51 protein-coding genes, 2 tRNA genes and 3 pseudogenes (2 of these 56 running past the window's edge) are annotated in these 56,759 nt (G+C 71.9%); 44 read left to right on the top strand and 12 right to left on the bottom strand.

The window, feature by feature from the left end; genetic code table 11:
- The 4 genes from OHA89_RS24565 to OHA89_RS24580 all read left to right on the top strand — a co-directional run.
- Positions 1 to 371, top strand: partial view of a hypothetical protein gene (locus OHA89_RS24565; protein ID WP_406367109.1) — the 3' portion only. The gene continues 49 nt to the left of window position 1, outside the view; only the last 371 of its 420 coding nucleotides appear in the window; the start codon falls outside the window, past its left edge; its stop codon occupies positions 369 to 371.
- A 158-nt stretch (positions 372 to 529) separates the two neighbouring features.
- Positions 530 to 1,807 (top strand): glutamate-5-semialdehyde dehydrogenase, encoded by a 1,278-nt coding sequence (locus OHA89_RS24570; RefSeq protein ID WP_266609736.1) that lies wholly within the window; start codon positions 530 to 532, stop codon positions 1,805 to 1,807.
- A 77-nt stretch (positions 1,808 to 1,884) separates the two neighbouring features.
- Positions 1,885 to 2,439: a hypothetical protein gene (locus tag OHA89_RS24575; protein ID WP_266609737.1), complete on the top strand. Its 555-nt coding sequence runs from the start codon at positions 1,885 to 1,887 to the stop codon at positions 2,437 to 2,439.
- A gap of 69 nt (positions 2,440 to 2,508) precedes the next feature.
- On the top strand, positions 2,509 to 3,672 hold the full coding sequence (locus OHA89_RS24580) for a hypothetical protein (RefSeq protein WP_266609738.1): 1,164 nt from the start codon (positions 2,509 to 2,511) through the stop codon (positions 3,670 to 3,672).
- Here the strand turns inward: OHA89_RS24580 and OHA89_RS24585 are convergent.
- The gene (locus OHA89_RS24585; RefSeq protein WP_215141855.1) at positions 3,656 to 4,732 is read right to left on the bottom strand and encodes a M48 family metallopeptidase; all 1,077 of its coding nucleotides are present in this window, start codon (positions 4,730 to 4,732) and stop codon (positions 3,656 to 3,658) included. The genes OHA89_RS24580 and OHA89_RS24585 overlap by 17 nt on opposite strands.
- A 140-nt stretch (positions 4,733 to 4,872) precedes the next feature.
- Between OHA89_RS24585 and OHA89_RS24590 the strand changes: the two genes are divergently transcribed.
- From OHA89_RS24590 to OHA89_RS24655, 14 genes and pseudogenes are all read left to right on the top strand, one after another.
- Positions 4,873 to 5,040, top strand: a complete 168-nt coding sequence (locus tag OHA89_RS24590) for a hypothetical protein (protein ID WP_037836848.1) — start codon at positions 4,873 to 4,875, stop codon at positions 5,038 to 5,040.
- A gap of 51 nt (positions 5,041 to 5,091) precedes the next feature.
- On the top strand, positions 5,092 to 5,709 hold the full coding sequence (gene nadD, locus OHA89_RS24595; RefSeq protein ID WP_215141857.1) for a nicotinate-nucleotide adenylyltransferase: 618 nt from the start codon (positions 5,092 to 5,094) through the stop codon (positions 5,707 to 5,709).
- A gap of 24 nt (positions 5,710 to 5,733) precedes the next feature.
- Positions 5,734 to 7,407 (top strand): LytR C-terminal domain-containing protein, encoded by a 1,674-nt coding sequence (locus OHA89_RS24600; RefSeq protein ID WP_406367110.1) that lies wholly within the window; start codon positions 5,734 to 5,736, stop codon positions 7,405 to 7,407.
- A 116-nt stretch (positions 7,408 to 7,523) separates the two neighbouring features.
- Positions 7,524 to 7,970, top strand: coding sequence for a ribosome silencing factor (gene rsfS / locus OHA89_RS24605; protein WP_215141872.1), 447 nt, complete (start codon positions 7,524 to 7,526; stop codon positions 7,968 to 7,970).
- Positions 7,967 to 8,623 (top strand): histidine phosphatase family protein, encoded by a 657-nt coding sequence (locus OHA89_RS24610; protein ID WP_215141991.1) that lies wholly within the window; start codon positions 7,967 to 7,969, stop codon positions 8,621 to 8,623. Before rsfS ends, OHA89_RS24610 begins: the two co-directional genes overlap by 4 nt.
- Positions 8,624 to 8,770: 147 nt before the next feature.
- A tRNA-Ala gene (locus tag OHA89_RS24615) sits at positions 8,771 to 8,843 on the top strand.
- Positions 8,844 to 8,986: 143 nt separating this feature from the next.
- A complete protein-coding gene (locus OHA89_RS24620) occupies positions 8,987 to 9,220 on the top strand; it encodes a hypothetical protein (protein ID WP_008738908.1) in 234 nt (77 codons plus the stop codon).
- A gap of 129 nt (positions 9,221 to 9,349) precedes the next feature.
- A tRNA-Ala gene (locus tag OHA89_RS24625) sits at positions 9,350 to 9,422 on the top strand.
- Between the two features lie 259 nt (positions 9,423 to 9,681).
- Positions 9,682 to 12,567, top strand: coding sequence for a leucine--tRNA ligase (gene leuS, locus OHA89_RS24630; protein ID WP_406367112.1), 2,886 nt, complete (start codon positions 9,682 to 9,684; stop codon positions 12,565 to 12,567).
- Between the two features lie 129 nt (positions 12,568 to 12,696).
- Complete coding sequence (locus OHA89_RS24635; RefSeq protein WP_266609741.1) at positions 12,697 to 13,455, top strand: hypothetical protein; 759 nt, start codon at positions 12,697 to 12,699, stop codon at positions 13,453 to 13,455.
- Between the two features lie 130 nt (positions 13,456 to 13,585).
- A complete protein-coding gene (locus tag OHA89_RS24640; RefSeq protein WP_215141878.1) occupies positions 13,586 to 14,431 on the top strand; it encodes a DegV family protein in 846 nt (281 codons plus the stop codon).
- A gap of 188 nt (positions 14,432 to 14,619) precedes the next feature.
- On the top strand, positions 14,620 to 15,516 hold the full coding sequence (locus OHA89_RS24645) for a ComEA family DNA-binding protein (protein WP_266609742.1): 897 nt from the start codon (positions 14,620 to 14,622) through the stop codon (positions 15,514 to 15,516).
- Positions 15,513 to 17,894, top strand: a pseudogene (locus tag OHA89_RS24650) (ComEC/Rec2 family competence protein); the annotation flags it as partial. The gene OHA89_RS24645 and the pseudogene OHA89_RS24650, both read left to right, overlap by 4 nt.
- Before the next feature lie 136 nt (positions 17,895 to 18,030).
- Positions 18,031 to 18,912, top strand: a complete 882-nt coding sequence (locus OHA89_RS24655; protein ID WP_406367114.1) for a YceI family protein — start codon at positions 18,031 to 18,033, stop codon at positions 18,910 to 18,912.
- A 29-nt stretch (positions 18,913 to 18,941) separates the two neighbouring features.
- On the opposite strand, the gene OHA89_RS24660 is transcribed toward OHA89_RS24655, so the two are convergent.
- Positions 18,942 to 19,202 carry a hypothetical protein gene (locus OHA89_RS24660; protein WP_215141882.1) on the bottom strand — a complete coding sequence of 87 codons (261 nt, stop codon included), beginning with the start codon at positions 19,200 to 19,202 and terminating at the stop codon, positions 18,942 to 18,944.
- A 58-nt stretch (positions 19,203 to 19,260) separates the two neighbouring features.
- On the opposite strand from OHA89_RS24660, the gene holA reads away from it, so the two are divergent.
- Complete coding sequence (gene holA, locus OHA89_RS24665) at positions 19,261 to 20,253, top strand: DNA polymerase III subunit delta (RefSeq protein WP_266609744.1); 993 nt, start codon at positions 19,261 to 19,263, stop codon at positions 20,251 to 20,253.
- A 191-nt stretch (positions 20,254 to 20,444) separates the two neighbouring features.
- On the opposite strand, the gene rpsT is transcribed toward holA, so the two are convergent.
- The gene (gene rpsT / locus OHA89_RS24670; protein ID WP_215141886.1) at positions 20,445 to 20,711 is read right to left on the bottom strand and encodes a 30S ribosomal protein S20; all 267 of its coding nucleotides are present in this window, start codon (positions 20,709 to 20,711) and stop codon (positions 20,445 to 20,447) included.
- Between the two features lie 198 nt (positions 20,712 to 20,909).
- Between rpsT and lepA the strand changes: the two genes are divergently transcribed.
- The 4 genes from lepA (at position 20,910) to OHA89_RS24690 (ending at position 26,944) form a co-directional block, all read left to right on the top strand.
- Positions 20,910 to 22,775: a translation elongation factor 4 gene (gene lepA, locus OHA89_RS24675; protein ID WP_215141894.1), complete on the top strand. Its 1,866-nt coding sequence runs from the start codon at positions 20,910 to 20,912 to the stop codon at positions 22,773 to 22,775.
- A gap of 238 nt (positions 22,776 to 23,013) precedes the next feature.
- Positions 23,014 to 24,903: an AMP-dependent synthetase/ligase gene (locus tag OHA89_RS24680; RefSeq protein WP_406367116.1), complete on the top strand. Its 1,890-nt coding sequence runs from the start codon at positions 23,014 to 23,016 to the stop codon at positions 24,901 to 24,903.
- Positions 24,904 to 24,948: 45 nt separating this feature from the next.
- Entirely contained in the window at positions 24,949 to 26,181 is a 1,233-nt protein-coding gene (hemW, locus tag OHA89_RS24685; RefSeq protein WP_257556366.1) for a radical SAM family heme chaperone HemW, read from the top strand.
- A 151-nt stretch (positions 26,182 to 26,332) separates the two neighbouring features.
- The gene (locus OHA89_RS24690; RefSeq protein ID WP_266609747.1) at positions 26,333 to 26,944 is read left to right on the top strand and encodes an HdeD family acid-resistance protein; all 612 of its coding nucleotides are present in this window, start codon (positions 26,333 to 26,335) and stop codon (positions 26,942 to 26,944) included.
- Between the two features lie 27 nt (positions 26,945 to 26,971).
- Here the strand turns inward: OHA89_RS24690 and OHA89_RS24695 are convergent, their stop codons facing one another.
- Positions 26,972 to 27,769 carry a DUF3097 domain-containing protein gene (locus OHA89_RS24695; protein ID WP_266609748.1) on the bottom strand — a complete coding sequence of 266 codons (798 nt, stop codon included), beginning with the start codon at positions 27,767 to 27,769 and terminating at the stop codon, positions 26,972 to 26,974.
- A gap of 28 nt (positions 27,770 to 27,797) precedes the next feature.
- Positions 27,798 to 28,523 (bottom strand): MBL fold metallo-hydrolase, encoded by a 726-nt coding sequence (locus OHA89_RS24700; protein ID WP_406367118.1) that lies wholly within the window; start codon positions 28,521 to 28,523, stop codon positions 27,798 to 27,800.
- 146 nt (positions 28,524 to 28,669) lie between these two features.
- Between OHA89_RS24700 and hrcA the strand changes: the two genes are divergently transcribed.
- From hrcA to OHA89_RS24730, 6 genes are all read left to right on the top strand, one after another.
- The gene (gene hrcA / locus OHA89_RS24705) at positions 28,670 to 29,686 is read left to right on the top strand and encodes a heat-inducible transcriptional repressor HrcA (protein WP_257556370.1); all 1,017 of its coding nucleotides are present in this window, start codon (positions 28,670 to 28,672) and stop codon (positions 29,684 to 29,686) included.
- Positions 29,687 to 30,826: a molecular chaperone DnaJ gene (gene dnaJ / locus OHA89_RS24710; RefSeq protein WP_257556371.1), complete on the top strand. Its 1,140-nt coding sequence runs from the start codon at positions 29,687 to 29,689 to the stop codon at positions 30,824 to 30,826.
- A gap of 146 nt (positions 30,827 to 30,972) precedes the next feature.
- Positions 30,973 to 32,064, top strand: a complete 1,092-nt coding sequence (locus OHA89_RS24715; protein ID WP_257556372.1) for a nitronate monooxygenase — start codon at positions 30,973 to 30,975, stop codon at positions 32,062 to 32,064.
- Positions 32,061 to 32,804 (top strand): 16S rRNA (uracil(1498)-N(3))-methyltransferase, encoded by a 744-nt coding sequence (locus OHA89_RS24720; protein WP_266609750.1) that lies wholly within the window; start codon positions 32,061 to 32,063, stop codon positions 32,802 to 32,804. The genes OHA89_RS24715 and OHA89_RS24720 overlap by 4 nt, the downstream gene beginning before the upstream one ends.
- Before the next feature lie 87 nt (positions 32,805 to 32,891).
- A complete protein-coding gene (locus OHA89_RS24725) occupies positions 32,892 to 33,251 on the top strand; it encodes a histidine triad nucleotide-binding protein (RefSeq protein WP_215141909.1) in 360 nt (119 codons plus the stop codon).
- Between the two features lie 3 nt (positions 33,252 to 33,254).
- Positions 33,255 to 34,166, top strand: a complete 912-nt coding sequence (locus tag OHA89_RS24730; RefSeq protein ID WP_266609751.1) for a ribonuclease Z — start codon at positions 33,255 to 33,257, stop codon at positions 34,164 to 34,166.
- Positions 34,167 to 34,216: 50 nt separating this feature from the next.
- Here the strand turns inward: OHA89_RS24730 and OHA89_RS24735 are convergent.
- A pseudogene (locus OHA89_RS24735) lies at positions 34,217 to 35,579 on the bottom strand (MFS transporter).
- A 226-nt stretch (positions 35,580 to 35,805) separates the two neighbouring features.
- On the opposite strand from OHA89_RS24735, the gene OHA89_RS24740 reads away from it, so the two are divergent.
- From OHA89_RS24740 to OHA89_RS24765, 6 genes are all read left to right on the top strand, one after another.
- Positions 35,806 to 36,903, top strand: coding sequence for a carbohydrate kinase family protein (locus OHA89_RS24740; RefSeq protein ID WP_266609754.1), 1,098 nt, complete (start codon positions 35,806 to 35,808; stop codon positions 36,901 to 36,903).
- Positions 36,904 to 37,054: 151 nt separating this feature from the next.
- On the top strand, positions 37,055 to 38,098 hold the full coding sequence (locus OHA89_RS24745) for a PhoH family protein (protein WP_215141911.1): 1,044 nt from the start codon (positions 37,055 to 37,057) through the stop codon (positions 38,096 to 38,098).
- Positions 38,099 to 38,111: 13 nt separating this feature from the next.
- On the top strand, positions 38,112 to 38,609 hold the full coding sequence (gene ybeY / locus OHA89_RS24750; protein WP_257556378.1) for an rRNA maturation RNase YbeY: 498 nt from the start codon (positions 38,112 to 38,114) through the stop codon (positions 38,607 to 38,609).
- Positions 38,606 to 39,910 carry a hemolysin family protein gene (locus OHA89_RS24755; RefSeq protein ID WP_215141920.1) on the top strand — a complete coding sequence of 435 codons (1,305 nt, stop codon included), beginning with the start codon at positions 38,606 to 38,608 and terminating at the stop codon, positions 39,908 to 39,910. Before ybeY ends, OHA89_RS24755 begins: the two co-directional genes overlap by 4 nt.
- Positions 39,907 to 40,269, top strand: coding sequence for an MmcQ/YjbR family DNA-binding protein (locus OHA89_RS24760; RefSeq protein ID WP_257556379.1), 363 nt, complete (start codon positions 39,907 to 39,909; stop codon positions 40,267 to 40,269). The genes OHA89_RS24755 and OHA89_RS24760 overlap by 4 nt, the downstream gene beginning before the upstream one ends.
- A gap of 56 nt (positions 40,270 to 40,325) precedes the next feature.
- On the top strand, positions 40,326 to 40,679 hold the full coding sequence (locus OHA89_RS24765) for a cytidine deaminase (RefSeq protein WP_215141924.1): 354 nt from the start codon (positions 40,326 to 40,328) through the stop codon (positions 40,677 to 40,679).
- A 19-nt stretch (positions 40,680 to 40,698) separates the two neighbouring features.
- Here OHA89_RS24765 and OHA89_RS24770 read toward each other — a convergent pair whose 3' ends face one another.
- Entirely contained in the window at positions 40,699 to 42,009 is a 1,311-nt protein-coding gene (locus OHA89_RS24770; protein ID WP_266609756.1) for an MFS transporter, read from the bottom strand.
- Between the two features lie 70 nt (positions 42,010 to 42,079).
- On the opposite strand from OHA89_RS24770, the gene OHA89_RS24775 reads away from it, so the two are divergent.
- From OHA89_RS24775 to era, 4 genes and pseudogenes are all read left to right on the top strand, one after another.
- Positions 42,080 to 43,144, top strand: coding sequence for a GlxA family transcriptional regulator (locus OHA89_RS24775; protein WP_266609757.1), 1,065 nt, complete (start codon positions 42,080 to 42,082; stop codon positions 43,142 to 43,144).
- A 108-nt stretch (positions 43,145 to 43,252) separates the two neighbouring features.
- The gene (locus OHA89_RS24780; RefSeq protein ID WP_406368580.1) at positions 43,253 to 44,530 is read left to right on the top strand and encodes a beta-xylosidase; all 1,278 of its coding nucleotides are present in this window, start codon (positions 43,253 to 43,255) and stop codon (positions 44,528 to 44,530) included.
- A gap of 113 nt (positions 44,531 to 44,643) precedes the next feature.
- A pseudogene (locus tag OHA89_RS24785) lies at positions 44,644 to 44,955 on the top strand (WxL protein peptidoglycan domain-containing protein); the annotation flags it as partial.
- A 501-nt stretch (positions 44,956 to 45,456) separates the two neighbouring features.
- Complete coding sequence (gene era, locus OHA89_RS24790; RefSeq protein WP_251064360.1) at positions 45,457 to 46,407, top strand: GTPase Era; 951 nt, start codon at positions 45,457 to 45,459, stop codon at positions 46,405 to 46,407.
- 50 nt (positions 46,408 to 46,457) lie between these two features.
- Here the strand turns inward: era and OHA89_RS24795 are convergent, their stop codons facing one another.
- From OHA89_RS24795 to OHA89_RS24810, 4 genes are all read right to left on the bottom strand, one after another.
- Complete coding sequence (locus OHA89_RS24795; RefSeq protein ID WP_266609758.1) at positions 46,458 to 47,111, bottom strand: cyclopropane-fatty-acyl-phospholipid synthase family protein; 654 nt, start codon at positions 47,109 to 47,111, stop codon at positions 46,458 to 46,460.
- A gap of 103 nt (positions 47,112 to 47,214) precedes the next feature.
- Entirely contained in the window at positions 47,215 to 48,042 is an 828-nt protein-coding gene (locus tag OHA89_RS24800; protein ID WP_406367125.1) for a GNAT family N-acetyltransferase, read from the bottom strand.
- Positions 48,043 to 48,069: 27 nt separating this feature from the next.
- Entirely contained in the window at positions 48,070 to 48,339 is a 270-nt protein-coding gene (locus OHA89_RS24805; protein ID WP_257556390.1) for a protealysin inhibitor emfourin, read from the bottom strand.
- Positions 48,340 to 48,349: 10 nt separating this feature from the next.
- Complete coding sequence (locus tag OHA89_RS24810) at positions 48,350 to 49,429, bottom strand: M4 family metallopeptidase (protein WP_257556392.1); 1,080 nt, start codon at positions 49,427 to 49,429, stop codon at positions 48,350 to 48,352.
- Positions 49,430 to 49,795: 366 nt separating this feature from the next.
- Between OHA89_RS24810 and leuA the strand changes: the two genes are divergently transcribed.
- A complete protein-coding gene (gene leuA, locus OHA89_RS24815; protein WP_266609760.1) occupies positions 49,796 to 51,559 on the top strand; it encodes a 2-isopropylmalate synthase in 1,764 nt (587 codons plus the stop codon).
- A gap of 60 nt (positions 51,560 to 51,619) precedes the next feature.
- Here leuA and OHA89_RS24820 read toward each other — a convergent pair whose 3' ends face one another.
- Positions 51,620 to 52,378, bottom strand: a complete 759-nt coding sequence (locus OHA89_RS24820) for an SDR family NAD(P)-dependent oxidoreductase (protein ID WP_406367127.1) — start codon at positions 52,376 to 52,378, stop codon at positions 51,620 to 51,622.
- 209 nt (positions 52,379 to 52,587) lie between these two features.
- Here OHA89_RS24820 and OHA89_RS24825 point away from each other — a divergent pair, with 209 nt between their 5' ends.
- The 4 genes from OHA89_RS24825 to OHA89_RS24840 form a co-directional block, all read left to right on the top strand.
- Complete coding sequence (locus tag OHA89_RS24825) at positions 52,588 to 53,283, top strand: TerB family tellurite resistance protein (protein ID WP_215141941.1); 696 nt, start codon at positions 52,588 to 52,590, stop codon at positions 53,281 to 53,283.
- Between the two features lie 552 nt (positions 53,284 to 53,835).
- The gene (locus tag OHA89_RS24830) at positions 53,836 to 55,344 is read left to right on the top strand and encodes a nucleobase:cation symporter-2 family protein (protein ID WP_266609762.1); all 1,509 of its coding nucleotides are present in this window, start codon (positions 53,836 to 53,838) and stop codon (positions 55,342 to 55,344) included.
- A gap of 86 nt (positions 55,345 to 55,430) precedes the next feature.
- Positions 55,431 to 56,177: a DNA repair protein RecO gene (gene recO / locus OHA89_RS24835; RefSeq protein ID WP_215141943.1), complete on the top strand. Its 747-nt coding sequence runs from the start codon at positions 55,431 to 55,433 to the stop codon at positions 56,175 to 56,177.
- A gap of 11 nt (positions 56,178 to 56,188) precedes the next feature.
- On the top strand, positions 56,189 to 56,759 hold the 5' portion of the coding sequence (locus OHA89_RS24840; RefSeq protein WP_215141945.1) for an isoprenyl transferase. The gene runs 251 nt beyond the window's last position; 571 of the gene's 822 nt are visible here — the first part of the coding sequence; the start codon lies at positions 56,189 to 56,191; its stop codon lies beyond the right edge, outside the window.

Consider the following 56,759-nt stretch of genomic DNA (forward strand, 5'->3'; position numbering starts at 1 on the left):
GCGGTGGTGGCGGGGACGAGCAGAACCACGACTCGCGCCTCTGGCACGTGACCCTGAGCGTCTCCGGCAAACCGGCCCCGCTGTCGGACGTCCGGCGCGGACTGGAACAACTGGCCCATGACCACCCCTTCCTGCTGACCAGCCGGTACGCCGACGACCACGCCGAGATCCGGTACTGGGAAGAGGCCCGCGACCTCCACGACGCGGCGGCCGTCGCCCTCCGCCTGTGGGGCGAACACCGCTCGTCGGCGCAGCTCCCGCCCTGGGAGATCGTCGGCCTGGAGGTCATCGACCGCGCCACCTACCACCAACGCGTGGCCGAGGGCTACGGCCCGCCGCCGGCCCACCCAGTCGGTGTACACCCGTACTGACAATCCAGCCCCGCCGGCGTTTGAGGCGTGGGGGTCCCCCCGGACGGAGTCTGGGGGAGGGTCTGGGGCGGAGCCCCAGGTATTTGAGCCGCGGTCCGGCCGTCTCGGGGGCTGGAAACCCCATCGGCCAGGGTCCGGCCGGGGATTACCCTGGCGGCATGACCTCGCTCGATGCTGCCACCTCGCCCGTCCTCGCCACCGCGCAGCGGTCCCGCACCGCGGCCGCCGCCATCGCCCCGCTCCCGCGGTCCGCCAAGGACACGGCCCTGCTGGCGATCGCGGACGCCCTGGAGGCCCGTACGGCCGAGATCATCGCGGCCAACGCAGTCGACACCGACAAGGCCCGCGCCGCCGGCACCAGCGAGACCGTCATCGACCGCCTCACCCTGACCCCCGAGCGGGTCGCCGCCATCGCCTCCGACGTACGGGACGTCGCCGCCCTCCCCGACCCCGTGGGAGAGGTCGTCCGCGGCAGCACCCTCCCCAACGGCATCGACCTCCGGCAGATCCGCGTCCCCCTCGGCGTCGTCGGCATCATCTACGAGGCCCGCCCCAACGTCACCGTCGACGCCGCCGCGCTCTGCCTGAAGTCCGGCAACGCCGTCCTGCTCCGCGGCAGCTCCTCCGCGTACGCCTCCAACACCGCGCTCGTCGGCATCCTGCGCGACGCGGTCGCCGCAGCCGGGCTGCCCGCCGACTCGATCCAGCTCGTCCCCGGCGAGTCCCGCGAGTCCGTCCGCGAGCTGATGCGCGCCCGCGGCCTCGTCGACGTGCTCATCCCGCGCGGCGGTGCCTCCCTCATCAAGACCGTGGTCGAGGAGTCCACCGTCCCGGTCATCGAGACCGGTACCGGCAACTGCCACGTCTACGTCGACGCGCAGGCCGACCTCGACATGGCCGTGGAGATCCTCGTCAACTCCAAGGCCAGCCGGCCCTCCGTCTGTAACTCCGCCGAGACCCTCCTCGTCCACCGCGACATCGCCGACGCCTTCCTGCCGCGCGCCCTCGACGCCCTCGCCGACGCCGGCGTCACCGTCCACGGCGACGCCCGGGTCCTCGCCGCCGCCGAGGACACCAAGGTCACCGCGCTGCCCGCCACCGACGAGGACTGGGCCGCCGAGTACCTGTCCTACGACATCGCCGCCGGCGTCGTGGACTCCCTCGACGACGCCGTCGCCCACATCCGCCGCTGGACCTCCGGGCACACCGAGGCCATCGTCACCACCTCGCAGGCCGCCGCGCGCCGCTTCACCCAGCTGGTCGACTCGACCACGGTTGCCGTGAATGCCTCCACCCGGTTCACGGACGGTGGCCAGTTCGGCTTCGGCGCCGAGATCGGAATCTCCACGCAGAAGCTGCACGCCCGGGGCCCGATGGGCCTTCCCGAGCTGACCTCCACCAAGTACATCGTCACCGGCGACGGTCACGTCAGGTAATCGGCGACTGAACACGGTGTGGCCGGATTTCGGCGGACACCCTGCCCAAAGCAGCCCCCCAGGTCTACGCTGGTCCTGTGCCGGACGACGTGGGGGGCAAGCCGTTCCCGGACGACGGGGAGCCCGACGACGACCGCGGAGGCGCGGACAAGGACTTCGCCTCCGTGGTGTTCGACGAGGACTTCGTCCGGAACGCCGAGATCCATGAACCGAGCGCCGCGGAGCGCCAGCGGGCGGCCGACCGGGCGCGCGCCGAGGCGGAGGCCGCCCGCGCCGTCGCCGGAGGCTGGACGGGCGACGACGACTACGACAGCTACGGATACGGCCACCCCGACGGGTACGGCCTCGACGACAACGGCTGGGACCACGACCGCGGCTACGGCGGTGCCGACGGCCCGTACGGGGCCTACGGCGGTAGCCTGCGCCCCTACCGCGGCCGCGCACCCTGGCTGCGTCCCGTCGCCTGGGTGCTCGCCTTCGTGATGGGCCTCGGCATGGTCGCACTCGCCTTCAGCGCCGTCTACCGAAGCGCCGCGGGCGAGGCGGACCCCGCCCCGGCGCCCGCCAGCACCCCCCTGAGGGAAGTCACCGGCGTCGGTGCGTTTACGTACCCCTCCGACCGCCAACCCTGAAGGTAACGACCCCACTCGCATACGCCGGAGCTGGGGGCTTCTCTGAAGCGGGGACAGCGGGGAGAAGCGATGGCCGTGCCAGGAGATCCACCCAACGGCACCCCCGAGGACATCGGAGGGGGTGACGACGAATTCCGGTCGGAGGAGCTCCGCTCGGTGGTGTTCGACGAGGACTTCGTCCGAGCTGCCCGGCTCCAGGAATTCTCCGCACAGGAGCGCATGGGCGAACACGCCCGCGCCGTCCGCAGCCGCTCCATCTGGTCGGCCGGCGGCGGCTCCGGCTCCCGGACCAGTACCCCCGGCCGGGGCGCCCGCCAGGGCATGCTGCTCGTGCTGCTCATCGCCACGGCCTTCTCCTGCGCCGTCTACATGGGGCTGCGCAACCCGTACGTCCCCCCGGCCGGGGGTCCCGCCGAGCCGCTCAGCAGCACCGTCGTCCCGCTCGCACCCGCCGCGGCCGTGCCCGGCGGGCGGCCCGCCGACCTGTACGCCAACAGCCCTGCCGCCGACTACCGCGTCGGGGCGGCCGGAATCGCCCTGCCGGCCGTGCGCCGCACGCACCACTTCACCGACGCCCAGGTCATCACCGCGCTGTCCATCGCCAAGGACTACCTGGTGCAGTCCTCGCTGGACCCCGACATCCTGGCCGGAGCCGCCACCCGGCCGGTGCGGGTCCTGCTCGACCCCGACCAGCTGGCGCAGTTCGACCGCAGCATGACCTCGCCCGCCGGTGACGGCCGGCACGCCACCACCGGCTGGCTGATCCGCTTCGACCCGGGCACCGCCGTCGTGGCCGACTCCCGGGTGCGGGTCCGGGGCACCCTCGCCTTCGAGGAGGTCACCCCCGATGTTCTGGAAGTGACCACCGACCACACCTTCGTGTACGCCGTGCGCCCGGCGACCGGAGCACCCGCCGCGGCCGACGGGGCCTCGCTCTTCACCGTCCGCCGCGAGCTTCGGCTGCGCTTCGACCGGGAGGACCTCAATGCCCGGCGGACGGAGCTGGCCTCGGCCTATGTGATGGCCGGGCCGCAGGCCTGCTCGAGCGACCCGGCCGACGGATTCCGCCCGCTGCTGGCCGGAGCGGGCCCGACCACGGTGGGCCCGGCCGCGAGCGACCCGTACGCCAGCGGCCAGCCGCGCCGCACGGCCGGGCTGTGCGGCGTGCTCGCGCAGACCACGACCCCGCCGGCGACGACGACCCCGGTCAGCCCCGTCAGCCCTGCTCCGTAGCCCCGCCCTTGCCCTCCGAGGCGCCACCGGCAGCGGCGCCGGTGCCCGTGAACTTGTCGCGGAGCTTGCCGCCCAGGTCGCCCGCTCCGCCCGCGATGTCGCCCACCAGCTTCATCAGCGGATCCTTGCTGGTACGCACCGAGTCGGCGTAGTGCGCGGCGGACTGCCGGAAGGAATCGGTCACCGAGGTGTCCTTGTCTTCGTCCCGCCGCGGGTAGTGGCCGTCCATGATCCGCTGGAAGTCGCGGTTCTCCGACCACTTCTTCAGCTCGGCCGCCCGCACAGTGGTGAAGGGGTGCGTCCGGGGCAGCATGTTCATGATCTTCAGTACGGAGTCGCGCAGATCGCCGCCCGCCTCGTACTCCTCGGCCTGGGCCAGGAAGGCGTCCACGTTCATCTCGTGGATGTGGTTGCCGCCCGCCAGCTTCATCAGACCGCGCATCGAGGCCTGCAGGTCCTGCCCCACCAGCAGCCCGGCCCGGTCGGCGGAGAGCTCCGACTTGCGGAACCACTCCCGCAGCGCGGTCACGATCGCCATGATCGCCACATTGCCCAGCGGGATCCACGCCACCTTCATGGCCAGATTCGTCAGGAACAGCAGGATCGTGCGGTACACGGCGTGCCCCGACAGCGCGTGGCCCACCTCGTGGCCCACCACCGCCCGCATCTCCTCCTCGTCGAGCAGCTCGACCAGGCTCGTCGTCACCACGATGATCGGCTCGTCCAGCCCGATGCACATGGCGTTGGGCCGCGGGTCCTGCTGCACGTACATCTGCGGGACCTTCTCCAGGTCCAGGATGTAACAGGCGTCGCGCAGCATCTCGTGCAGGTGCGGGAACTGGGTCTCGCCGACGCGCACCGAGTCCGACAGGAACAGCAGCCGCAGGCTGCGCTCCGGAAGCAGCCCGCTCAGCGCCTTGAACACCGTGTCGAAGCCGCTCAGCTTGCGCAGCGCGACCAGCGCCGAGCGGTCCGCCGGGTGCTCGTACGCCCGCGAGGAAATGCCGGGGAACCTCCTGCGGTCCCGCGCCGGCACCTTCTCGAACCCTGTCTGCGTCATAGCGCCCTCCCCTGGATCGACCTTCGTGGCCCTGCGTCTATCCTCTCCAACGCCTGAGTCGGCGCGAGCGTGCCCCAGGCCCCCGCATACGATGTGAGCGAAGTCTCCGCCCGCTCCCCGACTCGATAGGTACCTGCCTGATGAGCCTCTCCTCCACCGCCCACAACCTGGTCGTCCTCGCCTCGGAGGGGGCCGAGCAGCACGGCGGCAACCACGACAGCCTCAACCCCTACCTCACCGGCGGCGGCGCGCTCTTCATCCTCCTCCTGATGCTCTGGGTCACCACGCGCCTGAACCGCGACCGCTAGGTCGACCCGGCCTGGACCGCCGGGTCCCCCGGGCCAGTAGGCTCTGCGCTCATGGGAGAGCAGGAGACGCCTACCGGCCCGGTCAAGCGCCGGCTCGGGGTGATGGGCGGCACATTCGACCCGATCCACCACGGACACCTGGTGGCCGCCAGTGAGGTGGCCTCGCTTTTCCACCTCGACGAGGTGATGTTCGTGCCGACCGGCGAGCCGTGGCAGAAGTCGCAGCGTGCCGTGTCGCCCGCCGAGGACCGCTACCTGATGACGGTCATCGCCACGGCCTCGAACCCGCAGTTCTCGGTGAGCCGCATCGACATCGACCGCGGCGGGCCGACGTACACGATCGACACCCTGCGGGACCTGAAGGCGCTGAACGACGACGCCGACCTGTTCTTCATCACCGGTGCCGACGCGCTCGCCCAGATCCTGACCTGGCGAAACGCCGAAGAGCTGTTCTCGCTCGCCCATTTCATCGGGGTCACCCGGCCCGGCCACGTCCTCACCGACGACGGACTGCCCGAGGGCGGTGTCTCCCTGGTCGAGGTGCCCGCGCTGGCCATTTCCTCCACGGACTGCCGCGCACGGGTCGCCGAGGGGGATCCTGTCTGGTACTTGGTGCCCGATGGCGTGGTGCGCTACATCGACAAGCGTGAGCTGTACCGGGGAGCCTGAGCTTCCGGAGAGAGGGGCCCCGCGGTGAACGACCGACAGGATCCGTACGACCCGTACGCCCACGAGCAGCCGCTCATCGGCTACGACGCGTACGGGCGGCCGGTGTACGGCCAGGCGCCCGCGCAGCCCGCCCAGCCCGCCCAGGACTACGGACAGCAGCAGTACGGCTACGACTACCAGGCGCAGGCCCAGGGGTACGGCCAGCAGCCGCAGCAGCAGTTCTACGCCGAGCAGGCCCAGCCCGCCCAGGACTACGGGCAGCAGGAGTACCAGCAGGCCCCCGCCTACGGGTACGACACGCAGCAGACCCAGCAGGCCCAGCAGACGCAGCAGTGGATCCCGCAGCAGACCGCCCCGGAGCCCGAGCCCGAGCGGCAGCGGACCCCGCAGGTCCCCGAACCGCGCCGGCCCGACACCGAGCCCCAGGCCGGGCGGGACTACCGCACCGAGATGTTCGCCTTCATCGACCAGCCGGACGAGGACTCCGAGGACGTCATCGACTGGCTCAAGTTCACCGAGAGCCGGACCGAGCGCCGCGAGGAGGCCCGCCGCCGCGGCCGCAACCGGGTGGTGGCGCTGATCGTCGTCCTCGCCGTGTTCGTCGTCGCCGGCCTCGGCTACCTCTGGTACGCGGGCAAGCTGCCCTTCCTCGACGGTCCCGGACAGAAGAACAACGCCGCGACCGCCGACGCCGGGGCGCAGAAGCGCGACATGATCGTCGTCCACGTGCACAACACCAAGAAGGGCGGCACCTCCTCGGCGCTGCTCGTCGACAACGTCACCGCCAAGCAGGGCGCCACCGTCCTGCTGCCCAACACCCTCGGCGTGCCCGGCCCGGACGGAACCGCCACGGGACTCGGCAAGGCCGTCGAGGGGGGCGGCCTCGGCACCCGCGAGGCCCTCGACTCGGTGCTCGGCACGCACATCGGCGGCACCTGGCGGCTGGACACCCCCTTCCTGGAGAACCTGGTCGAGCTGGTCGGCGGCATCGAGGTCGACACCGACGCGGCCGTCCCGGCCGACGACGCGGCGAAGGCACCGGCCGTCGCCCAGGGCCAGAAGCAGAGCCTGAGCGGCCCGATGGCCGTCGCGTACGCCACGTACCGGGCCCAGGGCGAGCCGGAGGCCAAGCAGCTGGAGCGCATGGGCAAGGTGCTGTACGCGGTCCTGCGCAAGGTCCCGAGCGACCCGAAGGCGGCCGCGGTGACGGTCGACAGCATGGGCCAGATCCTCGACCCGGCCCTGAACTCGCAGACGCTCGGCGCCCTGCTGTCGCGGCTCGGCGCGCACGCCAAGGTGGGCGCGTACCGCACCGACGTCCTCGGGGTGAAGCCCGACGGGGCCCTGACGGACGACGCCACCCAGAAGGTCGTCAAGGAGGTGCTCGGCGGCTCGGTCGCGGCGGCGCAGCCCGGTGCGGCCCCGCGCGTCGGCCTCAAGGACGCCACCGGCGACGAGAAGACACAGATCGCGGCGAAGGCGGCGCTGCTCAACGGCGGCTACGACTTCGTGGACGGCGGCAAGGCGGACAAGACCGCTGCCGCCTCGCAGATCACGTACCAGGACGACGCCCAGAAGGACCGGGCGATCGAGGTCGCCAAGACGCTGGGGCTGCCCGAGACGGCCGTGAAGAAGGCCGAGAACGCCGTGAACGCGGACGTCGTGGTGATCCTGGGCAAGGACTACAAGGCGTCCTGACCCGGATCCGAGGCTCTGACATGTGGTTTCGCCCGCGCGGAACGTTCCGCGCGGGCGGTGTCGGCGGTACATGAGACCCTTGTAAGGATCTGCCCGCCAACCCGAAAGCATGGCCAGTGACCGCCACGGACCGCTCCATCGAGCTCATCACCACCGCCGCCCAGGCCGCGGCTGACCGGCTCGCGCACGACATCATCGCGTACGACGTCAGCGACGTGCTGTCGATCACCGACGCCTTCCTGCTCGCCTCGGCGCCCAACGACCGCCAGGTCAAGTCGATCGTGGACGAGATCGAGGAGCGCCTGCTCAAGGAGCTCGGCGCCAAGCCGGTGCGCCGCGAGGGCGACCGCGACGCCCGCTGGATCCTGCTCGACTACGTCGACATCGTCGTCCACGTCCAGCACAGCGAGGAGCGGGTCTTCTACGCGCTGGAGCGCCTGTGGAAGGACTGCCCCGAGATCGAGCTGCCCGAGGACGCCAAGCTCACCATCGGCAAGGCCGAGGAGCACGCCAAGCTGCGCGAGGCGGCCGGCGACGACGAACTGGACGGTGATCTGTTCTGAGCACGACCACCACGGGCAAGTCCGGCAGGAAGATCGTCCTCTGGCGGCACGGCCAGACCGCGTGGAACCTGGAGCGGCGCTTCCAGGGCTCCACGGACATCGAGCTGACCGAGACCGGAGTGGCGCAGGCGCGCCGCTCCGCTCGGCTGCTCGCCTCGCTGAAGCCGGACGCCATCGTGGCCTCCGACCTCCGGCGCGCGGCGGCCACCGCCGAGGAGCTGGCCTCCGTCACGGGGCTGACCGTGACGCACGACGCGGCGCTGCGCGAGACGTACGCCGGCGAGTGGCAGGGCCTGACGCACGACGAGATCCTCGGGAAGTACGGCGAGCAGTACGCGGCGTGGAAGCGCGGCGAGCCGGTCCGCCGAGGCGGCGGTGAGCTGGAGACCGAGGTCGCCGACCGCGCCGCGCCGGTGGTGCTGGAGCACGCCGACCGGCTGCCGGAGGGCGGCACCCTCGTCGTGGTCAGCCACGGCGGCACCATCCGTACGACCATCGGCCGCCTGCTGGGCCTGGACTCGTACTACTGGGAGGGCCTGGGCGGGCTCTCCAACTGCTGCTGGTCCGTCCTCGGTGAAGGCGCGCGCGGCTGGCGTCTGATGGAGCACAACGCCGGCACGCTGCCGGAACCGGTGCTCGGCGACGACGACTGAGCCGAGCTCCCGGCGGCCTGTCCGCCGCTCCTCCGCCGCTCCCCGCCGGGGCTGCCACCCGGATTTCACTTTCCGGCTGGTCACAGGCTAGAGTTCTTCTTGTTCGCAGCGCGGAACACCGGAGACGGGGGGAGCGCGGCGGAGAGCGGGGCTATAGCTCAGTTGGTAGAGCGCCTGCATGGCATGCAGGAGGTCAGGAGTTCAATTCTCCTTAGCTCCACAATCAGGATCCCGTCCCCAACAGGGGGCGGGATCCTTGTTTTTGTACCCTTTGCGATTGCTGACCCGGCCTGCACTTGCATGGCAGAATCGGACGGCCGGAGGGGGAGACGACGGCCCGATGCGGGAGGGAGTCGCTGACGGATGGGTGCACACCGGCGCCGGTGCGACTGGTGCAACAACGGCACGCCGATCGTGCGGGACATGGACCCGGTCAACCCCGACTACCAGTACTGGTGCGAGGAATGCGCGCGGGCGCTGATCATAAAAGGCGACCCGATCGAGACGTACCGTGAGCTGGAGGGGGAGCCGATCTACGGCCGGCTGCTCGACGAGCACTGCACGCTCAAGCGGTTCTATCAGTTCGCAAGAGCGTGACGAATAGGTCAAATCGGGCATGGCCTTCGGTCGACGGAAACCGATTTTTGGACCAGGGCCATGACCGTGTAATGTTTGGGACGTCGCCAAGGAGAGCCGGAAACGGAAGCCGGGCGGCAGGCAAGACAAGGGGCTATAGCTCAGTTGGTAGAGCGCCTGCATGGCATGCAGGAGGTCAGGAGTTCAATTCTCCTTAGCTCCACAGTGAAGAAGCGGGCCACCCGGATCGGGTGGCCCGCTTCTCGTCGTGTGCTCACCGTTCGGAACGGCAGAGCGTCGGCGGGGGCCGCTGCGGTACCCTGACGCCATGCGTGCCGTACGCCTTCTGCTTACCGAGCCGCGCTGATCAGTACCGACCCTTCCAGACGGTCGGCATCGGCGCGGCGTCCCCTCCTGTGCGAGGGGTTTTTTCGTTTGGGCAGGCAGAGACGGCAGAGACGATCGATGGAGCTTCAGAAATCATGAGCGAGACGAACACCCCGGCCCCCGAGGCGGCCGAGGGGCACCGTTACACGGCTGCCATGGCCGCCGACATCGAGGCACGCTGGCAGGACGTATGGGACGCGCAGGGCACGTACGAGGCCCCGAACCCGACGGGTGACCTGGCCGGTACTGATTCAATTCAGGCGGCCGCGGTGGTCGCACGGCCCAAGAAGTTCATCATGGACATGTTCCCGTACCCGTCCGGCGCGGGGCTGCACGTCGGCCACCCGCTCGGGTACATCGCCACCGATGTCTTCGCCCGCCACCAGCGGATGACCGGGCACAACGTCCTGCACACCCTGGGCTTCGACGCCTTCGGCCTGCCGGCCGAGCAGTACGCGGTGCAGACCGGTACGCACCCGCGCGTGTCGACCGAGGCGAACATCGAGAACATGAAGGTCCAGCTGCGCCGGCTGGGCCTGGGCCACGACAAGCGCCGGTCCTTCGCGACGATCGACCCGGACTACTACAAGTGGACCCAGTGGATCTTCCTGCAGATCTACAACTCCTGGTACGACACGGACGCGCGCAAGGCCCGTCCGATCGCCGAGCTGGTCGCCGACTTCGAGAGCGGCTCCCGTGAGGTGCCCGGAGGCCGCGCCTGGGCGGAGCTGACCGCGGGCGAGCGGGCCGACGTACTGAACGAGTACCGGCTGGCGTACTCCTCGGACGCGCCCGTCAACTGGTGCCCCGGGCTGGGCACCGTACTGGCCAACGAGGAGGTTACCTCCGACGGCCGTTCCGAGCGCGGCAACTTCCCGGTCTTCAAGGCCAAGCTGAGCCAGTGGAACATGCGCATCACCGCCTACGCGGACCGGCTGCTGGACGACCTGGACGCGCTGGACTGGCCCGAGGCCATCAAGCTGCAGCAGCGGAACTGGATCGGCCGCAGCGAGGGCGCGCGCGTCGACTTCCCGCTGGGCGACGAGGCGATCACCGTCTTCACCACCCGCCCGGACACCCTGTTCGGCGCCACCTACATGGTGCTGGCGCCCGAGCACCCGCTGGTCGAGAAGTTCATTCCGGCCGCCTGGCCCGAGGGCACCCACGAGGTGTGGACCGGCGGACACGCCACGCCGGCCGACGCCGTCACCGCGTACCGCAAGCAGGCCGCCTCGAAGTCCGACGTCGAGCGTCAGGCCGAGGCCAAGGACAAGACCGGTGTCTTCACCGGTGAGTACGCGGTCAACCCGGTCAGCGGCGAGAAGGTCCCGGTCTTCATCGCCGACTACGTGCTGATGGGCTACGGCACCGGCGCGATCATGGCCGTACCGGCGCACGACGGCCGCGACTTCGAGTTCGCGCGCGCCTTCGAGCTGCCGATGCGCTGCGTCGTGCAGCCGAACGACGGGCGGGGCACCGACCCGGCCGAGTGGGACGACGCCTTCGTCTCCTCCGAGGCGAAGCTGGTCAACTCCGCGGGCGAGGGCATCTCCCTGGACGGCCTGGGCGTCGTCGAGGCCAAGGCCGCCATCACCGACTGGCTGGCCGGGCGCCGCATCGGCGAGGGCACGGTCAACTTCCGGCTGCGCGACTGGCTGTTCAGCCGCCAGCGCTACTGGGGAGAGCCCTTCCCGATCGTCTACGACGAGGACGGCGTCGCCCACCCGCTGCCGGAGTCGATGCTGCCGCTGGAGCTGCCGGAGGTCGAGGACTACTCGCCGCGCACCTTCGAGCCGGACGACGCCACCTCCAAGCCGGAGACCCCGCTGTCCCGCAAGGCGGACTGGGTCGAGGTCGAGCTGGACCTGGGCCGCGGCGAGGGCGTCAAGCGCTACCGGCGCGAGACCAACACCATGCCGAACTGGGCCGGTTCCTGCTGGTACGAGCTGCGTTACCTGGACCCGAACAACTCCGAGGCGCTGGTCGACCCGGCGATCGAGCAGTACTGGATGGGCCCGCGCGAGGGTCAGCCGCACGGCGGTGTCGACCTGTACGTGGGCGGCGCCGAGCACGCGGTGCTGCACCTGCTGTACGCCCGCTTCTGGTCGAAGGTGCTGTTCGACCTGGGTCACGTCTCGTCGGTCGAGCCGTTCCACAAGCTCTACAACCAGGGCATGATCCAGGCGTACGTCTACCGCGACGAGCGCGGCTTCCCGGTGTCGGCCACGGAGGTCGAGGAGCGCGACGGCAAGTTCTACTTCGAGGGCGAGCCGGTCAAGCGCGAGCTGGGCAAGATGGGCAAGTCCCTGAAGAACGCCGTCACGCCCGATGAGATCTGCGAGGAGTACGGCGCGGACACCCTGCGCCTGTACGAGATGGCGATGGGCCCGCTGGACGTCTCGCGTCCGTGGGACACCCGGGCCGTGGTCGGCCAGTACCGGCTGCTGCAGCGTCTGTGGCGCAACATCGTCGACGAGGAGACCGGCCAGGTCACCGTCGTGGACGGGGAGCCGGGCGAGGACACGCTGCGCGCGCTGCACAAGGCCATCGACGGGGCCGGCTCGGACATGGCGGGGCTGCGGTTCAACACGGCCATCGCGAAGATCACCGAGCTGAACAACACCCTGACCAAGGCCGGGCGCCCGCTGGAGCGGCCGGTCGCCGAGGCGCTGGTGCGACTGGTCGCCCCGCTGGCCCCGCACATCGCGGAGGAGCTGTGGCACCGCCTGGGCCACAGCGACACGGTGGTCCACCAGGACTTCCCGGTCGCGGACCCGGCGTACGTCGTGGACGAGAGCGTGACGTGCGTGGTGCAGGTCAAGGGCAAGGTCAAGGCGCGCCTGGAGGTGCCGCCGACGATCTCGGACGCGGAGCTGGAGCAGCTGGCGGTCAGCGATGAGGGCGTGGTCGCGGCCCTGGGCGGTGCGGAGATCCGCAAGGTGATCGTGCGCGCGCCGAAGCTGGTGAACATCGTCGTCTGAGTCACCCGCTTGCCATGGGGGACATCCCGTACGGGCAGGTTGGGGGTTCGATTGGAACCCTCAACCTGCCTGTGGCGTTTACGGTGGAGGGGACGGACAAGAGCAGCGGGGACCGGGGAAGGGACACTCATGGAGGCCGCGTTGATCATCTTCGCGCTGATGGTGCTTTTCGCCTTCCTGGGGCTGGGCGTGTACGCCACGGTCAAGGTGGTGAAGGCGGCCAAGCGCGGCGTGGATCGTACGATCACACAGGCCCGCCGGACGGTGGAGGACACCACGCTGCGGGCCAGGAGCCTGGGCCAGGTCGGGGTCGCGGGGGCACTGGCGCAGCTGCGGCTGGACCTGCGGATGTCGATGCGGGCGACGCAGCAGGCGCTGTCTGACGGGGTCCGGTCGGATGCCTCGCTGAAGGAGTCCATCGGGCTGTTCCGGCGGCTGAGCGAGCACGGGCAGGAGCTGGACGCAGAGCTGAAGCGGCTGGAGCAGGAGCCGGACCGGCGGAGGATCGCCGAGAGCCTGCCCGACCTGCGCGAGCGCACCGCCAAGATCACGCAGGCGGCGGACTCGCTGCGGTGGGCCGCGCGGGATCGTGCGCGCCGGTTCGCGGCCGACGACCTGTCCACGCTGTCGGAGCAGATCGAGGTCGAGTCCGGGGCGCTGCGGGACTGGTCGCGGGAGTCGGTGGACGACCTGACGGCGGCGGCCGCGGCGTGGGACGCGGCGCAGGCGCAGGGTGCGGCACAGGGTGCGGCACAGGGCGCTGCGCAGGCGCAGGCGGCGCATGGCCGGGGTGCGGGTTCGGGGCCGGGGCCGGCGGCGCTGAACCGGGCCGCTCCGGCGCCCCAGTACCCCTGGCAGAAGGCACGCCGGCCGGAGAGCACCACCTGATCCGGGGCGTGCGGGGCCGGATGCCGTGACCTGGGTGCCGTAGGCTCTGGCCGCTGCCGGGACCCGGCCAGCGGCCCCGCCGAGGGGCCCAGGCTGCCGTCGCACCCCCACTGGCGGTAACCTCCGGCTCATGTCCCGCCATGTCGCCATCGTCACCGATTCCACGGCCTACCTGCCCCAACCGGCCATGGCGCGGCACGGAATCACCTCCGTCCCGCTCACCGTGGTACTCGGCGGCGAGGCCCTGGAGGAGGGCACCGAGATCTCGGCGCGCAGCCTCGCCCTGGCCCTGCAGAAGCGCCGGTCGGTCACCACCTCGAGGCCCAGCCCGGAGGAGTTCGTCCGGGCGTACCGGGCGGCCGCGGACGCGGGTGCGACCGGCATCGTGAGCCTGCACCTGTCCGCCGAGTTCTCCGGTACCTACGACGCCGCCGTGGTCGCGGCGAGGACCGCGCCCGTGCCCGTCCGTGTCGTGGACACCGGCATGGTCGCGATGGCCCTCGGTTTCTGCGCGCTCGCCGCCGCCGAGGTGGCCGAGGCGGGCGGTTCCGTCGACGAGGCGGTGGCCGCCGCCGAGAAGCGGGCGGCGAACATGTCCGCGTACTTCTACGTCGACACCCTCGACTACCTCCGCCGCGGCGGGCGGATCGGGGCCGCCCAGGCCCTCCTCGGCTCGGCCCTGGCGGTGAAGCCGCTGCTGACCCTGGCCGACGGGCGGATCGAGATGCTGGAGAAGGTGCGTACGGCCTCCAAGGCCATCGCCCGCCTGGAGGAGCTGGCCGTGGAGCGCGCCGGGTCGGGCAGCGTCGATGTCGCGGTGCACCACCTGGCGGCGCCGGAGCGCGCCGAGAAGCTCGCCCAGCGGTTGCGGGAACGCATTCCCGGGCTGGTCGAACTGCACGTCAGCGAGGTCGGTGCGGTGATCGGAGCGCACACCGGGCCGGGGCTGCTGGCGGCGGTCGTCTCGCCGCGCTGAACAGCGGGGCGGAGCCGAGCACGGGGCTGAGCGCCGGGGCGAGCACGGGGCTGAGTGTTGTGTGGATCGCCGTGCGGATCGCCGTGCGGATCACCGGAACGAGTGGCACGGATATCCACAACGGGGCTGTTGTCCACCGGAATTGAGGGTTCCGAACGGGGGCCGGGATTCGTACCTACCGTCGTGGCATGACTCTTCGAACGCGTACTTCGCATCCGTCGGGCGCCACCAGCGGCCCGGGCCGACCCCGTCTCTCCGACGGCCGTCTGCGACACCGCCGCGGCCATGGCGTCCGCCGCGGTCACCGGGCCCCTCATGCGGAGCCGGAAGCCGTGCGCCGTCGGGCCGAAGCCTTGCTCGGCGGCAGCAGTCCGCCTCTGCCCCCGTCCGAGGCCGATCCCGGGCCCCCGGCCGAGGAGACCGCCGGGCTGTCTCCCGATGTGGCGCGGAGGCTGGCCCTGCGGGAGCGGCTGCCGGTGTGGTTCCAGGCCCGCTGCGGGGTGGAGCCGCGCACGGTGGCCGCGGTCGGGATGGTGCTGGTCATCGCGGTCGGCTTCGCCGCGCAGCAGTTCTGGTCGGCCTCACCGAGGCCGGTGACAGCGCCCGCGGTGATCACCCCGGCAGCGGCGCCGGCTGCGGCCGGGGCGACCGCACCGCCCCTGGCGGGAGGCGCCGCGCGGGTCGTCGTCGACATCGGCGGCAAGGTCCGGGACCCGGGTGTGCGGCGGCTGCCCGCGGGTTCGCGGGTCGAGGACGCACTGGCCGCCGCGGGAGGTGTGCGGCCCGGTACGGACACCACCGGACTGAACAGGGCCCGGGTGCTGGTGGACGGCGAGCAGGTGCTCGTGGGAGCCCCTGCGCCGCCTCCGCCGGGCGGGGGAGGGCCGAGTCCGGGCCCGCTCAGCCTCGGCTCGGCCACCGTCGAGCAGCTGGACGGCCTGCCGGGGGTCGGGCCGGTGCTGGCGCAGCACATCGTGGAATTCCGCACCGCCCGCGGGGGCTTCCGCTCCGTGGAGGAGCTCCGGCAGGTCAACGGGATCGGCGAACGGCGCTTCGCCGACCTGCGCACGCTGGTGCGGCCGTGAACCGCCCCGAGGACGCGGGGCCGGCGGACCTCCGCCTGGTGGCGCCGGCCCTGGCCGCCTGGGCGGCGGCCGCCCTCGCCCTGGACGCGCCCGCCGGACCGACCGCCGTCGGGGTGGGCGTGGGCGTGGCCGGAGCGGGGCTGCTGCTCCTGGCCGGGTGCCGGAGTCCCGGAACCCGGTGGAGAGCCGCCCCGGCGTTGGCTGCGGCCCTGCTGTGCGCCTGCGCGGGGGCCGCGGGGGCCGGGGTGGCCGGGCTCCAGCGGGCCGAGGCACGGGCCGGGCCCGTGGCGGGACTGGCCCGGGAGCACGCCCGCGTCCTCGCGGAGCTCACCGTCGGTTCCGATCCGCGGGTCGCCCGGAGCGGGAGCGGGCCGCCGGTGGTGGCGCTGGACGCGGTGGTGACCGGGGTGACCGGGCCCGACGGGGCGCGGACCCGGGTCGAGACCCCGGTGCGGGTGCTGGCCGGGCACCCCGGATGGGCCCGGCTGCTGCCCTCCACCCGGGTGGCGGTCGTCGCCCGGCTGGCCCCGGCGCGGGAGGGCGAGCGGGCCGTGGCGCTGCTGCGGCCGGCCGGTGACACCCTGCCCGCGGTGACCGGCGGCCCGGACACCGCGCAGCGGCTCGCCGGGCGATTGCGGGCCGGGCTGCGCGAGGCCACCGAGGGGCTGGCGCCGGATGCCAGGGCCCTGCTGCCGGGGCTGGTCGTCGGGGACACGTCCAGGGTTCCGCCCGATCTCCACGAGGCCTTCAAGGCCACCGACCTGCTGCACCTGCTGGCCGTGTCCGGGTCCAACCTGACCGTGGTGCTGTTCCTGCTCATCGGGCCCCCGGCCCGTGCGCAGCAGGCCGAGCGGCGCGGGCTGGCGCCCCGGCTCGGGCTCTCGCTGCGGGCCACCGCCCTGTGCGGGGCGGCCCTGACGCTGGCGTTCGTGGTGGTGTGCCGGCCGGAGCCGAGCGTGCTGCGGGCCGCGGCCTGCGGGGCGGTCACCCTGCTGGCCCTCGCCACGGGGCGGCGCAGGTCCCTGATCCCGGCGCTGGGCGCCGCCGTTCTGCTGCTGGTCCTCTACGACCCCTGGCTGGCCCGCAGTTACGGATTCCTGCTCTCGGTCCTGGCCACCGGCGCCCTGCTCACCCTCGCGCCCCGGTGGAGCGCGGCCCTGCGCGGGCGCGGGATGCGGCCCCGGTTCGCCGAGGCGCTGGGGGCTGCCGCGGCCGCCCAGGCGGTGTGTGCGCCCGTGGTCGCGGCGCTCTCCGCCCGGGTCAGCCTCGTGGCGGTGCCGTGCAACCTGCTGGCCGAGCTGGCGGCCGGTCCGGCGACGGTGCTCGGCTTCGCGGCGCTCGCCGTGGCCCCGCTGTGGATGTCCGCCGCGCGGGTGCTCGCCTGGTGCGCGGGGGTGCCCGCGGGGTGGATCGCCGCCGTGGCCCGGGCCGGGGCGCGGCTCCCGGGCGCGGAACTGGCCTGGCCGGGCGGGCTCACCGGCGGGCTGCTGCTGGCCGCCGCCACGGTGGCCGTCGTACTGCTCGGCGCCCGGATCGGCAGGCGGCGGTGGGTCTGCTCCGCCCTGGCGGTGCTGCTGCTCCTGGCCGTACTGCGGCCGCCGCAGCTCACCCGTACCCTCACCGGCTGGCCGCCACCCGACTGGAGCTACGTGCAGTGCGCCGTGGGGCAGGGGGACGCCGCGGTACTGGCCCTCGGCCCGGGCGAGGCCCTGGTGGTGGACGCCGGGCCCGATCCCGCTCCCGTGGATGCCTGCCTGCGTGCCCTGGGCGTGCGCCGGGTGCCGATGCTGGTGCTGACGCACTTTCACGCCGACCACGTGGGAGGCCTGTCCGGGGTGTTGCGGGGCCGGTCGGTGGGTGTGATTCAGACCACCACGCTGGAAGAGCCGCCGGGGCAGGCGCAGTTGGTCCACCGGACCGCGGCCGGCGCGGACGTACCCGTCGTACGGGCGGTGGCGGGGGAGCGGCGGCGGGCCGGACCGCTCGAGTGGCAGGTGCTCTGGCCGCCGGCGGCCGGGCCGCCGCCCGAGGGGCCCAACGATGCGAGCGTCGCCCTGCTGGTCCGGGGTGCGGGGCTGACCCTGCTCCTGCTCGGCGACCTCGAACCGGCCGCGCAGCAGGCCCTCTTGAGGGACCATCCGCACCTGGGTCCGGTGGATGTCGTCAAGGTCGCGCACCACGGCTCCGCGCACCAGGACCCGGAGCTGTACGCGCGGCTCCGGCCCCGGCTCGCCGTGGTCCCCGTCGGCGCGGCCAATCGTTACGGGCACCCCGCACCCGGTACGCTCGCCCGGCTGCGGGAGTCGGGGGCGGCCGTACTGCGAACCGACACCGACGGGTCGATCGCCGTGTCCGGCAGCGGCCCGGAAATGCGGGTGTTTCCGGCCGGCCGGCGGCGGGAGCGTCGCGGGCATCGCGGGGGCGGTCATTCTGTTTGCCCACAACCCGGCAGCATGATCGAATGCGTTTTCGCCAGAACGGTCCAAGTCCACACAGCACGGGGGTGCATCAGCCATGTTCGGACGCCGACGGGGGATGGAGACGGCCGGAAGTTCCAGCCCGCACACATCCGCGACACTGACACTGCCACCGAGGGCAGGTCTGCTCAGCTGCCGGGTTCTCGACACCGTCCACCAGCCGGTCAGGCAGGCCACGTTCGAGGTGACCGACCCGATCGGGCGCCGGATCGTCAGGGGCGAGACCGACCCGTACGGCGGGTTCACGGCGGCCGTGCCGGAGGGCGAGTACCGGCTCTCCGTCACCGCCGAGGGGTACGCGCCGTTCCATGGGGCGACGCTGGTGGGGGACCCGGCGCAGCCCGGCACCGGGGAGATCATCCTCGACGCGGTGGAGCCGCCGCTGCTGCCGCAGCCCGGCCACTGGGAGCTCGACCCGACGCACTCGTCGATCGCCTTCACGGCCCGGCACATCGGCTTCGCAAGGATCGGCGGCCGGTTCAACACCTTCGCCGGCGCGGTACGGATAGCCGACCGCATGGAAGACTCCTCCATGCACGTGATCATCGATGCGGCGAGCATCGACACCGGGGTGCGGCTGCGCGACGACCACCTGAGGTCCGGCGACTTCCTGGACGCCGCCCGGTACCCGACGGTGGAGTTCTACAGCGAACGGTTCATCCACCGCAGCGGCAGCCGCTGGGCCGTCGCGGGCGCCCTGACCCTGCACGGGGCCAGCCGCTCCGTCACCCTGGACACCCAGTACCTGGGGCTGGGCACGGGACTGGAGGGCGAGCCGCGCGCCGCCTGCCGGGCCACCACCGAACTGCACCGCGAGGACTTCACCCTGAACTGGCAGTCGGTGCTGGCGCACGGCATCGCGGCGATCGGTTCGAGCGTGGAAGTGACGCTGGACGTGCAGATCGTCCACAAGGCCTGAGGCGGGCCCTCCTTCTGCGGCCCCTCCTTCTACGGGGCCTCCAGCCAGCCCTCGTACTCGGCGGCGAGGGCGTCCAGCGAGGCGGTGTCGAGCAGCTCCCGCGGGTCCTCGACGACCACCAGCCACTGGGCGTCCTCGGCGTCGTCCTCACCGGCCAGGGCGTCGCGGACCAACCGCGGTTCCTCCGGGAGGCCGAAGCGGTCGAGGGCCTCCTGCGCCACCTCCTCGGCGGCGTCACGGTCGGGCAGGACGAGTACATGTCGCACGTTCACGCGACCATTCTCGAGCATCGGGTCAGGGGGGCCGCGCCGCCGGGGGCTGTCAGTGCGGCATGGGATGCTGGAGCCGATGGCCACCAGGAAGAACTCCACCGACGATCCGCTTGCCCCGCTCACCCTTGCGGTGGGGCAGGAGGACCTGCTGCTCGACCGTGCCGTACGGGAGGTGGTGGCGGCCGCCCGCGCCGCCGACGCCGACACGGACGTTCGCGACCTCGCCTCCGAGCAGCTCCAGCCCGGCACGCTGGCCGAGCTGACGAGCCCTTCGCTCTTCTCCGAGCGCAAGGTCCTGATCGTGCGCAACGCGCAGGACCTGTCCGCCGACTCGGTCAAGGAGGTGAAGGCGTACCTCGACGCGCCCTACGAGGAGATCATCCTCGTCCTCCTCCACGCGGGCGGCGCCAAGGGCAAGGGCCTGCTGGACGCGGCGCGCAAGGCGGGCGCCCGGGAGATCGCCTGCCCGAAGATGACGAAGCCGGCGGACCGGCTGGCCTTCGTACGGGGCGAATTCCGCACGCTGGGCCGGTCGGCGACCCCGGAGGCGTGCCAGACCCTGGTCGACGCGATCGGCAGCGACCTGCGGGAGCTGGCGAGTGCGGCGGCGCAGCTGTGCGCGGACGTCGAGGGCACCATCGACGAGGCCGTGGTCGGCCGCTACTACACGGGCCGGGCCGAGGCCTCCAGCTTCACGGTCGCCGACCGGGCGGTCGAGGGGCGTGCGGCGGAGGCCCTCGAAGCCCTGCGGTGGTCCCTGTCCACCGGGGTGGCGCCGGTCCTGATCACCAGCGCCCTGGCCCAGGCGGTGCGCGCGATCGGCAAGCTGGCCTCCGCCCCGCGCGGGGCCCGCCCCGGCGACCTCGCCCGGGACCTGGGCATGCCGCCCTGGAAGATCGACCGGGTCCGCCAGCAGATGCGCGGCTGGTCGGCCGACGGCGTCGCTGACGCCCTGCGCGCCGTGGCCGCCGCGGACGCCGGGGTCAAGGGCGGCGGCGACGATCCCGAGTACGCCCTGGAGAAGGCGGTCGTGGCCGTGGCCCGCGCGGCCCGCCCCCAGCGCGGCTAGGCCCTGTCCGGAACTGTCCGGGTAGCACGAAGGCCCCGGCCGCACCCTGGGGAAGGGTGCCGGCCGGGGCCTTCGTCGTATTGCCTTTGTGCGCCGTACCCGCGTGGCGAACGCTTCGTGTACGGCGCGGGGTGCCGGTCAGGAGCGGGAGAGAGGGCCCGCTGGGTCCGTTCCGGCGATCACATCAGAGCTCAGCCCTGCAGGGAGGCAACCTTGGTGGCCAGCGCCGACTTCTTGTTGGCGGCGGCGTTCTTGTGGATGACACCCTTCGAGACAGCCTTGTCGAGCGCACGCGCGGCGGCGCGAGAAGCCACGGTGGCCTTCTCGGCGTCACCGGCGAGGACGGCCTCGCGGGCCTTGCGGATCGCGGTCTTGAGCGAGGACTTGACGGCCTTGTTGCGCAGGCGCGCCTTCTCGTTCGTCTTGTTCCGCTTGATCTGGGACTTGATGTTCGCCACGAAAGAGCCTTTTCAGGTTCAGAGATTTGATCTTCGGATTGTGCCTCGACAGCTGAGAGGGCATACGAGACACAGCTGCCCAGGCTACCAGGCACGCTCCTGGCGGCCCAAACCGAGCGCACTGCCCCGTCCATGGGACCATGGGAGGACTCAGACTTCGTTCCGAGTTCCGACTGCGACCGAGAATCAGGACACTGCGTGCCCGCGATCCCCAGCCACGTGCCCGAGCCGAGCCGTACCGACCCGGCGCTGATCCGCAATTTCTGCATCATCGCGCACATCGACCACGGCAAGTCGACCCTTGCCGACCGGATGCTCCAGCTCACCGGTGTGGTCGACCAGCGGCAGATGCGCGCCCAGTACCTCGACCGCATGGACATCGAGCGTGAGCGAGGCATCACGATCAAGTCCCAGGCGGTCCGACTGCCCTGGGCGCCCACCACGGGCGAGGGTCAGGGCGGCACCCACATCCTCAACATGATCGACACCCCCGGGCACGTCGACTTCACCTACGAGGTCTCGCGCTCCCTCGCCGCCTGCGAGGGCACGGTCCTCCTGGTGGACGCCGCCCAGGGCATCGAGGCGCAGACCCTCGCCAACCTGTACCTGGCGATGGAGAAGGACCTCGCGATCGTCCCGGTCCTGAACAAGATCGACCTGCCGGCCGCCCAGCCGGAGAAGTTCGCCGAGGAGCTCGCGAACCTGGTCGGCTGCCAGCCCGAGGACGTGCTGCGCGTCTCGGCGAAGACCGGTCTCGGCGTCGACGCGCTGCTCGACAAGATCGTCGCCACGGTTCCGGCCCCGGTCGGCCCCAAGGACGCCCCGGCCCGCGCGATGATCTTCGACTCGGTCTACGACTCGTACCGCGGCGTGGTCACCTACGTCCGTGTCGTCGACGGCCAGCTCAACAAGCGCGAGCGCATCCGGATGATGTCCACCGGCGCCACGCACGAGCTGCTGGAGATCGGCGTCTCCTCCCCGGAGATGACCCCCTCCGACGGCCTCGGCGTCGGCGAGGTGGGCTACATCATCACCGGCGTGAAGGACGTCCGTCAGTCCAAGGTCGGTGACACCATCACCAGCCTGCACAACGGCGCCACCGAGGCCCTCGGCGGCTACAAGGACCCGCGCCCGATGGTCTTCTCGGGCCTGTACCCGCTCGACGGATCGGACTACCCGGACCTGCGCGAGGCCCTCGACAAGCTGCAGCTCAACGACGCCGCGCTCGTATACGAGCCGGAGACCTCGGCGGCGCTCGGCTTCGGCTTCCGCGTCGGCTTCCTCGGCCTGCTCCACCTGGACGTGGTCCGCGAGCGCCTGGAGCGCGAGTTCGGCCTCGACCTGATTGCCACCGCGCCCAACGTGGTCTACCGGGTGGTCATGGAGGACGGCAAGGAAGTCACCGTCACCAACCCGAGCGAGTTCCCCGAGGGCAAGATTTCGGACGTGTTCGAGCCGGTCGTCCGGGCGACCCTGCTCGCGCCTTCCGAGTTCATCGGCGCGATCATGGAGCTCTGCCAGCAGCGCCGCGGCACCCTCCTCGGGATGGACTACCTCTCCGAGGACCGGGTCGAGATCCGCTACACGCTCCCGCTCGCGGAGATCGTCTTCGACTTCTTCGACCAGCTGAAGTCCAAGACGCGCGGCTACGCCTCCCTCGACTACGAACCCACCGGCGAGCAGGCTTCCGGACTGGTCAAGGTCGACATCCTGCTGCACGGCGACAAGGTCGACGCCTTCTCCGCCGTCACGCACAAGGACGCCGCCTACGCCTACGGCGTGCGCCTGGTCGCCAAGCTGCGCGAGCTCATCCCGCGGCAGGCCTTCGAGATCCCGATCCAGGCCGCGATCGGCTCCCGCGTCATCGCCCGCGAGACCATCCGCGCCATCCGCAAGGACGTCCTCGCCAAGTGCTACGGCGGTGACATCTCCCGTAAGCGGAAGCTGCTGGAGAAGCAGAAGGAAGGCAAGAAGCGCATGAAGATGGTCGGTTCCGTGGAGGTCCCGCAGGAGGCCTTCATCGCCGTCCTCTCCAGCGACGAGTCCGGCGGCAAGAAGAAGTAGCGCCGCCCGCGACCGCTGCGGAAGCAGGCCCTCACGCTCTGGCGTGGGGGCCTCTTTCGTTATGAACCGGCCGCATGCGGGCCCTTACGCAGGCGGCGGACGGCCTTTAGTCTGATCACTGCTCGATGGTTACTCGCCAGTCACCTGCTGGCTATGTCTCAAACCCCGCCAGTCCCGAAGCGCCCGCCCAAGCGCCCCACGCCCACGCACTGCCGCGTGGTCCGGTCCGGAGGATGTCGTGAGCGACACACAGACCTTGATCGAGAACCGCCCGCCCACCGTGGCGGCCCTCTTCCTTGAGCGCGTGGCCGCCACGCCTCATGCGGAGGCGTACCGGTACCCGGTGCCCGCGGCCGACGGCCAGGGCCCCGACGACTGGAAGTCGCTCAGCTGGGGCCAGGCGGCCGAGCGGGTCTTCGCCATCGCCGCCGGGCTGGCCGACCTCGGCCTGGGGCCGGAGGAGCGGGTCGCGCTCGCCTCCAACACCCGGGTCGAGTGGATCCTCGCCGACCTGGGCGTGATGTGCGCCGGCGGCGCGGTCACCACGATCTACCCCAGCACGAACGCCGAGGAGTCGGCGTACATCCTCGCGGACTCCGAGAGCCGGGTGCTCATCGCCGAGGACGGCAAGCAGCTGGCCAAGGCGCGCGAGCGCCGCGCCGACCTGCCGAAACTCGCCCACGTGGTGGTCATGGAGGCCGCGGACGCGGTCGCCGCCGAGGGCGACCCCGAGGGCTGGGTGCTCTCGCTCGCCGATCTGGAGGCGCGCGGCAAGGAGTACCTGGCCAAGCACCCCGAGGCGGTCAAGGAGCGGATCGGGGCCATCACCGCCGATCAGCTCGCCACCCTCATCTACACCTCCGGCACCACGGGCCGCCCCAAGGGCGTCCGGCTTCCGCACGACAACTGGTCGTACATGGCCAAGGCCACCGTCGCCACGGGCATGATCCACTCGGACGACGTCCAGTACCTGTGGCTGCCGCTGGCCCACGTCTTCGGCAAGGTGCTGACCTCCGGCCAGATCGAGGTCGGGCACGTGACCGCCGTCGACGGCCGGATCGACAAGATCATCGAGAATCTGCCGATCGTGCAGCCGACGTACATGGCGGCCGTTCCGCGCATCTTCGAGAAGGTCTACAACGGCGTGGCCGCCAAGGCCCGGGCCGGCGGCGGAGCCAAGTACAAGATCTTCCAGTGGTCGGTCGGCGTCGCCCGCGAGTACGCCAAGGTCACCCAGGACAACTTCCGGCGCACCGGCCAGGCGACCGCCCCGTTCGGCCTCGCCACCAAGCACAAGATCGCCGACGCGCTCGTCTACTCCAAGCTCCGCGAGGCCTTCGGCGGCAAGCTGCGCGCCGCCGTCTCCGGCGCCTCCGCCCTGGCGCCCGACATCGGCTACTTCTTCTCCGGCGCCGGCATCCACATCCTGGAGGGCTACGGCCTCACCGAGTCGAGCGCGGCCTCCTTCGTCAACCCGGGCGAGGCCTACCGCACCGGCACCGTCGGCAAGCCGCTCCCCGGCACCGAGGTCCGCATCGCCGAGGACGGCGAGGTGCTGCTGCGCGGTCCCGGCATCATGCAGGGCTACCACGGGCAGCCGGAGAAGACCGCCGAGGTCCTGGAGTCCGACGGCTGGCTGCACACGGGAGACATCGGCGAGCTGTCGCCCGACGGCTACCTGCGCATCACGGACCGCAAGAAGGACCTGATCAAGACCTCGAACGGCAAGTACGTCGCCCCGGCCGAGATCGAGGGCCGGTTCAAGGCGATCTGCCCGTACGTGTCGACCATCGTCGTGCACGGCGCCGACCGGAACTTCTGCACCGCCCTGATCGCGCTCGACGAGCCGTCCATCCTCACGTGGGCGGCCGAGAACGGGCTGGAGGGCAAGACGTACGCGCAGGTGCTGGCCGCGCCGGAGACCGCCCGGCTTATCGAGACGTACGTCCAGACCCTGAACGAGGGCCTGCAGAAGTGGCAGACGGTCAAGAAGTTCCGGCTGCTGCCGCGCGACCTCGACGTCGAGCACGGTGACCTGACGCCGAGCCTCAAGCTGAAGCGCCCGGTCGTCGAGCGTGAGTTCAAGCACCTGATCGACGAGATGTACGAGGGCGCGCGCGAGGCGTAGCCCGAGGCGTGAAACGACCATGGGGCAGTGCGGGACAATGGGTCCATGCCTTCCGCACTGCCCGACGGTGAACCCATGCCCGAAGACGGCTCGCTGCCGTCGCACGCCCTGGCGGGCGCGGGAGACCGGCCGCTCGGCTTCTACCTGCACGTCCCGTACTGCGCCACGCGGTGCGGGTACTGCGACTTCAACACCTACACGGCCACCGAGCTGCGGGGTACCGGTGGTGTGCTCGCCTCGCGGGAGAACTACGCCGACACCCTGATCGACGAGGTGCGCCTGGCCCGGAAGGTGCTCGGGGACGACCCGAGGGCCGTACGGACGGTGTTCGTGGGCGGCGGTACTCCGACGCTGCTGCCCGCCGGGGACCTCGTACGGATGCTCGCGGCGATCCGGGACGAGTTCGGCCTGGCCGAGGACGCGGAGATCACCACCGAGGCCAATCCGGAGTCCGTGAACCCGGAGTACCTGGCCGAGCTGCGGGCCGGCGGCTTCAACCGGATCTCCTTCGGCATGCAGAGCGCCAAGCAGCACGTCCTTAAGGTGCTGGACCGCACGCACACCCCCGGCCGCCCGGAGGCCTGTGTCGCGGAGGCGCGGGCGGCGGGCTTCGAGCACGTCAACCTGGACCTGATCTACGGGACGCCCGGGGAATCGGACGAGGACTGGCGGGCGTCGCTCTCCGCGGCGCTCGGCGCCGGGCCCGACCACATCTCGGCGTACGCGCTGATCGTGGAGGAGGGCACGCAGCTGGCGCGGCGCATCCGCCGGGGCGAGGTCCCGATGACGGACGACGACGTGCACGCCGACCGCTACCTGATCGCCGACGCGGTCATGGCGGAGGCCGGCTACTCCTGGTACGAGGTGTCGAACTGGGCCACTTCGCAGGCCGGGCGCTGCCTGCACAACGAGCTGTACTGGCGCGGCGCCGACTGGTGGGGCGCGGGGCCGGGCGCGCACTCGCACGTGGGCGGGGTGCGGTGGTGGAACGTCAAGCACCCCGGAGCGTACGCCGCCGCACTGGCGGAGGGGCGCTCCCCCGGGGCCGGGCGCGAGCTCCTCTCCGAGGAGGACCGGCGGGTGGAGCGGATCCTGCTGGAGCTGCGGCTGGTGGACGGGGTCCCGCTGTCCCTGCTGGCGCCTGCCGGGCTGGCGGCGTCCCGCCGCGCCCTGGCGGACGGACTGCTGGAGGCGGGGCCGTACGAGGCAGGGCGGGCCGTGCTGACCCTGCGCGGGCGGTTGCTCGCCGATGCCGTGGTCCGGGACCTGGTGGACTAGGCCCCGTCCGGCCTGGGTCCTGTCCGACCTGGGCTCCTCCCGGGCAGCGAGCCGCAACGAACCGACCTAATATGGCCGATAAGGCTAAATAACGTACGTCCGGCGGCTTCGAGGTGCCCCTACAGGCCGTTCGGCCGGCCCGGGAGGCGTGATGACCGTACCCTCCGACGCGTCACCGATGCACACGCAAAGTGACCCCGAGGACGTCCTCAAGCAGGTCGGAGGCTCGTGGCACTGGGCCCTCGGCTTCGCCCTCGCGACCCTGATACCAGGCATCCTGGTGCTCGTCTGGCCCGACGAGACACTGCACATCCTGGCCGTGATCATCGGCCTGCAGCTCCTGGTGGCGGGTGGCTTCCGTTTCGTGACGGCCTTCTCGCACACCGACGGGGGCGGCAGCCGGCTGGCGGCCGTCCTGATCGCCCTGCTGGCGTTTCTGGCCGGCGTCTTGGTGCTGCGGCATCCGATGCAGACGATCGGCGCGCTGTCCCTGGTCGTCGGCGTGTTCTGGCTGCTGACCGGAGTGCTCACCGCGTACGTCGCGATCGCCGACCGCGCGCTCCCGCACCGTGGCCTGACCTTCGGCCTGGGCGCCCTCGGCGCCGTCGCCGGAATCGTCGTCCTCTGCTTCCCGGTGGACTCCGCGGTCGCCCTGACGCGGCTGCTGGGACTGTGGCTCGTCCTGCTCGGCGTGTTCGAAGTGGTGATGGCCTTCGCACTGCGCTCCGCCGACCGCCGGGTCACCCGCACGCCTCCGGGGTGAGCGCCGGGCCGGGCGGTCGCCCCCGGGTCAGGCCGTGACGTGGTCGATCAGGTGCTCCACCGCGCCCAGCAGGGTGGGCTCCAGATCACGGTACGAGGTCACCCGGGACAGGATGTGCTGCCAGGCGGCGCCGGTGTTCTCGGGCCAGCCCAGCGAGCGGCAGATGCCCGTCTTCCAGTCCTGGCCGCGGGGGATCACCGGCCACGCCGGGATGCCCAGCGCCGACGGCTTCACGGCCTGCCAGACGTCCACGTACGGGTGGCCCACGATCAGGACGTCCGGAGAGCTCACCGACGCGGCGATCCGGGACTCCTTCGAGCCCGGCACCAGGTGGTCCACCAGGATCCCCAGGCGGGCGTCCGGGGCCGGGGCGAACTCCGCCACGATGGCCGGGAGGTCGTCGATGCCCTCCAGGTACTCCACCACCACGCCCTCGATCCGCAGGTCGTCACCCCAGACCCGCTCCACCAGCTCGGCGTCGTGCCGGCCCTCGACGTAGATCCGGCCCGCCCGCGCCACCCGGGCCCGGGCGCCCGGGACGGCGATCGAGCCGGAGGCCGTACGGGCCGGTCCGGCCGGGCCCCGGGACGGGCGGACCAGGGTGACGACGGCGCCCTCCAGCAGGAACCCCCGCGGCTCCATCGGGAACACCCGCCGCTTGCCGAAGCGGTCCTCCAGGGTCACCGTGCCCGCCTCGCAGGCCACCACCGCGCCGCAGAAGTCCGTACCGGCCACCTCGACCACCAGATCGGGTTCCGCCGCCACCTCCGGCACGGCCTTGGAACGCTTCCACTGGGGGGTCAGGTCGGGGGAGTACTCGCGCATCCGGCCGACACTAGGAGAGCCGCGGCCGTCATGCCCCCGACACGCCGAAACGGGCGGCCAGTGTGGCGCGTTGCGCACGCACGAAGGCCGCGGAGACCACCGCTCCGTGACCCGGCACGTACTGCGCGTCGTCCCCGCCCAGCGCCAGCAGCCGGTCCAGGGCCGCGGGCCACTGCCGGGGCACCGCGTCCGGGCCGGCCAAGGGTTCGCCCGACTCCTCGACCAGGTCCCCGCAGAACACCGTCTCGCGCTCGCCCGGCACGAAGACCGCCAGGTCGTGGCGGGTGTGCCCGGGCCCCACATTGGCCAGCAGCACCTGCACCCCGCCCAGCTCCAGCGTCCACTCGCCCGACACCAGGTGCTTCGGCGTCACCAGCAGGTCCACCGCCTCCGCGGCCTCCGTGTCCGCCAGACCGTGCCGCACCGCGTCCCCGCGCAGCTCCTGGCGGCCCGTGGCGAGCAGCGCGTCCAGCCCGACCGCCCCGTACACCTCGGCCCCGGGGAAGGCCGCCCCGCCCAGGACGTGGTCGAAATGGCCGTGCGTGAATGCGATATGGGTCACGTGCCGGCCCGCCAGCCGCTCGGCCTCCGCCCTCACCTGTGCGCCCTCGCGCAGGCACGAACCGGGGTCGACGAGGAGGACGGAATCGTCCCCCACCACCAGCCCCACCGTGCAGTCCCACACCGGGAGCCGCCGACGGCCGGTCCGTCCGGTCAGCCTTTCCCAGCCCGCCTCTTCCCAACGCACGTCCATGCCGCGACGCTACCCTGGCGGGCCTCCCTTGCCAGGGTCTTACTACCCGGCCGTACACTGAGCGGGGGATCTCTGGCACTCGAACGACCAGAGTGCCAACGACCGAGCTTCAACACGGCAACGGACCACAGCTGGAGGTGTGCGCGATGCTCAGCGAACGCAGACTCGAAGTGCTGCGCGCCATCGTCCAGGACTACGTCGGGACGGAGGAGCCGGTCGGCTCCAAGGCGCTCACCGAGCGGCACCGGCTCGGAGTCTCGCCCGCCACCGTGCGCAACGACATGGCCGTGCTGGAGGACGAGGGCTACATCGCCCAGCCGCACACCAGCGCCGGCCGGATCCCCACCGACAAGGGCTACCGCCTCTTCGTCGACAGGCTGGCGGGGGTCAAACCGCTGTCGACGCCCGAGCGCCGGGCCATCCAGAACTTCCTCGACGGCGCCGTCGACCTCGACGACGTGGTCGGCCGGACGGTGCGGCTGCTCGCGCAGCTGACCCGGCAGGTCGCCGTCGTCCAGTACCCGAGCCTGACCCGGTCGACCGTCCGGCACGTGGAGCTGCTCTCGCTCGCTCCCGCGCGCCTGATGCTCGTACTGATCACGGACACCGGGCGCGTCGAGCAGCGGCTGATCGACTGCCCGAGCCCCTTCGGGGAGGCCTCTCTGGCCGATCTGCGGGCCCGGCTCAACAGCAGGGTGGTCGGCCGTCGTTTCACCGACGTGCCCCCGCTCGTCCAGGACCTCCCCGAGTCCTTCGAGGCCGACGACCGCGGCACGGTGTCCACCGTGCTCACGACGCTCCTCGAAACCCTGGTCGAGGAAGCAGAAGAGCGGCTGATGATCGGCGGTACCGCCAATCTCACCCGCTTCGGACACGATTTTCCCCTGACGATCAGGCCGGTGCTCGAAGCGCTGGAGGAGCAGGTCGTGCTCCTCAAGCTGCTGGGCGAGGTCAACGAGTCGGGAATGGCCGTACGGATCGGGCATGAGAACGCCTACGAGGGACTGAACTCCACGTCGGTCGTCTCGGTCGGTTACGGTTCGGGCGGCGAAACGGTCGCCAAACTCGGCGTGGTCGGACCGACCCGCATGGACTACCCCGGAACGATGGGAGCGGTACGCGCAGTGGCACGTTACGTCGGACAGATCCTGGCGGAGTCGTAAGTGGCCACGGACTACTACGCCGTTCTCGGCGTGCGCCGCGACGCATCCCAGGACGAGATCAAGAAGGCCTTCCGGCGCCTCGCGCGTGAACTCCACCCGGATGTGAATCCGGACCCGAAGACGCAGGAGCGCTTCAAGGAGATCAACGCGGCCTACGAGGTGCTCTCGGACCCGCAGAAGAAGCAGGTCTACGACCTCGGCGGCGACCCGCTGTCCTCCTCGGGCGGCGGTGGCGGAGCGGGCGGCTTCGGAGCGGGTGGCTTCGGCAACTTCTCCGACATCATGGACGCGTTCTTCGGCCAGAGTCAGCAGCGCGGCCCGCGCTCGCGGACCCGGCGCGGCCAGGACGCCATGATCCGTCTGGACCTGGAGCTGGACGAGGCGGCCTTCGGGACGACCAAGGACATCCAGGTCGACACGGCCGTCGTCTGCACCACCTGCTCCGGAGAGGGTGCCGCCCCCGGCACCTCCGCGCAGACGTGTGACATGTGCCGCGGCCGCGGTGAGGTCTCGCAGGTCACCCGGTCCTTCCTGGGCCAGGTCATGACCTCGCGCCCCTGCCCGCAGTGCCAGGGCTTCGGCACCGTGGTCCCCACCCCGTGCCCCGAGTGCGCGGGTGACGGCCGGGTCCGGTCCCGCCGCAGCCTCACGGTCAAGATCCCGGCCGGTGTCGAGAACGGCACCCGCATTCAGCTCGCGGGCGAGGGTGAGGTCGGCCCCGGCGGCGGCCCCGCCGGCGACCTGTACGTGGAGATCCACGAGCTGCCGCACCCGACCTTCCAGCGGCGCGGGGACGATCTGCACTGCACGGTGACCATCCCGATGACGGCGGCCGCGCTGGGCACCAAGTGCCCGCTGGAGACGCTGGACGGTCTGGAGGAGATCGACATCCGGCCCGGTACCGGGTCCGGTCAGGCGATCCCGCTGCACGGGCGCGGCGTCACCCACCTGCGGGGCGGCGGGCGCGGCGACCTGATCGTCCACGTCGAGGTCACCACCCCGGGCAAGCTGGACCCCCAGCAGGAGGACCTGCTGCGCCAGCTGGCGAAGCTGCGGGGCGAGGAGCGGCCGATGGGCCAGTTCGCGCCTGGTCAGCAGGGGCTGTTCAGCCGCCTGAAGGACGCGTTCAACGGTCGCTGACCGTCTGCGACCTCTCATCGACGAGCCCGGCCGGGGATGCCCCCGGCCGGGCTCGTCGTATGTGATCCGGCCGCGCCGGGAAGCGGACTATGCCAGGCGAATGCCGTGATTCGGTCCCCTGAGCGGGACATGGCACGATGCAGAGCATGTCCTCGGCACCGAACGGTCTCTGCGCTTATCCGATCGTGCAGGCCCCCATGGCGGGCGGCGCCTCGTGTCCGCCGCTCGTCGCCGCCGTGTGCGAGGCGGGCGGACTGGGCTTCCTGGCCGGCGGGTACAAGACCGCCGACGGCATGTACCAGGAGATCAAGCAGGTGCGCGCGCTCACCCGGCGCCCCTTCGGGGTGAACCTCTTCATGCCGCAGACCGGTTACGTGGACCCGGCCGCCGTGGAGGCGTACCGCGGCCAGCTGGCCGGCGAGGCCAGCTGGTACGAGGTCTCCCTCGCCGACGAGGACATCATCGGCACCTGCGACGACGGCTACGACGCCAAACTCGCCATTCTTCTGGAGGACCCGGTCCCGGTCGTCTCCTTCACCTTCGGCTGTCCCGCCCCGGCGGTCCTGGCCTCGCTGCGCAAGGCCGGTACGTACACCGTCGTCACCGCGACCTCCGTCGAGGAGGCCCGCTGCGCGCAGGAGTCCGGGGCCGACGCCGTCTGCGTCCAGGGGGTGGAGGCCGGCGGCCACCAGGGCACGCACCGGGACGATCCGCAGGCCGACGGCACGGCGTCGGTGGGCCTGCTCGCGCTCGTGGCCCAGGTACGGGAGGCGGTCGCCCTCCCGATCATCGCGGCGGGCGGTCTGATGCGGGGCTCGCAGATCGCCGCGCTGCTGGCGGCGGGCGCGGAGGCGGCCCAGCTCGGGACGGCCTTCCTGGCCTGCCCGGAGTCGGGGGCGGACCCGCTGCACAAGAAGGCGCTGACGGACCCGCTGTTCGTCCGGACCGAGCTGACCCGGGCCTTCTCCGGGCGGCCGGGGCGGGGCCTGGTCAACCGGTTCATGCGCGAGCACGGGCCGTACGCCCCCGCCGCCTACCCGCAGATCCACTACCTGACCTCGGGGCTGCGCAAGGCGGCCGCCGCGGCCGGGGACCCGCAGGGCATGGCACTGTGGGCGGGCCAGGGGCACCGGCTGGCGCGGGCGCTGCCGGCGGGGGAGCTGATGGAGGTGCTGGCGGCCGAACTGGCCGAGGCACAGAGCACGTTGAAGGCAATGCAGATGAGGAGTGCGTCATGACGGCCCCGGTGTTCGTGGTCGAAGAGGTCCCGGCGGGACCGGAGTTCGTCCTGGACGGCCCGGAGGGCCGGCACGCGGTGTCCGTGAAGCGGCTGAACGCGGGCGAGGCGGTGGTCCTCACGGACGGCCGGGGCGGCTGGGCCGACGCGGTCGTGAAGGCGGCGGAGGGCAAGGACCGGCTGGTCGTGACCGTGTCCGGGGTCTTCGAGGAAGCCGAACCGGCCGTCCGGATCACCGTGGTCCAGGCCCTGCCCAAGGGGGACCGGGGCGAGGTGGCCGTGGAGACCATGACCGAGACGGGCGTGGACGCGATCGTGCCCTGGCAGGCCTCGCGCTGCATCACGCAGTGGCGCGGCGACCGGGGGGCCAAGTCCCTGGCCAAGTGGCGGGCCACCGCACGGGAGGCGGGGAAGCAGTCCCGCCGGGTCCGCTTCCCGGAGGTGGCCGAGGCCATGTCCACCAAGCAGGTGGCGGCCCTGCTGGCCGGCGCCGACCTGGCGATGGTCCTCCACGAGGACCGCGACACCCCATCCGAGGCCCTGGCCGAGGCCAAGCTCCCGGCAGCCGGGTCCGTCGTGCTGGTCGTCGGCCCGGAGGGCGGGGTCTCCCCTGAGGAGCTGGCCGTCTTCGCCGGGGCGGGAGCCCACCCGTACCGCCTGGGCCGCTCCGTCCTGCGGACCTCCACGGCGGGCACGGCCGCGACGGCGGTGCTGCTGGCCCGTACCGGGCGCTGGGCCTAGGAACCCCCTGGACCTCCCCTGGCGGAACTCCCGTCCGCGCTCCGGGGATACGATGCCCGGAGCGATCAACGACACGGAGGCGAACTGATGGCCGGGGAACCGCAGGCCGACTGCCTGTTCTGCAAGATCGTCGCGGGGAACATCCCGGCGACCGTGGTCCGCGAGACCGAGACGACCGTCGCCTTCCGGGACATCAACCCGCAGGCGCCGACGCACATCCTCGTCATCCCCAAGGTGCACTACCCCGACGGGGCCTCCCTGGCCGCGGCCGAGCCCGCCATCGCCGCCGGTCTCCTCGCCGAGGCCGGGCAGATCGCGCTCGACGAGAAGATCGCCGACCACGGTTACCGGGTCGTCTTCAACACGGGCGCGGGCGCCGGCCAGACCGTCTTCCACGCCCACGCGCACGTCCTCGGCGGCCGCGGCCTCCAGTGGCCCCCCGGATAGCCAGTGTCCGTACGCGAGTTCGTGGTGCTGGGCACTGCCAGTCAGGTGCCCACCCGCCACCGCAACCACAACGGCTACCTGCTGCGCTGGGACGGCGAGGGCATCCTCTTCGACCCGGGCGAGGGCACGCAGCGCCAGATGCTGCGGGCCGGGGTGGCCGCGCACGACATCAACCGGATCTGCGTTACACACTTCCACGGTGACCACAGCCTCGGCCTGGCCGGGGTGATCCAGCGGATCAACCTCGACCGGGTCCCGCACCCCGTCACCGCGCACTACCCGGCCTCGGGGCAGAAGTTCTTCGACCGGCTGCGCTACGCCACCGCCTACCGCGAAACGGTGCCGCTGGCCGAGGAACCGGTGGCCGGGGACGGGATGCGGGCGCTGGCGAGCGGGGCCTCGTACGTCCTGGAGGCCAGGCGGCTCTCCCACCCGGTGGAGTCCTTCGGCTACCGGCTCACCGAGCCGGACGGGCGCCGCATGGTGCCGGAGCTGCTGGCGCAGCACGGGATCAAGGGGCCGGACGTGGGCCGGATCCAGCGCGAGGGGCGGCTGGGCGCGGTCACGCTGGAAGAGGTCAGCGAGCCGAAGTCCGGGCAGCGGTTCGCGTTCGTCATGGACACCCGGCTCTGCGCGGGCGTGGACGAACTGGCCGAGGGCTGCGACATGCTGGTGATCGAGTCCACCTTCCTCGACGAGGACGAGCAGCTCGCCACCGAGCACGGGCACCTCACGGCCGGACAGGCGGCGCGGGTGGCGCGGGACGCGGGCGTACGGCACCTGGTGCTGACGCACTTCTCGCAGCGCTACACCGACCCCTCGGAGTTCGAACGGCAGGCCCGTGCGGCTGGGTTCGAGGGTGAGTTGACGGTGGCGGCGGACCTGGTCCGCGTGCCGCTTCCGAAGCGCCGCTGACGGGTTGGCCCCTGGGTCCGCTGCTGGGGCTCCGCCCCAGACCCCGCGCCTCAAACGCCGGCGGGGCTGGATTCTTGCTGATGTCGGCCCGAACGTGCGCGCAGCACAACCCGACGCCCTGCCGTCCGTACGCGACGGACCCGGATCTCCGCGACTTCCAGTTCCGCGGCGCCGACGCGGGGGATCGCCCCCGACGGGGTGCCCGCGCCGGCGGCGAGGACGGCCGCCGGGGCGCCACCGCGGCGGCGGACCGAGCCGGCGGTCAGCGGACGGCCACCGGCGTGCAGCGCGACGGCGGTCATCGGCCCGGCCACCGCCAGCAGCAGCGCGCCCAGTACCAGGCCCATGCCGGGGAAGCCCGCGGCCTCGGCGAGCAGGCTGCCGGTGACGGGCCCGCAGGCCACGCCCAGCGAGGACGCCGACCCGGCCAGCACCGCCCAGCGGCCGCGCGGGTCCAGTGCGGCGGCGAGGCCGATGGCGTACGAGAGCACCACCGGGTAGACGGCGTTCCACAGGATCTCCCCGGTGCCGAAGCCGCCGAGGCCGCGGGCGGACGAGGACACCACCACGCAACAGGCGATCACCGCCGTTCCCGCGCCGATCGGGACCGCGCGGCCCAGGCGGGCGCCGAGCGCCGAGGCGGCCGTGACCCCGAGCAGGCCCGCGCCGAGCGCCGCGGCGAAGACGACGCCGAGGGTGACCTCCGAGAGGCCCGCCTGCTGGGCGCCGATCCGGCCGCTGACCCCCCACAGGGCGTTCTGCGCGAGGGACCACAGCATCAGGGAGCCCGCCAGGACCACCCCGGCGCGCGGGTACGGCAGCCGGCCCGGGGCGACCCCGGTCACGGCCGGTGCGGCGGAGCCGCCCAGGCGGCCCGTGGCCGGCCAGACCACCGCCGCGACCAGCGCGATCGCGGCGAACGGGAGCCCGTGGCCGCCCCGAGCCGCGGCAGGGTCAGATACAGCGCCCCGGCGGTCGCCGAGACCGACAGCAGCCCCAGGGCCGAGGTGCGAGGTGCGGGTCGCGCTGCCCGGCGATCCCGGAGGCGGCCACGGCGGTCGCGGTCCCGGAGCCGAAGCCGCCGACCACGGCGCCCGCGACGACCAGCGGCAGCAGCGAGGTCGCGGCGGCCGTGCCGTATCCGGCGACGGCCAGCAGCAGCCCGAGGCGGGCCGGCCGGCGGGGTCCGTGCCGGCCGATCCGGGAGGCGAGGGTGAAACCGGCCGCGGCGGAGCCGAGCAGCAAGGCCGTGCCGATCAGACCGGCCTGCGCGGGGCTCAGCGGCAGGTGGGCGTCGAGCCGTCCGACGACGGTCGGCAGGAGGTACGGGGCGACGTAGCCGGCGGTGAAGAGGGCCACCAGGGGCCAGGCGGCGGGCGGCGCGGAGAGCGGCGCGGGGGTGCGGTCGTGCACGTGCGTTTTCCAGGTGGTGCGGTGTTGCGTGGCGCCGCCGCAGAGTGAGCGGGGCCACTTGTTTATCAAGTGGCCCGATACCGGGAAAAGAGCGTCCCTGTAGTGATCTGCGACACACTGGGTTTGGATTCGTGCGAGCCGGGCAGGGCTGGCAGCTTTCCTCCGGAAATCCTCCTCCGGAAACCCTCCTGAGGAAACGACCCTTCAAGACAACGGGGAGTACACCGTGACCAGTCGGGACGACGCCGACAGCCGTGCGGCAGCAGTGGACCCGCTCGGTCCGCTGCGCAACCCCCAGGAACCGGCCTGCGACGTCTTCCTGACCGGCACGGTCTTCCTCGACATCATCTTCACCGGCCTCGACTCCGCCCCCGTGCGCGGTACGGAGTCCTGGGCGCGCGGCATGGGCTCCAGCCCCGGCGGCGTCGCCAACATGGCCACCGCCCTGGCCCGCCTCGGCCTGCGCACCTCGCTCGCCGCGGCCTTCGGCGACGACCACTACGGCGAGTACTGCTGGGACGCCCTCGAACAGGGCGAGGGCATCGACCTCTCCATGTCGCGGACCATCTCCGGCTGGCACAGCCCCGTCACCGTCTCGATGGCCTACGAGGGCGAGCGCACGATGATCTCGCACGGCCATGAGGCGCCCCCGCCGGGGGGCCCCGGGCCCTTCCCGCAGTGCCCGCCGCGCGCCCGCGCCGCCGTGGCCTCGCTGGAGCCCGGCCGGCGCGAGCCGTGGATCGGGGAGGCGGCGCGGCGCGGCGCACAGGTCTTCGCGGACGTGGGCTGGGACGAGAGCGGGCGGTGGGACCTGGGGGCCCTGGCCGACCTGGCGCACTGCGAGGCCTTCCTGCCGAACGCGGGCGAGGCCATGCGGTACACGCGGACCGACTGCCCGCGCGCGGCGGCCCGGGCGCTGGCCGATCACGTGCCGATCGCGGTGGTGACGATGGGCGCGGAGGGCTCGTACGCCGTCGACGGACGCACGGGCGAGACGGCCCAGGTCCCGGGGATCACGGTGGAGGAGCTGGACCCGACCGGGGCCGGCGACGTCTACGTGGCCGGCTTCGTCACCGGCACCCTGGCGGGCTGGCCGCTGGCGGACCGCCTCGCGTTCGCCGGGCTGACGGCTGCCCTGTCGGTCCAGGAGTTCGGCGGCTCCCTCTCGGCCCCCGGCTGGCCGGAGGTCGCCCACTGGTGGCGGTCGGCCCCGGTCGAGCTGCGCGGCCTGTACGCGTTCCTGGACGACCTGATCCCGCAGGGCTCGACCCCGGCGGCCCGGCGCAGGGCGGTGCCCACGATCGGCTTCCGGCACTCCGCGTAGCCCGCGCCCGGCCCGGCGGGCCCGGGGCGCTCGGGCGCCGCTCGAAAACCTCTCGGGGAAGCCCCGAAGGCGACGTACGCTTGATATTCCGGAGGTCGTCGATCGGCGCGGCCCCTCAGCGGGAGGTATGCGCAGGCCACAGTGCCGGCCCATGACTCAGACACCGACAGCCCACATCCCAGCGCCGGGCCAGGCGCGAGCCCACTTCACGGTACCGGCCACGCACCCGATGGTGACGGTGCTCGGTTCCGGTGACGCCCTGTTGCGCGTGATCGAGAAGGCCTTCCCGAAGGCCGACATCCATGTTCGGGGCAATCAGGTCAGCGCGATCGGGGCAGCGGCGGAAGTCGCTCTGATCCAGCGCCTGTTCGACGAGATGATGCTGGTGCTCCGCACCGGGCAGCCGATGACGGAGGACGCAGTGGAACGCTCGATCGCCATGCTCAAGGCGAGCGGCAACGGCAACGAGGGCGGCCCCGAGGAGACGCCCGCCGAGGTGCTCACCCAGAACATCCTCTCCAGCCGCGGCCGCACCATCCGGCCCAAGACCCTCAACCAGAAGCGGTACGTCGACGCGATCGACAAGAACACGATCGTGTTCGGCATCGGCCCCGCCGGTACCGGCAAGACCTACCTCGCCATGGCCAAGGCGGTCCAGGCCCTGCAGTCCAAGCAGGTCAGCCGGATCATCCTGACCCGGCCCGCAGTCGAGGCGGGGGAGCGGCTCGGCTTCCTGCCGGGCACCCTCTTCGACAAGATCGACCCGTACCTGCGCCCGCTCTACGACGCGCTGCACGACATGATCGACCCGGACTCGATCCCGCGCCTCATGGCGGCCGGGACCATCGAGGTGGCCCCCCTCGCGTACATGCGCGGCCGCACCCTCAACGAGGCGTTCGTCGTCCTCGACGAGGCGCAGAACACCACGGCCGAGCAGATGAAGATGTTCCTGACCCGCCTCGGCTTCGACTCGAAGATCGTCGTCACCGGCGACGTCACGCAGATCGACCTCCCGGGCGGCGCCAAGAGCGGTCTGCGCGAGGTCCAGTCGATCCTCGAAGGGGTTCCGGACATCCACTTCTCGCGGCTCACGTCCGAGGATGTCGTCCGGCACAAGCTGGTCGGCCGTATCGTCGACGCGTACGAGAAGTACGACGACGGCCAGCAGGCCGCGAACGGCCACCAGCGGAAGTAGAACCCAGCGCACCATGTCGATCGACGTCAACAACGAGTCCGGAACCGAGGTCGACGAGCAGGCGATCCTCGACATCGCCCGCTACGCGCTCGCCCGGATGCGGATCCACCCGCTCTCGGAGCTCTCCGTCATCGTCATCGACGAGGACGCCATGGAGGCGCTCCACATCCAGTGGATGGACCTGCCCGGACCCACCGACGTCATGTCCTTCCCGATGGACGAGCTCCGTCCCCCGGCGAAGGACGACGAGGAGCCCCCGCAGGGGCTCCTCGGTGACATCGTGCTCTGCCCCGAGGTCGCCAAGAAGCAGGGCGAGGACGCCGCGACGCAGCACTCCATGGACGAGGAGCTCCAGCTCCTGACCGTCCACGGGGTGCTGCACCTGCTCGGGTACGACCACGAGGAGCCCGACGAGAAGGCGGAGATGTTCGGCCTCCAGGCGGCGATCGTCGACGGCTGGCGCACCGAGCGTGGCATGACCGGCCCGTCCCCGGCGCCGACCGTCTCGTGAACGCCCCACAACTGATCACCGGTGCCGTCCTGCTGGTGGTCGTGGCCTGGTTCGCGGCGTGTGCCGAGTCCGGGATCGCCCGCATTTCGAGCTTCCGCGCCGAGCAGGCCGTACGGGAGGGCCGGCGCGGCAGCGAGAAGCTCGCCCAGGTGACCGGGGACCCCACCCGCTACCTCAATGTGGCGCTGCTGGTCCGGGTCACCTGCGAGATGGCGGCCGGCGTACTCGTCACCTACGTCTGCCTCGACGAGTTCGGCGAGACCTGGACCGCGTTGCTCGTGGCCATCGCGGTCATGGTGCTGGTCTCCTTCGTCGCCGTGGGCGTGTCCCCGCGCACCATCGGCCGCCAGCACCCGCTCAACACCGCGACGGCGGCCGCGTACGTCCTCGTACCGCTCGCGCGGGTGATGGGGCCGATCCCGCAGCTGCTGATCCTCATCGGCAACGCGCTCACGCCCGGGAAGGGCTTCCGCAAGGGGCCGTTCGCCTCCGAGGCCGAGCTGCGCGCGATGGTGGACCTCGCGGAGAAGGAATCGCTGATCGAGGACGACGAGCGCCGGATGGTGCACCAGGTCTTCGAGCTCGGCGACACCCTGGTGCGCGAGGTGATGGTGCCGCGAACCGACCTGGTCTGCATCGAGCGCTACAAGACGATCCGTCAGGCGACCACCCTCGCGCTGCGGTCCGGTTTCTCGCGCATCCCGGTGACCGGGGAGAACGAGGACGACATCGTCGGGATCGTCTACCTGAAGGACCTGGTCCGCAAGACCCACATCAGCCGGGAGGCGGAGTCCGACCTGGTCTCCACTGCCATGCGGCCGGCGGTCTTCGTGCCGGACACCAAGAACGCGGGCGACCTGCTGCGCGAGATGCAGCAGGTGCGCAACCACGTGGCCGTCGTCATCGACGAGTACGGCGGCACGGCCGGGATCGTCACCATCGAGGACATCCTGGAGGAGATCGTCGGGGAGATCACCGACGAGTACGACCGGGAGCTCCCGCCGGTCGAGGACCTCGGCGCGGACCGCTACCGCGTGACCGCGCGCCTGGACATCACCGACCTCGGTGAGCTGTTCAAGGTCGAGGCCTTCGACGACGAGGACGTGGAGACGGTCGGCGGACTGCTGGCGAAGGCGCTGGGCCGGGTGCCCATCGCGGGCGCCTCGGCGCTGGTGGAGCTGCCGGACGGGCGTCCGCTGCGGCTGACGGCGGAGTCCCCGGCGGGGCGGCGGAACAAGATCGTGACGGTGCTGGTGGAACCGGTGGCCGCGGCGGACGCCGCGGGGGAGGAGGGGGAATGACCCCGGCGCAGCTGCGGGAATTCTGTCTGAGCTTCAACGCGGCGGTGGAGGAGTTCCCCTTCACCCCGGAGACCTCGGTGTTCAAGGTGCTGGGCAAGGTGTTCGCGCTCACCGCGCTGGACGCGGAGCCGCTGAAGGTCAACCTCAAGTGCGAGCCGGAGCTGGCGGTACGGCTGCGGGCGGAGCACGAGGCGATCGTGCCCGGCTATCACATGAACAAGCGGCACTGGAACACGGTGACCGCGGGCGGGCCGGGCGGCCTGCCGGACGCGCTGGTCCGCGAGCTCGTGGAGGACTCGTACGACCTGGTGGTGGCGGGTCTGCCCAAGGCGGAGCGGCTGCGGCTCGACCGGCCGTGACGCGCTCCGGCGGGGCCGTCGTACGGCCCCGCACGGGCGCTCCCTATGCTTCGCCCATGACCGACACCACTGGGATCGACCCCGAGGACAGCAAGATCATCACGCTGGCGCGCAGCGCCCGGGCCCGCAACGGAGTGCCGGAGGGGGCGGCGGTGCGCGACGAGACGGGCCGCACCTACGTCGCCGGCACGGTGGAGCTCGACTCCCTGAAGCTGAGCGCCCTGCAGACCGCCGTCGCGATGGCCGTGGCGAGCGGGGCCCGGTCACTCGAGGCCGCCGCCGTCGTCAGCGCCGCCGATGCCCCGGCCGAGGCCGACCGCGCCGCCGTCCGCGACCTGGGCGGCCCGGACACCCCGGTGCTGCTGGCGGGCCCGGACGGCGCCCTGAAGTCCACCACCCCCGCAGGCTGACGGCCCTGCGGCATACGCCCTACGCTCCGGCCGGGACCACCGTCGCGGCCGGAGCCGGGCGACGCCGGATCACCATCGACATCAGCGCCGCCATCGCGCACAGCGCACCCGAGGCGTACCAGACCACGTCGTACGAGCCGAACACGTCGCGGGCCAGGCCGCCCAGGAAGGCGACGACCGCCGCACCCACCTGGTGCGAGGCCAGCACCCAGCCGAAGACGATCGCGCCGTCCTCCCCGTAGTGCTCGCGGCACAGGGCGATGGTCGGCGGCACGGTCGCGACCCAGTCCAGGCCGTAGAAGACGATGAAGAAGATCATCGGCGGCTGCACGGACGGGGCCAGCAGGATCGGCAGGAAGAGCAGCGAGACCCCGCGCAGCGCGTAGTAGACCGCCAGCAGCCGCCGCGCCTCGAAGCGGTCCGTGAACCAGCCCGACGCCACCGTGCCGACCACGTCGAAGACGCCGATCACCGCCAGCAGTCCGGCCGCCGCCGTCACCGGCATGCCGTGGTCGTGGGCCGCCGGCACGAAGTGGGTTTTGACCAGGCCGTTCGTGGAGGCCCCGCAGATCGCGAAGGTGCCCGCCAGCAGCCAGAAGGGACCGGTCCGGGCCGCCTTGAACAGGACGGTGACCGCCCGCCGGGCGGCTCCCGGCACCGGGGCGGGCTTGTCCGCGTAGGTGCCCCCGTACGGGGCCAGGCCCACGTCCGCCGGGTGGTCGCGCAGCAGCAGCCACACGAACGGGGCCACGGCCAGGGCGGCGAGGGAGACCGTCACCGCCGCCGGGCGCCAGCCGTGGTGCTCCACCAGCCAGGACAACAGCGGCAGGAAGACCAGCTGGCCGGAGGCCCCGGCCGCCGTCAGGATCCCGGTGACCAGGCCGCGCCGGGCGGTGAACCAGCGGTTGGTCACCGTCGCCGCGAAGGCCAGGGCCATCGAGCCGCTGCCCAGACCCACCAGGACGCCCCAGAACAGCACCAGCTGCCAGGCGGCGGTCATCCAGACCGTGGCGACCGAGCCGCCGGATATGACCAGCAGGGCCAGGGCCACGACCCGGCGGATGCCGAAGCGGTCCATCAGGGCGGCCGCGAACGGCGCGGTGAGCCCGTACAGCGCGAGGTTTACGGAGATGGCGAACCCGATCGTGCCGCGCGACCAGTCGAACTCCTGGTGCAGCGGTTCGATGAGCAGTCCGGGCAGGGAGGCGAAGGCGGCGGCGCCGATGATCGTCACGAAGGCGACGGCCGCGACGAACCAGGCGCGGTGGACGCGCCCGGCCTGCCGGGGAGTGCGCGGGATGGCCGTGGAGGCGGGGGCTGTCTGGGTCACCCCGACAGCTTCCGGCCACGGCGCCGCATACGACAGTGGCCTGACTGTCATGCTTCGATATGATCGGGCCATGGAGCCGCAAGCCCAGACCCACCGCGTCGTCGTCCTCGCCCTCGCCGGGCTGCTGCCCTTCGAACTCGGCATCCCGCACCGGATCTTCGGGCGCGCCAAGGATCCGGCCGGGCGGCCGCTGTACGAGATCCTGACCTGCGGCCTCGCCGCCGGGCCGGTGCCGACGGACGCCGACTTCGCGATCCACGTCGAGCACGGCCCGGAACTGCTGGCCACCGCCGACACGGTGGTCGTGCCGGCCTCGTACGAACTCGGGCCGGTCCACGAGTACGGCCGGCTGACCGGGGAGCTCGCCGAGGCCCTCGCGCACATCCGGCCCGGCACCCGGCTCGTCTCCATCTGCACCGGTGGCTACGTGCTGGCCGCGGCGGGATACCTCGACGGCCGCCGGGCCACCACCCACTGGGCCTCCGCGGACCACTTCCAGCGGCTGTTCCCGGCCGTCCGGGTCGACCCGGACGTGCTCTACACCGACGACGGGGACGTGCTCACCTCGGCCGGTGTCGCCGCCGGGATCGACCTGTGCCTGCACATCGTGCGCCGCGACCACGGCGCGGCCGTCGCGAACGAGGTGGCCCGGCGGACCGTCGTACCGCCCCACCGGGACGGCGGGCAGGCGCAGTTCATCGAGCGCCCGATGCCGGAGCCGCAGCTCGCCAGCACCACGGCGGTCCGCGCCTGGGTGCTGGACCGGCTGCACGAACCGCTGCGCCTGACCGACCTGGCCCGGCAGGAGGCCGTGTCCGTACGGACCTTCACGCGCCGGTTCCGGGAGGAGTCGGGGGTCAGCCCGGGCCAGTGGATCCTGGGCCAGCGGGTGGAGCGGGCCCGGCGGTTGCTGGAGCGGACGGACCTGCCGATGGAGCAGGTGGCGCGGGACGCGGGCTTCGGGACGGCGCAGTCGCTGCGCAAGCACGTGCAGGCGGCCCTGGGGGTGAGCCCGACGGCCTACCGGCGCACGTTCCGGGAGTCGGGCACCCTGACGTCCCCGTCATCCCCGTCATCCCCGCCGTCCTTGCCATCTCCTGATGGGCCATCAGTTGATGCCCGGCCCGCGCATTGACTTCTCCTGCCGCCCGCTCGTGAATGGCCCCCTGTCGGGGCGACGGAACCCAGGGGGCGGGCAGTGCGAACAGGGGCGCGCAGCAGGAGATGGCCGGCGGCCGTGGGCATGGCCGTGCTGGCGGCCGCGACCGGGGGCGCGCTGAGCGCACCCGCCGCCGCCGAAGGGGAGTCGGTGGTGACCTTCCCGACCCACTGCCTGCCGCCCCAGGAGGCCGGACTCCCGCCCGCCGACGGGCCGACCACCGCCCGGATCACCGTCGACAACCCGGCACCGCGGGTCGGCGACACCGTCACCGTGACCTACCAGGTGATCGCCACCCCCGCCGTCAACCCGGCCGGCGGCGAACTGCCCGCCGACGCACTGACCCCGACCGGCCGGATCCTGCTCGCGGGCGCCCAGAGCGGCGAGGTCACCGTGGTCGGCGCACAGCGCAACGACCCGGTCCTTGCCGGAGCGCCCCTCCCCGCCGTCACCATGACGGGCACCTTCACCGTCACCGCGCCCGGCGAGATCACGCTGGCCCCCGGCGCCTACACCCTGCACACGAGCCACCCGCTGGACCTCGACACCGTCTGCACGGCCGACGCCGGGGCCCCCGTCTCCGAGCGGCTCACCGCGACCCCGCTGCCGACGGCCAACCTGCGCAGCGTCCTCCTCGCCGCGGCCCACGGGAAACCGGGCGACAAGGTCAAGGTCACCGCCGCCGGATTCACCCCGGGCGCGGCCGTCACGGTGGCCGGGCGGGCCGGCGCCGCCGAGACCGCCGACCGGGTGGCCGCCGCCGCGGACGAGCTCGGCGTGGTCCGGGCGGAGCTGCCGGTCACCGACAAGGCCACCACCGCGGTCGTCGCCTATGAGGGGGCGGCCTGGACGGCCGGGCAGGGCTCGGGCCCGGCCGCGTACACGGTCATCGACGCCGCCCCGCTGCCGCCCGGCACCCAGAAGCTCAGCGCCACCGTCGAGCCCGGCGCCCTCGGCATGACCCAGACCGGCGAGGACATCGCCCTGGGCGCCGTGTCCTACGGAGACGGCGGAGCCGCCCCCGGCCGGATCGGGACCGTCACCGTCAAGGACGCCCGCGGCGGCCCGGCCGGCTGGTCCCTGATCGGCAAGGTCACCGACTTCACCGGCCCCGGCGGCGTCCGCATCCCCGGCGCCTCCCTCTCCTGGACCCCCTCGTGCACCGCCGCGGCGGGCAGTCCGAGTCCCTGTACGCCGGGCAGCGCGGGCGTGGTCGGCCAGGACGGCGCGGTACTGGCCTCCACCCCCGACGCCCCCCTGGTCGGCGGCACCTTCACGGTCGACGCGACCGTGACCCTCCAGGTCCCGGCGTACACCCCGCCGGGCGCGTACACGTCGGTCCTCACGCTGACCCTGTCGTGACCCCGGGATTCCGGATCCGGCGCCTCGGGCTGCTGGGGGTGCTCGCCGCCGTACTCCTCGGGACCGCCGGGCCCGCCGGGACGGCCGCGGCCGCCGACAACGGGCAGTGGTCCGTGCTGCCAGCGGCCAACACCGTCGGGCAGCGGCCCTACTTCTACCTCGCCGCCGCGCCCGGCCAGTCCGTCACCGACTCCGTGACCGTCGCCAACCGCACCGACCGGCCCCGCACCTTCACGCTCTACGCGGCCGACGCGTACAACACCCCCCGGGACGGCGGCTTCGCCCTCCGCGGCCCCGAGGAGCCGCGGCTGGCCACCGCCGCGTGGGCGAAGCTCGGCCGGGAGCGGGTCACCGTACCGGCCCGCGGGTCGGTCGGCGTCGCCTTCACGCTCACCGTCCCCGACCGGGCGGAACCCGGCGACCACCCCGGAGCCATCGTGGCCCTGGAGGACCGGCCCGCCGCCGCGACGGCCCAGGGGATCGGCGTCCAGCAGGCCGTCGCCGCCCGCGTGTACCTGCGGGTCACCGGCCCCACCGCCCCCGCCCTCGTCGTCCGGGACGTCTCCGTCCACCGGCAGGGCTCCGGCGCGGAGGTCGCGTACACGCTCCACAACATCGGCAACGTCACCCTCCGCCCCCGCGCCGGCCTCACCGCCTCCGGAGCCCTCGGCAGACCCCTGCTCGGCCGTGCCCTCACCGGACTGCCCGCCGAACTGCTGCCCGGTCAGGAAGTCCGGCTCCACGCCCGCTGGGACGACCCGCCCACTGCCGAACAGGCCGAGGTGACGGTCCGGGCCGCGGACGGCGGAACCACAGCTCAGGGCCGTGCCGCCTACGCCGCGCACCCCTTCCTCGGCACCCTCCTCGCGGCCGCGAGCGTCCTCGCAGCCATGACCTGGTCGGCGCTGGGAGCGGCATCGGGGAGAATGGCCCGTATGAGCGATCGTTCCCCCGAGTCCACCAGCCCGCACCGCGCGGGCTTCGCCTGCTTCGTCGGCCGCCCCAACGCGGGCAAGTCGACCCTCACCAACGCACTCGTGGGCACCAAGGTCGCGATCACCTCCAACCGGCCGCAGACCACCCGCCACACCGTCCGCGGCATCGTGCACCGCCCCGACGCCCAGCTCGTCCTCGTCGACACGCCCGGCCTGCACAAGCCGCGCACGCTGCTCGGCGAGCGCCTCAACGACGTCGTGCGGACCACCTGGGCCGAGGTCGACGTCATCGGCTTCTGCCTGCCCGCCGACCAGAAGCTCGGCCCCGGCGACAAGTTCATCGCCAAGGAGCTCGCGGGGATCAAGAAGACCCCCAAGATCGCCATCATCACCAAGACCGACCTGGTCGAGTCGAAGGTGGTGGGCGAGCAGCTCATCGCCGTCCACCAGCTCGCCGAGGAGCTCGGCTTCGAGTGGGCCGAGATCGTCCCCGTCTCGGCGGTCGGCGACAGCCAGGTCCAGCTGCTGGCCGACCTGATCGCGCCGCTGCTGCCGGAGAGCCCGCCGCTGTACCCGGAGGGCGACCTCACCGACGAGCCCGAGATGGTCATGGTCGCCGAGCTGATCCGCGAGGCGGCGCTGGAAGGCGTACGGGACGAGCTCCCGCACTCCATCGCCGTGGTCGTCGAGGAGATGATCCCGCGCGAGAACCGCCCGGCGGACCGGCCGCTGCTCGACATCCACGCCAACGTCTACATCGAGCGGCCGAGTCAGAAGGGCATCATCATCGGCCCGAAGGGCGCCCGCCTGAAGGAGGTCGGGATGAAGTCGCGCAAGCACATCGAGGCGCTGCTCGGGACCCCGGTCTTCCTCGACCTCCACGTGAAGGTCGCCAAGGACTGGCAGCGGGATCCCAAGCAGCTGCGCAAGCTCGGCTTCTGATCCTTCTCGGCCCGGGACCGGGCGGCCGGTACCGGCCGCCCGGCAGTGGGCTACGGCAGCCGCCGCACCTTCAGCGCATTGTCCGGACGGGTCCCGGGCCGGCCGTCAGGGCCGGTCAGGGGCTGTACGTGCGCCTCCGCGAGCAGGACCTCCCAGCCGCCCTCGGGCAGCTCCAGCTGCGCCAGGACCTCGTCCGGGGTCGGGAAGTCGATTTCCGCGTGCTTGTCCGGGTCCCACGAGGGCCCGCCCGCATGGCCCGCGATCAGCAGGATCCCGCCGGGGGCCACGGCCGAGGCGGCCGTGCGCAGGATCCGCTCGCGGGGGAAGTCCCCGTACGAATGCAGGAAGCACGCGGAGACCAGGTCGAACTCCCCGGCGGGGAAGGACTCCGCGAGGTCGTGCCGCTGCCACTCGACGCGGTCGGAGAGCTTCGCCTCCGCGGCGTGCTCGGCCGCCCGCTCCAGGGCCACCCCGGAGATGTCGGTCCCGGTGACGTGCCAGCCCTGCCGGGCCAGCCACACCGCGTCGGCCCCCTCGCCGCAGCCGAGGTCGAGGGCGCGGCCGGGGGTGAGGTCCGCGGCCTCGCGGACCAGGACGTCATTGGCCTTGCCGCTCCAGATGCGGTTGCTCTCGCGGTAGCGGGCGTCCCAGAACTCCTCGCCCGCGGCGGATTCGTCGTGGTGGCGGTGCTGATGGTCGGACATGGGGGCTGCCTCTTCCTGTTCGGGTCTGCCGATACGGCCGATGCTGCGCCGGTACCGCTCGCGCGCGCAAATACCGTTGCCGTTCCGGCAAACCCGTCGGGGCTCAGGCGGGGGGTTCCGCGATCAGCGCCGTCGCCACGCGCCGGAAGCCGATGCGTCCGTAGACGCGGGCCACGTCCTCGTCCCCCGCGGAGAGGAAGACCGTACGGGCGCCGCGTTCCAGGGCCTGCGCGACCAGGGCCGCCGTGACCCCGAGGGCCAGGCCCTGACGGCGGGCCGACGGGAGCGTGCCCACGCCCACCACTTCGGCCACGTCCCCGACCGGGTTGTACTGGCCCGAGCACAGCACCACGCCGTCGCGGACGGCCGCCGCCATGGCGGTACGGCCCGACGCGAGCATCCCGGACACCCGCGCCCGGCGCTCAGCCGCCTCCGGAGCGGCCGTCGCCGCCGCCAGTTCCGCCGGCCCGGCCTCGCCCACCGCCGTCCCCGGGTCCGCGAAGGCCAGCGCCGGGACCGTCACCGCAGCCGTGAGCAGCGGGTCGTCCGCGCCGAACAGCCGCACCTCCGGATGCGCGGGGGTCGGTACCGCGGCAGGGTCCAGGACCATCAGCGGATGCGCGTGGACGTGCAGTCCCGCCGCCTCCACGGCGGCCCGCAGGGAGGGGCTGTTTTCGGCCACCCACTCGCAGGACTCGGGGACCTTCAGCTCCCGCTGCCGGGCCAGCACCCGCTCCACGTCGGCCGCGCTCGCGCCCGGGCCGCCGCCGGCGTCGAGCGCGGGCCGCGCGTAGTACTGCCAGCCCGCGCCCTCCTGGACGAACAGGGTCAGCGGACCGAAGTCCTCGGCCCGCGCCCCGCCCACCCGCGGCACCGTGTCGTAGTAGCGCTCCAGCTCGGAAAGCGTCGAATCGATCATGTGGTCGGTCATCGGGCCATCCAAACAAAGAGGCGCCGCTCAGGCACCTTCTTTCAAGACCCGTGAGATCAGCGCCCGCTGCGCGTCCGACAGGTTCGGCTCCTGGCAGGACACGGTCCGCCCGTCCACCGTGATCCGGTACGAGAACCCGTCCCGTACCGGTCCGCCGGTGTGACCGGGCGGACCGGGCCGCAGCGCCAGCTGCGCCAGGGCCTGCCACTCGGCCTCGTCGGCCAGGCCCGAGGTGTCCACCTCGACGCGGCGCTCGATGCCCGTGAAACCGCCCGTCCGTACCACCTGAATCCGCATGGGTGCCCTTCTACCCCGCCAGCGGGACACCCACCGCCGACCACGCCTTCTGGAGCGCCTGGTGTTCCGCGCCCCCCTCCCCGAACCGGGTCACGGCCGCGGCCGTCGACAGCCGGGCGAAGTCCGCGAAGTCCGCGTCCGAGGCCAGCTGCCCGCCGGTGAGGGTGTCGTACCAGATCTGCCCGGCCCGCTCCCAGGCCTTGCCGCCCAGTTCGGTCGCCACGACGTAGAAGGCGTGGTTGGGGATGCCGGAGTTGATGTGCACCCCGCCGTTGTCGCGCGAGGTCTCCACGTAGTCGTCCATGGTCGCCGGCTGCGGGTCCTTGCCGAGCTCGTCGTCGTCGTACGCCGTCCCCGGCGCCTTCATCGACCGCAGCGCGACCCCGGTCACGTTGGGTCCCAGCAGCCCGGCCCCGATCAGCCAGTCGGCCTCGTCGGCCGTCTGCTCCAGCGAGTGCTGCTTGATCAGCGAGCCGAAGACGTCGGACATCGACTCGTTCAGGGCGCCCGACTGCCCGTGGTACGTCAGATTCGCGGTGTACTGCGTCACCCCGTGGGTCAGTTCGTGCCCGATGACGTCCACCGACACCGTGAAGTCGAGGAAGAGGTCCCCGTCCCCGTCGCCGAAGACCATCTGCTGGCCGTCCCAGAAGGCGTTGTTGTAGTCCTCGCTGTAGTGGACGGTCGCGTCCAGCGGCAGCCCGGAACCGTCGATCGAGCGCCGTCCGAAGCCCTGGAGGAAGAGTTCGTACGTCGCCCCGAGCCCGGCGTACGCGCGGTTGACGGTGGCGTCCTTGCCCACCGGGTCGCCCTCCCCGCGCACCTTCTTCCCGGGCAGCCGGGTGCGGTGCTGGGCGTCGTAGATCGTCCGGCTCGGCCCGTCCTGGCCGGGCACCTCGACGAGCGCGGGCACGATCCCGCGGGCGGTGGTGACCCGGCGCCGGGTCCGCAGCAGGGCGTCGCGCTCCAGGGTGCGCAACGCGAGATCGGCCCGCCGCGCGTCCGCGGACAGGGCGGCCTTGTCGAGCAGGTGGGGCGGTACGACGGTGCAGAAGACGGAGTGGCGGTGGTGAGTGTGGGAGGCATTCATGCCCGGCAATGTGGCAGTGCGTCATGACGGTGTCACTACCTGCGACCATGATTCATTCGGTTGTCCGAAAGCCGTAACGGCAGGTTGACGGATCGACCTGACCTGGATGGAGCGAAAGAGGCCTAGCTCACATTTGGTACAAAACGGACCACCGGGTCTTGCATACTGAAACAGGTCCCCCGCGTACAGCGCGGCTCGGCTAGGCTCGGCCCATCATGCGTTTCGGGCTGCTTCTCCTTAGCTGCCGCGGCGAGGGTCTGTAGTCGTAGGCCGGCCCCCTCCCCGCGGAGTTTGGTGTTGCGGTTTTTACGACCGCCGTCGGCCGTTCCAGCGAACTACACGCGGACACGCGAGGAGCCCAACGCCATGAGCCAGCAGCCTTTTGTCGGTCGCCCCACGCCCATCACCAACGCGACCCACACCCAGAAGACCTCCGGGATGCCGATCCACAAGTACGGCCGGTACGAGCAGGTGGATATCCCGGACCGCACCTGGCCGGACGCCCGCGTCACCAAGGCTCCCCGCTGGCTGTCCACCGACCTGCGTGACGGCAACCAGTCGCTGATCGACCCGATGACCCCCGCCCGCAAGCGCGAGATGTTCGACCTGCTGGTGCGCATGGGCTACAAGGAGATCGAGGTCGGCTTCCCGTCCTCCGGCGAGACCGACTTCAACTTCGTGCGCTCCATCATCGAAGAGGGCGCGATCCCGGACGACGTCACCATCTCCGTACTGACCCAGGCCCGCGAGGACCTGATCGAGCGGACCGTGGAGTCCCTGGTCGGCGCCAAGCGCGCCACCGTGCACCTGTACAACGCGACCGCCCCGACCTTCCGCCGGGTCGTCTTCCGCGGCTCCAAGGAGCAGATCAAGCAGATCGCCGTCGACGGCACCCGCCTGGTCATGGAGTACGCCGGCAAGCTGCTGGGCCCCGAGACCGTCTTCGGCTACCAGTACAGCCCGGAGATCTTCACCGACACCGAGCTGGACTTCGCCCTGGAGGTCTGCGAGGCCGTCTGCGACGTCTGGCAGCCCGCCGAGGGCCGCGAGATCATCCTGAACCTGCCCGCCACCGTGGAGCGCTCGACGCCGTCCACGCACGCGGACCGCTTCGAGTGGATGGCCCGCAACCTGACCCGCCGCGAGCACATCTGCATCTCCGTGCACCCGCACAACGACCGCGGCACCGCCGTCGCCGCTGCCGAGCTGGCCCTGATGGCCGGCGCCGACCGCATCGAGGGCTGCCTGTTCGGCCAGGGCGAGCGCACCGGCAACGTCGACCTGATCACCCTGGGCATGAACCTGTTCTCCCAGGGCATCGACCCGCAGATCGACTTCTCGCAGATCGACGAGATCCGCCGCACCAGCGAGTACTGCAACCAGATGGAGGTCCACCCGCGCCACCCCTACGCGGGCGACCTGGTCTACACCGCCTTCTCCGGCTCCCACCAGGACGCCATCAAGAAGGGCTTCGACGCCATGGAGGCCGACGCGGCCGCCGCCGGCAAGACCGTCGACGACATCGAGTGGGCGGTCCCGTACCTGCCCATCGACCCCAAGGACGTCGGCCGCTCCTACGAGGCGGTCATCCGGGTCAACTCGCAGTCCGGCAAGGGCGGCATCGCGTACGTCCTGAAGAACGACCACAAGCTGGACCTGCCGCGCCGCATGCAGATCGAGTTCTCCCGGATCATCCAGGCCAAGACCGACGCCGAGGGCGGCGAGGTCACGCCGAAGGCGATCTGGGATGTCTTCTCCGACGAGTACCTGCCGAACCCCGAGAACCCGTGGGGCCGGATCCAGCTGCGCTCGGGCTCGACCGCGACCGACAAGGACGGCACGGACACGCTGACCGTCGAGGCGGTCGTGGACGGCGTGGAGACGGTCCTGGACGGCACCGGCAACGGCCCGATCTCGGCCTTCTTCGACGCGCTGGCCGGCATCGGCGTCGACGCCCGCCTGCTGGACTACACCGAGCACACGATGAGCGAGGGCGCCTCCGCCGTCGCCGCCTCGTACATCGAGTGCGCGATCGACGGCCGGGTCCTGTGGGGCATCGGCATCGACGCCAACACCACCCGCGCCTCCCTGAAGGCGGTCATCTCCGCCGTCAACCGCGCGGGCCGCTGACCCCTCGTACGTGAACCCCGTCCCTCCCTCCGGAGGGGCGGGGTTCCGTCGTTACCGGGTTCAGCGCGCGAGGTAGCCGCCGTCCACCGGCAGGATCACGCCCGTCACGAACGAAGCCGCGTCGGAGGCCAGGAACGCGATGACCCGGGCCACCTCCTCCGGCTCGCCGAGCCGGCCCATCGGGTGGGCCCCGGTGATCTCCTCCAGGTACTCCGGCCCGCCCGGCTCGTCCGCGAGCGCGACGACCCGCTCCGTACGGATGGTGCCCGGGGCCACCGCGTTGACGCGGATCCCGTGCGCGGCCCACTCCACGGCGAGGTGCTTGGTCAGACCCGACGCCACGAACTTCGCGGGCCCGTACGCCGCCTGCCGGGCCTGCCCGGCCACCCCCGAGATCGACGAGACGCAGACCAGCGCACCGCCGGGCCGCGGCTGCGCGGTCATCGCCTCGATGGAGTACTTGCAGGTCAGGAACATCCCCCGGCCGTCGATGGCCATCACGTGGTCCCAGTCCTCGGGGCTGGTCTCCCGTACGTCCGAAAGGGGGAGCACCCCGGCGTTCGCCACGGCGACGTCGAGCCGCCCGTACGCGCCGACCGCGGCGGCCACCATCGCGCGGTTGGCCCCCGGATCGGAGACGTCACCGGCCACGACGGTGATCTCGTGACCCTCTTCGGCCAATTGCGTACGAAGGGCCTCCAGGCCGGGGGCGTTGACATCGGTCGCGGTCACCCGGCCCCCGGAGCGGGCCAGCAGCAGGGCGGTGGCGCGGCCGATGCCGCTCGCGGCGCCGGTCACCAGACAGGACTTCTCGTTCATGTGGCCGAGGGTAGGGAAAAGGGCGAGGTGGCGCGGGGACGGCGGGGGCGCAGATCGGCCAAGTCCGCGTCGCACGGCATGTTGTCTTGTCGCACGACTGACGCATCCTCACCGATGTGGCTAACATCACGCGAAACCGTCCGGCGATGTTGCCGGGCGGGGGCCCCGCCCGTGTCCGCAGGACTACGGGGGAGTGACGGAGGTGCGACGTGCTGCCAGTTCGGGGTGGGGACGGCCGGAAGCTGATGGTCTGGGGCATCCGCACCACCTGGAGCACCGTGGGCGACGGGGAGTTCTTCTGCCCCGCCTGCGGTGGGGACCGCAACTACCGCAGGCGGACCGGGCGCCGCCGCTTCACCGTCCTCGGTGTGCCGCTGCTGCCGCGCGGCAGCGCCGGGCCCGTCGTCGAGTGCCAGGGCTGCCGGGAGCGCTTCGACACCGAGGTCCTGGACCACCTCACCACCACCCGCTTCACGGCCATGCTGCGCGACGCCGTGCACACCGTGGCGCTGGCCGTGCTCGCGGCGGGCGGGACGGGCTCGCGCAGCGCGCTGGAGGCCGCCGTGAGCGCCGTACGGGCCGCGGGCTTCCAGGAGTGCACGGAGGAGCAGCTGGAGTCCCTCGTGGAGGCGCTGTCCACCGACGAGGGGCGGCTCGGGCTGTACGACGTCCCGGAGTGCTGCGGGGCCGCGCTGTCGATCGAACTCCACGAGGCGCTTGAGCCGCTGGCCCCGCACCTGGCGGGCCCCGGCCGTGAGTCGATCCTGCTCCAGGGCGCGCGGATCGCGCTCGCGGACGGCCCGTACATCCCGGCCGAGCGCGAGGTGCTCTCCACGGTCGGGGCGGCGCTGCGCATCGACGCGGACGACGTGGCCCGGCTCCTGTCGGCGGTGCGCGCGCCGTAGCCGGGCTCTTCCGCCACCCCCGAAACGGCCCGAAACGGGCTCCTGAGACGTAACGATCCGGCCACGTGGGGCCGATTTCAAGATTTTCGCGCGTCCGGTGAACCGCGGAGCCGATCGCTCCGTGCCCGGACCGTCCACCCCTTGGACCACCGGAGCGGGCCCCTTCGCGTGCGCCTGCCCGCATCCAGGCGAGGGCTGTATACGCAGGTCAACCCGTAGGTGCGGCGCGGTCGAGCCGTGGTCGTGCCGTGGGAACGCCTGCCTCCGGACGGCGCCCCGTTTACTCCTGTGTGCTGAGCTCCACCACTGGAGAAACCTACAGATCTGGCCGCCGTGGACGTCAACAGTTTGTAGAAGTCGACGATATCTGTGAGGCCCTTCACAGGCGTTCAATTCCGGTCACACGACGAGACGCCGCCGTTAACACAGCGGGGCTTCGATTCACGTGAACGTACTGACAACCCTGGCGGACCAACGGGTTAGCGACCCACTTCGACCAGGGACAACCAGATCTCCTCTCACTTACCTCACCTCTTGAAGGGCAAGGCAGAGATGGCACGTGTCGCCGCCCGGCTTTCCGAAAACGGAGAGCAGAGCACGCACCCGGTCGACGAGGTGCTCCCCCTCCCCAAGCTCGCGCTGTACGGCTTCCAGCACGTACTCGCGTTCTACGCCGGCGCGGTGATCGTTCCGATCATCGTCGGCAACGCGCTGAAGCTGAGCCCTGAACAGCTGGTCTACCTGATCAACGCGGACCTCTTCACCTGCGGTATCGCCTCGATCATCCAGGCCTGGGGCATCGGCCGGATCGGTGCGCGACTGCCGCTGATCCAGGGCGTGACCTTCACTGCCGTCTCCCCGATGATCGCCATCGGCCTCGGCGCGGGCGGCGGAACCGCCGCGCTGCTGGTCATCTACGGCGCGGTCATCACCGCCGGCATCGCGACCTTCGCCTTCGCATGGCTGCCGGCGAAGGCGTTCCGGACGGTCATGCGGCTCTTCCCGCCCGTCGTCACCGGCACCGTGATCACGGTTCTGGGCATCGTCCTGATCCCGGTCGGCCTCAACGACGCGGCGGGCGGCCTCGGCAGCCCCGACTTCGGCGACCCGAAGAACTTCGCGTACGCCGGCGGCACGATGCTCTTCATCCTCGTCCTGATGAAGATCGGCAAGCAGTTCCTCTCCAGCATCTCCATCCTGCTCGGCCTGGTGGCCGGCACCGTGGTCGCCTTCCTCCTCGGGGACGCGAAGTTCGGCGACGTGAGCAAGTCCGACTGGGTCGGCGTCACCACGCCCTTCCACTTCGGCGTCCCGAAGTTCGAGTGGTTCCCGATCGTCCTGATGCTGATCGTCATGCTGATCACCATGGTCGAGACGACCGGTGACACGTACGCGGTCGGCGACATCGTCGGCAAGGACGTCGACAGCGAGACCGTGGCCCGCGCCCTGCGCGCCGACGGCGCCGCGACCGCCCTCGGCGGTGTCCTCAACTCCTTCCCGTACGTCGCCTTCGCCGAGAACGTCGGCCTGGTGCGGATGACCAAGGTCAAGAGCCGGTTCGTGGTCGTGGCCGCCGGTGTGTTCATGATCATCTTGGGGTTGCTGCCCAAGGCCGCCGCGATCGTCGCCGCCGTCCCGCACGGAGTCCTCGGCGGCGCCGCGACCGTCATGTTCGCCATGGTCGCCCTCGCCGGTATCCAGACCCTGGCCAAGGTGGACCTGAAGGAGGAGAAGAACGCGCTGATCGTGGGCGTCTCCCTCGCCTTCGCCCTGCTCCCCGCGACCGTCCCGGTCTTCTTCACCAAGCACATGGACGCGGACCTGTCCTCGCTCCTCAACAGTGGTGTCACCCTCGGTGCCACGGCCGCCATCGTCCTCAACCTGATCTTCAACGGTCTGACCAAGGACGACGCACCGGCCGTCGCCGCGGTCGAGCTGCCCGCCCAGCCGACGGCAGCCCCGGCGGACGCCGAGAAGGCCGAGAAGGCGGACAAGGCCGAGGAGCCGGCCGAGGCCGAGAAGGCGGTCGAGACGGACGAGGCGCAGACGCCCGCCTCCTGATCCTCCCAAGGGGTGCTGGCCCCTCGTCCGGACTCTGGTCCGGGCGGGGGGCCATCGCTGTCCGTGGTGCGGGTGACAATGGGCGCATGAGCCTGTTCCGCGACGACGGCATCGTGCTGCGCACCCAGAAGCTGGGTGAGGCGGACCGCATCATCACGCTGCTGACCCGCGGCCACGGCCGGGTGCGGGCCGTCGCCCGCGGGGTCCGGCGTACGAAGTCCAAGTTCGGTGCCCGGCTGGAACCTTTCTCCCACGCCGACGTGCAGTTCTTCGCCCGCGGCAGCGAGCTGATCGGGCGCAGCCTGCCGCTCTGCACCCAGACCGAGATCATCGCCCCGTACGGCAACGGCATCGTCACCGACTACGCCCGCTACACCGCCGGCACCGCCATGCTGGAGACCGCCGAGCGCTTCACCGAGAACGAGGGCGAGCCCGCCGTACAGCAGTACCTGCTGCTCGTCGGCGCCCTGCGCACGCTCTCGCGCGGCGAGCACGAACCCCACCTCATCCTCGACGCGTTCCTGCTGCGCTCCCTCGCCGTCAACGGCTACGCGCCCAGTTTCGAGGACTGTGCGAAGTGCGGGATCCACGGCCCCAACCGGCACTTCTCCGTCGCCGCGGGCGGGGTGATATGCGGGGACTGCCGGGTGCCCGGCAGCGTCGTACCCTCGTCGGAGGCCATCGCCCTGCTCAGCGCGCTGCTGACGGGCGACTGGAATCATGCCGACGCGTGCGAGGCGCGTCACGTGCGGGAGGGCAGCGGGCTGGTCTCCGCCTATTTGCACTGGCATCTGGAGCGCGGGCTACGCTCCCTGCGATACGTCGAGAAATAGGAGCTGGGCACATGGCACGACGCGGGATTCTGGGACGCTCTCGCCGCGAGTACAAGGTTCCCGAGCCGCACCCGTCCGGTGAGCGCCCGCCGAAGATCCCCGGCGACCTCGTCCCGAACCACGTCGCGGTCGTCATGGACGGCAACGGCCGCTGGGCCAAGGAGCGCGGCCTGCCGCGTACCGAGGGTCACAAGGTCGGCGAGGGCGTCGTGCTCGACGTGCTCAAGGGCTGCCTGGAGATGGGCGTCAAGAACCTCTCCCTGTACGCCTTCTCGACGGAGAACTGGAAGCGCTCGCCCGACGAGGTCCGCTTCCTGATGAACTTCAACCGCGATGTCATCCGGCGGCGCCGCGACGAGATGAACGAGCTGGGCATCCGGATCCGCTGGGTCGGACGCATGCCGAAGATGTGGAAGTCGGTCGTCCAGGAGCTCCAGGTGGCCCAGGAGCAGACCGTCGACAACGACGCGATGACGCTGTACTTCTGCGTGAACTACGGCGGCCGCGCGGAGATCGCGGACGCGGCCCAGGCCATCGCCCGCGATGTGGCGGCCGGGAAGCTGGACCCGTCGAAGGTCAACG

It is taken from the genome of Streptomyces sp. NBC_01546, from assembly GCF_045208355.1.
Classification (GTDB): Bacteria; Actinomycetota; Actinomycetes; order Streptomycetales; family Streptomycetaceae; genus Streptomyces.

What these genes read in the sequence shown, in the direction of transcription:
- OHA89_RS24640 (WP_215141878.1), top strand. Translation starts at nt 13,586, where the DNA reads ATGTCCCGCCATGTCGCCATCGTCACCGATTCCACGGCCTACCTGCCC.
- OHA89_RS24720 (WP_266609750.1), top strand. Translation starts at nt 32,061, where the DNA reads ATGACGGCCCCGGTGTTCGTGGTCGAAGAGGTCCCGGCGGGACCGGAG.
- OHA89_RS24810 (WP_257556392.1), bottom strand. Translation starts at nt 49,429, where the DNA reads ATGAATGCCTCCCACACTCACCACCGCCACTCCGTCTTCTGCACCGTC.
- OHA89_RS24635 (WP_266609741.1), top strand. Translation starts at nt 12,697, where the DNA reads ATGGAGGCCGCGTTGATCATCTTCGCGCTGATGGTGCTTTTCGCCTTC.
- era (WP_251064360.1), top strand. Translation starts at nt 45,457, where the DNA reads ATGGCCCGTATGAGCGATCGTTCCCCCGAGTCCACCAGCCCGCACCGC.
- recO (WP_215141943.1), top strand. Translation starts at nt 55,431, where the DNA reads ATGAGCCTGTTCCGCGACGACGGCATCGTGCTGCGCACCCAGAAGCTG.
- hemW (WP_257556366.1), top strand. Translation starts at nt 24,949, where the DNA reads ATGCCTTCCGCACTGCCCGACGGTGAACCCATGCCCGAAGACGGCTCG.
- OHA89_RS24570 (WP_266609736.1), top strand. Translation starts at nt 530, where the DNA reads ATGACCTCGCTCGATGCTGCCACCTCGCCCGTCCTCGCCACCGCGCAG.
- OHA89_RS24700 (WP_406367118.1), bottom strand. Translation starts at nt 28,523, where the DNA reads ATGGACGTGCGTTGGGAAGAGGCGGGCTGGGAAAGGCTGACCGGACGG.
- leuS (WP_406367112.1), top strand. Translation starts at nt 9,682, where the DNA reads ATGAGCGAGACGAACACCCCGGCCCCCGAGGCGGCCGAGGGGCACCGT.
- OHA89_RS24805 (WP_257556390.1), bottom strand. Translation starts at nt 48,339, where the DNA reads ATGCGGATTCAGGTGGTACGGACGGGCGGTTTCACGGGCATCGAGCGC.
- OHA89_RS24780 (WP_406368580.1), top strand. Translation starts at nt 43,253, where the DNA reads ATGGCCGTGCTGGCGGCCGCGACCGGGGGCGCGCTGAGCGCACCCGCC.
- hrcA (WP_257556370.1), top strand. Translation starts at nt 28,670, where the DNA reads ATGCTCAGCGAACGCAGACTCGAAGTGCTGCGCGCCATCGTCCAGGAC.
- OHA89_RS24745 (WP_215141911.1), top strand. Translation starts at nt 37,055, where the DNA reads ATGACTCAGACACCGACAGCCCACATCCCAGCGCCGGGCCAGGCGCGA.
- OHA89_RS24830 (WP_266609762.1), top strand. Translation starts at nt 53,836, where the DNA reads ATGGCACGTGTCGCCGCCCGGCTTTCCGAAAACGGAGAGCAGAGCACG.
- OHA89_RS24655 (WP_406367114.1), top strand. Translation starts at nt 18,031, where the DNA reads ATGTTCGGACGCCGACGGGGGATGGAGACGGCCGGAAGTTCCAGCCCG.
- OHA89_RS24765 (WP_215141924.1), top strand. Translation starts at nt 40,326, where the DNA reads ATGACCGACACCACTGGGATCGACCCCGAGGACAGCAAGATCATCACG.
- OHA89_RS24800 (WP_406367125.1), bottom strand. Translation starts at nt 48,042, where the DNA reads ATGACCGACCACATGATCGATTCGACGCTTTCCGAGCTGGAGCGCTAC.
- OHA89_RS24590 (WP_037836848.1), top strand. Translation starts at nt 4,873, where the DNA reads ATGAGCCTCTCCTCCACCGCCCACAACCTGGTCGTCCTCGCCTCGGAG.
- OHA89_RS24660 (WP_215141882.1), bottom strand. Translation starts at nt 19,202, where the DNA reads ATGCTCGAGAATGGTCGCGTGAACGTGCGACATGTACTCGTCCTGCCC.
- OHA89_RS24645 (WP_266609742.1), top strand. Translation starts at nt 14,620, where the DNA reads ATGACTCTTCGAACGCGTACTTCGCATCCGTCGGGCGCCACCAGCGGC.
- OHA89_RS24580 (WP_266609738.1), top strand. Translation starts at nt 2,509, where the DNA reads ATGGCCGTGCCAGGAGATCCACCCAACGGCACCCCCGAGGACATCGGA.
- OHA89_RS24715 (WP_257556372.1), top strand. Translation starts at nt 30,973, where the DNA reads ATGTCCTCGGCACCGAACGGTCTCTGCGCTTATCCGATCGTGCAGGCC.
- OHA89_RS24820 (WP_406367127.1), bottom strand. Translation starts at nt 52,378, where the DNA reads ATGAACGAGAAGTCCTGTCTGGTGACCGGCGCCGCGAGCGGCATCGGC.
- holA (WP_266609744.1), top strand. Translation starts at nt 19,261, where the DNA reads ATGGCCACCAGGAAGAACTCCACCGACGATCCGCTTGCCCCGCTCACC.
- OHA89_RS24690 (WP_266609747.1), top strand. Translation starts at nt 26,333, where the DNA reads ATGACCGTACCCTCCGACGCGTCACCGATGCACACGCAAAGTGACCCC.
- OHA89_RS24620 (WP_008738908.1), top strand. Translation starts at nt 8,987, where the DNA reads ATGGGTGCACACCGGCGCCGGTGCGACTGGTGCAACAACGGCACGCCG.
- OHA89_RS24795 (WP_266609758.1), bottom strand. Translation starts at nt 47,111, where the DNA reads ATGTCCGACCATCAGCACCGCCACCACGACGAATCCGCCGCGGGCGAG.
- OHA89_RS24775 (WP_266609757.1), top strand. Translation starts at nt 42,080, where the DNA reads ATGGAGCCGCAAGCCCAGACCCACCGCGTCGTCGTCCTCGCCCTCGCC.
- OHA89_RS24695 (WP_266609748.1), bottom strand. Translation starts at nt 27,769, where the DNA reads ATGCGCGAGTACTCCCCCGACCTGACCCCCCAGTGGAAGCGTTCCAAG.
- OHA89_RS24760 (WP_257556379.1), top strand. Translation starts at nt 39,907, where the DNA reads ATGACCCCGGCGCAGCTGCGGGAATTCTGTCTGAGCTTCAACGCGGCG.
- ybeY (WP_257556378.1), top strand. Translation starts at nt 38,112, where the DNA reads ATGTCGATCGACGTCAACAACGAGTCCGGAACCGAGGTCGACGAGCAG.
- OHA89_RS24585 (WP_215141855.1), bottom strand. Translation starts at nt 4,732, where the DNA reads ATGACGCAGACAGGGTTCGAGAAGGTGCCGGCGCGGGACCGCAGGAGG.
- OHA89_RS24725 (WP_215141909.1), top strand. Translation starts at nt 32,892, where the DNA reads ATGGCCGGGGAACCGCAGGCCGACTGCCTGTTCTGCAAGATCGTCGCG.
- leuA (WP_266609760.1), top strand. Translation starts at nt 49,796, where the DNA reads ATGAGCCAGCAGCCTTTTGTCGGTCGCCCCACGCCCATCACCAACGCG.
- nadD (WP_215141857.1), top strand. Translation starts at nt 5,092, where the DNA reads ATGGGAGAGCAGGAGACGCCTACCGGCCCGGTCAAGCGCCGGCTCGGG.